Raw genomic sequence first — 57,671 nt, 5'->3', positions numbered from 1 at the left:
CTCCATCTTTTATTCCTCAATGAATGCACAAAAATACCTGTTGCAATGCTACAAAAAAAGCGGCATCGAGGATTCGGAAAAAAAAAGCTACGAAAACTGCTATCCATTCATTTACTATTTAGACCATGGAAAAAGCTATTATCAGCTTGCAACTCAGGCACCTTTCTCAATTAAACCAATTCTCCTATTCTACGGAATGGTTCAGCTTCTTAAAGCGTGCTTGCTCACGGTAGACCCGGCTTATCCAGAATCCTCCACTGTACTAGCCCATGGGGTTACAACAAGAAAAAGAAAGAAAAGAGACTATGATTTTTTAAGAGATGAAGTAAAAGTCCAAAAAAATGGTCTTTTTACACATGTTGCTGCAAAAATGTTCCACATGGAACAAAGTTTGGATGCTGAAAAATATACAATGGAATTCCTTTTAGCACGTATTCCCGAATTAAACTACCTCTTTCAAATAAGTATGGAAAAACAACAAAATTACAAAATTGCTGGATTCCATGACAAAGCCCTTTTCATTCCTGCAAATATTTTGGATCATTTACATATGACGATTGAACGATTTACCAGTTTTCTAAAAAAATGCTTACCTTTTGAACATCAGCTGCTCGAAAACGAAAAGAATATTGAAAAACAGCCCCTATTTTTTCAGTTGCAATTAACCTGTACAATCAATCCGAATGATTGTGCACCGATACAATTTGATTATTATGAAAACACACTACATATTCCGATTGATAAAGAACAATTTATATATCTTCCTGAAATCATGACACATTATTTGCTGCTTTATAATTTAAGTATGATTAGCAGATATGAGACAGAATGGTGGGGTGAGCTGTTACATGGATTTGATAGTCTAGATTACCCGTTTATTGAGCATTTTTTAAGTGTTACCCACATGAAAATTCCTTATCTTATAAATCACTATTTACAAGCCAAACTATAGAAAAAAGGGATTGCCTCTTACTACCTAATACCGTCTTATACAAATATGTATAGATATCAATATTAAGATGCAAGATGCAATCCTATCACTTATAATATTTCTTCAATATAAAGATCGCGATGTTTAATGAGTTGGATGATTTCCCCAGTGGCATCTAATCTAACCATTGGTCTTGTCGGGTACTTTTGCTCAATAAAGACAATTTCCCCGGTCTCACTATTTGACAAGCGAACTTTCGTACCAGAAGAAAAATTAGTCATAATCGTTGTTAATGCTTGAACAACCCTCACATCAAATTTTCCAAATTGATCCTGTAAAATAGATTCCAATACTTTAAATGGTGACTGTTTACTATGGTAATTTCTTTCTGATGTCATCGCATGATACACATCTGCGACAGATATGATTCTTTCATAAGGGTAGATATAATCGGAATTTACACCATTTGGATAGCCGCTGCCATCAATTCTTTCATGATGCTGATATACTGCTTTTTTCACTTCTTCTTTAAGAAACTTAATATCTTTAAGAAGAATATAGCTATAAATAGGATGTTTTTTCACTTCATCATATTCTTCCCTAGTCAAATAGCCTTTTTTATTAAAAATTTTTGGTGGAATTTTCGCCATCCCACAATCAATCATGGCTCCTGCTAAGCCAATTTGTATACAATCACCTTTAGTAAAATTCAGATTTTTAGCTAACAAGGCTGATAAAGCCGCAACAGTTATCGCGTGATGATATAAATAATCTTCAGCAATACAATAATGGTGAAGTGAGAATATTTCTCTCGGTGTTTCTAATGCCTTTTCAATAACAGGGACGACGATGCCCCTAACAGATGGCATATCAACTGCTATACCTGATTGCCACCCTAAAAAAAGCTTTTTATACCCTTGCACAGCCTTTAAATAAAGCTCTACTAATCCTTGTTGAGCAGCTTCTACTTTCTTCTGCACAACCTCTTCCTGAATAACTTGACTAGGCTTGAATGGTTCTCCAGTTACTAGGGTAGATTCAATTTGTATATCTTGGATTAAAAAGGCCTTAATAAACTCCAAATTTTTACTCGTTAATACAGTATTTTTAGGAACAATCGGTATTTGCGTAAGCGAAAAGACATCTTCTGATACCATACATCCCTCTGTTACTTGATTCGGATTGACTCTCATAAAGTTCCTCCCCCCTTTAATATTCAATAAGAAAAGTGTCTGCCACCATATTGCAATATATTGATTAGTTAACCGGTGATTATTCGCAACTAACATATTGTATGCATATGGATGCCAGACACTGTAATGTTTATCTCTCTTCGAACATACTTATTCTTCTTGTTCAGATTTCGGAGTATCCTCTCCAGTTTCCTCCTGACCTACCTCTACTTCATCTAATTGATTTTCATCCTCTTCTTCTTCCCGCTCAACCTTTGCTACTGTTGAAACAACTTCATGGTCATCAAGTCTCATTAATTTAACACCTTGTGTATTCCGGCCAGTAATCGAAATTGTATCAACAGCCATACGAATCACAATACCGCTTTCCGTAATTAACATTAAATCTTCTTCACCAGTTACAGCTTTAACAGCTGACAACGGGCCATTTTTCTCAGTTATATTACAAGTTTTTATCCCTTTTCCGCCGCGGCTTTGCATACGGTATTCAGATAAAGGCGTACGTTTGCCGTATCCATTACGAGTTACGACGAGGACATCTTCTTTTCCTTCAATAATTTCCATGCCAATTACATAGTCATCCTCATTAAGATTAATACCCCTTACACCAGTAGCTAATCGGCTCATTGAACGAACATCCGTCTCATTAAAACGAATTAACATTCCATTCATCGTACCAATCATAATCTCTTTATGGCCATCTGTAAGGCCAACAGATATTACTTCATCACCTTCGCGAAGGTGTAAAGCAATAAGTCCACCCCTACGAATATTTGCAAAAGAAGATAGCGGTGAACGTTTGACAACACCATGTTTCGTCGCAAAAAATAAGTACCAATCATCCAAAAACTCTTCGACTGGGATGACGGCATGTATCGATTCATCTTTTTCAATTTCTAATAAATTAATGATCGGAATCCCTTTAGCTGTCCGTCCAAATTCTGGAATCTCATAACCTTTAAGGCGGTATACCTTGCCTTTATTACTAAAAAACAAAATTGTATTGTGAGTAGAAGTAGATAGCAAATGTTCAACAAAATCATCTTCATTTGTTCCCATTCCTTGAACACCTCGTCCACCTCTGCGTTGGCTTCTATAAGTAGCAGCTGGCAAACGCTTAATATAGCCTCCATGGGTTAACGATATAACAATGCTTTGCTCGGGAATTAAATCTTCATCTTCAATATCGCCAAAGCTACCAGAAATAATTTCAGTACGGCGCTTATCATTAAATCTCTCTTTTATTTCCGTTAATTCTTCACGAATAATATCAAGCACTTTTTCCTCATCTGCTAATATTGCTTTTAATTCAGCAATAAGCTTAATAAGCTCTTGATATTCTTCCTCAATCTTTTCACGCTCTAATCCAGTTAGACGCTGTAAGCGCATATCTAAAATAGCTTGTGCTTGCTTTTCGCTTAAATTGAAACGCTCCATTAACCCTTGTCTCGCAATATCCGTTGTTTGTGAGCTGCGAATTAAGGAAATAATTTCATCTATATGGTCAAGGGCTATTCTGAGACCTTCTAAAATATGGGCGCGCGCTTCCGCTTTCCGAAGCTCAAACTCTGTTCTACGGCGAATAATCACAATTTGATGGTCAAGATAATGACTTAACATTTGTTTTAAATTCAATACCTTTGGATGACCATCAACAAGTGCAAGCATGTTAATTCCGAAACTTGTCTGCAATGCCGTTTGTTTATATAAATTATTTAAAAGAACATTGGCATTAGCATCACGCTTAACTTCAATGACAATTCGCATACCATTGCGGTCTGATTCATCACGAAGGTCGGAAATGCCCTCGATTTTCTTCTCGTGGACAAGCTCAGCAATTCTCTCAATGAGCCTTGCTTTGTTTACTTGATACGGGATTTCATCAATAATTATCGCTTGTCTTCCATTCGCTTTTTCTTCAATAAATGAATTAGCTCGAAGCGTGATTGAACCTTTCCCAGTTTCATAGGCACGGCGAATCCCGCTTCGCCCCAAGATTTGCCCAGCTGTTGGAAAATCAGGGCCTGGGATTATTTCCATTAGTTCTGCAACTGTAATCTCACGATCTCGACTAACAGCTAAAACTCCATCAATTACTTCACCTAATTGATGCGGCGGAATATTAGTTGCCATCCCTACCGCAATCCCTGAAGCACCGTTCACTAAAAGGTTAGGAAATCTTGCGGGCATTACAACTGGTTCTCTTTCTGAACCATCATAGTTGTCTTGATAGTCAATCGTATCTTTATTTATATCACGGATCATTTCCATTGCAATCTTCGACATTCGCGCCTCAGTATAACGCATCGCTGCTGCTGGGTCGCCGTCTACCGATCCAAAGTTTCCATGGCCATCGACTAACATATAGCGAAAGTTAAAATCCTGAGCCATCCGCACCATTGCTTCATAAACCGCAGAATCACCGTGTGGATGATACTTACCAATTACATCACCAACAATACGGGCAGATTTTTTATGCGCTTTATCTGCTGTATTACCTAATTCATTCATCGCATACAAAATTCTTCGATGCACTGGCTTTAAACCATCCCTTACATCTGGTAAAGCACGAGAAACAATAACACTCATGGCGTAATCTAAAAAGGATGACTTCATTTCGGTGCTTAAATTAATTTCTTGAATTGATTGACGTTCTTCCTGCATATTAGGCCCCTCCTCTCTATACATCTAGATTTTTAACATAACGGGCATTTTCTTGAATAAATTCACGCCTAGGTTCTACATGATCCCCCATCAAAATTTCAAATATTTCATCTGCCTCCATAGCATCTTTAAGCTGAACTTGAAGCAATGTTCGTACTTCTGGATCCATTGTAGTTTCCCATAACTGCTCTGGATTCATCTCACCAAGACCTTTATAGCGTTGAATACCTGGTTTCGGATTATCAGGTAATTCTGCTAATATTTTTTCTAATTCACGATCATTATAGGCATACTCAATCTTTTTACCTTGCTGTACTTTATATAAAGGCGGCTGAGCTATATAAATATAACCATTTTCAATAATCGGTCTCATAAAGCGGTAGAAAAATGTTAAAATGAGTGTTCGAATATGAGCCCCGTCTACATCGGCATCTGTCATAATAACAACTTTATGATATCTCGCTTTTGTAATATCAAAATCTTCACCAATACCAGTTCCAAGTGCTGTAATAATCGTCCGAATTTCATTATTAGATAAAATTCTATCCAAACGCGCCTTCTCTACGTTAAGAATTTTACCACGTAGTGGGAGTATCGCTTGAAAATGACGATCCCTTCCTGACTTAGCTGAACCACCCGCAGAATCACCCTCAACAATATATAATTCACTAATAGATGCATCTTTTGATGAACAATCAGCTAGCTTTCCAGGTAGGCTAGAAATTTCTAAGGCCCCTTTACGGCGTGTAAGCTCTCTTGCCTTTTTAGCAGCAATTCTCGCCCGTGAAGCCATTATTCCTTTTTCAACAATCTTTTTACCTACTGAAGGATTTTCCATTAAAAATTTATCTAATTGTTCTGAGAAAATCGCATCGACAATAGCTCTTACTTCACTGTTACCAAGCTTCGTTTTCGTTTGTCCTTCAAATTGAGGATTTGGATGTTTTATGGAAATAATCGTTGTTAACCCTTCACGAACATCATCACCGATTAAATTCTGATCATTTTCTTTAAAAATACCACTTTTTCGCGCATAATCATTAATGACCCGTGTTAAAGCTGTTTTAAAACCTACTTCATGCGTACCACCTTCGTATGTATGAATATTATTTGCGAAAGAATATATATTACTAACATAGCTATCATTGTACTGAAGGGCAACTTCAGCCGTAATTCCATCCTTCTCGCCCATAACATAGACCGGTTCTTCATGAATAACCTCACGGGAACGGTTTAAATGTTCGACATAAGAGATAATACCGCCTTCATAACACCAGCTTTGTGTTTTTCCTTCTGGTCGTTTATCTTCAATCGTGATATGAAGACCGCGATTTAAAAATGCTAATTCACGAAGGCGAGTAGCTAATATATCATACTCGTATACAGTTGTTTCTTCGAAAATTTCAGGGTCTGGACTAAAATGGACAATTGTCCCTGTTCGATCTGTTTCACCAATGACAGACAACTCTTGAACAACAGTGCCTCTTTCAAATTTAATATAATGAATTTTACCATCAAGATGAACAAATACTTCTAACTCAGTTGATAAGGCGTTAACAACTGATGCACCAACACCATGTAGACCACCGGAGACTTTATAGCCACCACCGCCAAATTTACCGCCAGCATGGAGGACAGTCATAATAACCTCTACGGCCGGTCTCCCCATTTTCTCTTGAATACCAACGGGAATACCACGTCCATTGTCTTCGACAGTAATACTATTATCGTTTTCAATCATAACCTTAATTTCTGAACAATAGCCTGCTAATGCCTCATCAATACTATTATCAACGATTTCCCAAACAAGGTGATGCAGACCTCTTCCACTAGTAGACCCAATATACATTCCTGGACGTTTTCTTACCGCTTCTAATCCCTCTAGAACTTGTATTTGGTTTGCATCATAATTCTGTTCTGTGATTGTTTGATTTTCTTCCATCGCCACTGAAATCACCTTCACTTTCTTTGTGGACTTCTATTATTCGTTCTTCGTTTCTAATTCTGAAGCATATTGTGAACGTTTTTTTAAACTAACGGTCGATAATGGTGAAAAATATACTTTACTTTCAGTAATTACAATGGATTTAACCGTTCCATTTGAAATAGTAACAATATTATTTTTTTTCATATTGACTTCAACAAACTCACTGAGCATCGCTGATTCTTTTACTAAATCCTTGTTAACAATCGCAATAATCTCTTTCATTTGGATTACAATATTTTCACCTAAATGGATAAACATGCACCTTTTTCCACCTTTTAATCGGACTTTTCAATCATACCGGCTGTTACATGAAATTTGGCAGCTCTTTTTAATGTTTCATGATCTATTCCTTCCACACTTGTCGTTGTTACAAATGTTTGAACTTTATCTTGAATGGTGTTAAGTAAGTGCGATTGTCTATAGTCATCAAGCTCTGAGAGTACATCATCTAAAAGAAGAATCGGATATTCTCCAACCTCTGCTTTTATTAATTCAATTTCAGCTAGTTTAATGGATAACGCTGTCGTCCGCTGCTGTCCTTGTGAACCGTAAACTTGAACATCTTTATCATTCACAAAAAACTGCATGTCATCACGATGTGGGCCAGCTAATGTAATCCCCCTATCAATTTCCTTATCTTTAAGCTTGGCGAATTTTTCGTAGTATACTTCTACCATTTTTGACAAATCCATACCCTCTGATACATCAATCGATGGTTTATACTGGATTTTCAACGTTTCCAAGCCTCTTGAGATGCTGTAATGAATCGGTTCAGCCCAGTTTTGCAATAAATGCAAGAAATGAACTCTTCTCTGCGTAATTTTTACCGCAACATCAATAAGCTGGGTCGTTAATATTTCTAACATCACTTTATTTTTCATAGGGTCGCGATTGTACTGTTTTAATAAATGATTTCGCTGCTGTAAAATATGGTAATACTGGTTAAGGGCATGCATATAAACAGGCATCACTTGCCCGATCTCAATATCTATAAAACGTCGACGAACCTGAGGACTACCTTTGACAAGATTTAAATCCTCAGGTGCAAACATCACAGCATTCAGTGAACCAATATAACCGCTTAACTTTTTTTGTTCCAATGAATTGATTTTTGCTTTTTTACCCTTATTAGCAATAATTAACTCAAGAGAGAGGGCATTTAGTCTTTTTTGGACTCTTCCTTCTATTTTAGCATATTCTTCATCCCATTTGATTAATTCTTTATCTTTAGATGTTCGGTGTGATTTAGCAATCGCCAAAACATAAATACTTTCCAATAAATTTGTTTTCCCTTGCGCATTTTCTCCAAGGATCACATTTACTTTATTTTCAAAAGAAAGCTTAATTTTGTTATAATTTCGGTAATGTGTTAATACAAGTTCAGATAAAAACAAAGGGAGACACCCCAATTCTTGCTATCATACTTCACGAACAGTTGAGGAAATTACTTTATAGCTCCCTTTGCCACTTACAGTAACTTCATCATGATGATATAGCTTTTTTCCACGGCGATTTTCAGGTTGGCCATTTACAAACACTTCATGTTCACTTAAAAACCATTTAACCGCCCCACCTGTATCAATAATTCCTGCCAGTTTTAAAAATTGGCCTAATGTAATTGTCTCCGTTGAAATAGGAACTTCGTTTGTCATTCATTTCACACCTTCAATTGTAACATTTTATTTCGTTGCCTATTACTTTATTGTACTAAATTGTTTGAAAATATAAAAGAAAGCTAACAGGAACTTTTTCTTTGTTCCTGATGAGCTTTCTTTTTCTTTAGTTAATATGTTCTAATTGGTAAGATCAGTTGAAGAATCGAATCATTATCTATAGGGCGAATTAAAAACGGGCGCATCGCACTAGTAAAACTAATCCTTATATCTGTACTATCAAGGGTCTTCAAAGCATCCATCATGTATTTAGCACTAAATGAGATTTTTAATTCATCTCCTGTTAAAGATTCACTCTGAACATATTCTTCTACCTTACCAACTTCAGGTAAAACCGTGGAAATCTGAACACTCCCATTTTCATATGTAGTTAGCTTAACAACATTATTTTTTCCTTCCCTTGCAAGTAGCGATGCCCGGTCAATTGCCTGAAGGAAATCTTTAGCGGCAATAATGACTTCGGTCTTAAAATCTGTCGGAATTAACCTAGATGTATCTGGATAATTTCCTTCTAAAAGTCTTGAGAAGAATAACAAATATTTTGTTTTAAATAAAATTTGATTTCCCGTTATAACAATATCAATTAACTCATTTTTATCTTCTAATATTTTATTTAGTTCATTTAAGCTTTTTCCTGGAATGACTACGCTTGAAAAATCAGCTAATTCCCCACTTTCAATTGGCGCTTTTCTCATCGCTAAGCGGTGGCTATCTGTTGCGACACAAATTAATTCATTATTTTCAATTCGCCAGTTAACTCCTGTTAAAATAGGCCTCGTCTCTGAATTGGATACGGCAAATACCGTTTGTCTTGTCATTTGCTTAAGAAGATCAATTGGTATTTGAAAAGCATGATTATCTGAAACTTTAGGAAGCTGCGGATATTCCTCAGGATCAAGTCCAATTAAGTTAAATTCAGCACTTCCAGAAATAATCTTCGTAGAAAAATTATCTTCAACCTCGATATCAACCGTTTCCTTCGGTAGTTTTTTTACGATTTCACTAAAATATTTAGCTTGTAAGACGATACTGCCTGTTTTTTTGATATCCACATGTTGATAACCTTCTTCTATAGCTGGAATAAAGCTTTCAATTGAAATATCAGAATCACTACCTGTTAATGTTACACCATCTTCAGTTGTTGTTATTTTTATTCCAGTTAAAATTTGAATCGTTGTTTTCGATGATACAGCTTTCATTACATCATTAACTGCTTGTACTAACTTATTTTGTTGAATCGTAATTTGCATTTTAAATGCCTCCTATTTGCAAATTTTCAAACTGGTTGGCATATCTATATTATTTTTAAAATAAAAAAAATAATAATAGTAATAGTAGGGCTTGTGAATTTGTGGATAACTGTATTTTTCGAATAGTATGAGAGTCTATCCACATGTGGATAGACTGTATATAAGTAGGTTCATGTTATTCACATTATCCATAAAGTTATAATTTCAGCTTTTCTTCAATTTCTTGGATTGTCCGCCCGAATTCCGCATCTGTTTGGATGAGCTTAGAAATTTTCTCATGGGCATGGAGGACAGTTGTATGGTCCCTTCCGCCAAATTCCTCCCCAATTTTCGGCAGGGAAGAGTCAGTAAGTTCTCTAGATAAATACATGGCAATTTGCCTAGGGAATGCCACTGATTTCGTTCTTTTCTTCGCTTTAAAATCGTCTAATTTTATGTGATAGAATTCTCCAACAACGCGCTGAATTTCTTGAATTGTAATCACTTTCGTCTTTGTACCTGGAATGATATCTTTTAGGGCTTCAGCAGCTAAATCTGCATTAATATCTTTATTGATTAAAGAAGAATAGGCTACAACGCGAATTAACGCCCCTTCTAATTCACGAATATTGGTATCAATTTGATTGGCAATGTAGATCATGACTTCGTTTGAAATATCGAGACCTTCAGCTTTTGCTTTTTTACGTAAGATCGCAATTCTCGTTTCTAAATCGGGCGGCGTAATATCTGTAATAAGCCCCCATTCGAACCTTGAACGCAGCCGATCCTCTAGTGTAGGGATTTCCTTAGGTGGGCGGTCACTTGAAATGACAATTTGTTTGCTTTCTTCATGTAAAGCATTAAACGTATGGAAAAACTCTTCTTGTGTTGATTCTTTTCCAGCCAAAAATTGAATATCATCAATTAACAGGACATCTACTTTTCGGTATTTATTACGGAATTCAATCGCTTTATTATCACGAATAGAGTTAATAAATTCATTTGTAAACTTTTCAGATGATAAGTATACCACTTTTGCATTTGGGTTATGCTCAAGCACATAATGGCCAATGGCATGCATTAAATGTGTTTTTCCAAGTCCGACGCCCCCATAAATAAAGAGCGGATTATATGCTTTTGCTGGTGCTTCCGCAACTGCAAGGGAAGCTGCATGGGCGAAACGATTCCCTGAACCGATGACAAATGTATCAAATGTATATTTAGGAATAAGCATGCTTTGAGTTGTTTCTTCAAAATGGTCTTCTGTTTTTTTCTTTTTTGCCCCATCATCAAATGGAAGCTCTTCATCAAGTTGCGATTGAGGTATAACAAATTTTATTTCTAACTCTGCCCCAGTAATATCAAGAATTGTTTCGGCAATTAGATTTGAATAGCGGGATTCAAGCCAGTCACGTGCAAAATCATTTGGTGCCGTAATAACTAACGTATCATTTTGTAATGAGTGGGCCTTTGTCGCCTTCAACCATGTTTCGAAACTTGGTTTGCTTAGTTTTGTTTGGATCACTTCTAATGCCCTGGTCCATAAATCCGAAATATTTTCCATTTTAGACGTACTCCCTCCTTATTTTTTATTTTATGTATAGCTTTTGTACACCCTTATTCCTAGCAATGTATATGAATGTATAAAAATAAATTCAATTACAAAAGTGTATAACTATATAATATAGTAGAAAAGTGCTTATTCGACGTTTTCCACAAAGTTGGGGACAAAATTCCTCACAAATCTTAATAAACATATCCACATGTTATTAACAGTTGTGGATAATCTAGAAAAATCAAAAAGAGAAAACACAAATATAATATCAAATAAACCCTTTTATTGCAATGGTTTTCGCTGTATTATCCACAACCACCACCCCTTGTGGACTGAAGTTATCAACAACACCATATTTTGTGTAAAGCTTGTAGATAACTCGTGAATAGTAAAAAAAATGTCGATAAAGATATCCACATGACGAATTTTAGTGGATTTTAGTTAACTTGTTTAATGAAACTTGACTAACAATAATGCATTGACATTGCGAGAATCGTTTTCTATAATAATTAGGACTGTCTTTAAGAGTTTTTCCTCAGGGAGGTGCAAATATAATGAAACGTACTTATCAACCAAAAAATCGTAAGCACAAGAAGGTACATGGTTTTCGTAGCCGCATGAGCACATCGAATGGACGTAATGTTCTAGCTCGTCGTCGTCGAAAAGGAAGAAAAGTATTATCAGCATAAGCCACTGAATAAGATCAGTGGTTTTTTTTCTAGATAAATTGAAAAGCGTAAGCGCCCGTTCAGCGACGCAAAAACTGGAGCACACCGACTGAGATAAAGGAAACACGACAAGCGAAAGCGAGTCGATGTTGACTTATCGTAGGGAGGCGGGTGAAGTTTTTCGAGTCGCTGGGCGCTGGAGCTGGACAAAGAAAAGTGCAAGCGCCGGAGTGAGTTTTTGTGAACAAACGGAATAGAATTAAAAAGAACGATGAATTTCAAGAGGTTTTTAAAAATGGCGTATCAGTAGCAAATCGACAATTTGTTGTTTATATGCTTGAAAAGCCAGAGCAAAATGAGATGAGAATCGGTTTGTCTGTTAGTAAAAAAATTGGAAAAGCTGTCATTCGAAATCAAATTAAAAGATATGTAAGGCAGGTTTTTCTAGAACTTCAGGAAGATCTGAAGCAAAATATGGATTATGTTATCATTGCTCGTAAACCTACAGCGGAAATGAATTTCCAAGAGACAAAAAAAAGTTTACTTCATGTTTTAAAAATTGCCAAAGCGTTCACAAGAAAAATAAATATAGAAAAATTAAAGAAGATATAAAAGAATTTAAGAAGGAAATATCATAATAAAAATGATAAAATCAATTATACATATGGAAGTGGAAGAAGGAGGAAGGGAGTTTGAAAAAAAGAATCGCACTTGTAATGACCTTAATTGGTCTATTAGCGGTTTTATCAGCATGTGCGCAAATTAATGAACCAATTACTCCAGAGAGTGAGGGAATATGGAATCAGTATTTTGTTTATCCATTATCCTGGTTAATTACGTATTTTGCTGATTTATTCGGGCAAAACTATGGACTTTCTATCATTATTGTTACAATCATTATTCGCTTAGTTATTTTACCGTTAATGATCAAGCAAACTCAAAATTCAAAGGCAATGCAGGCTATTCAGCCTGAAATAAAAGCGCTTCAACAAAAATATGCATCAAAAGATCCAAATACGCAACAAAAGCTTCAGCAAGAAACAATGGCTTTATTTCAAAAGCATGGCGTTAACCCGTTAGCAGGATGTTTTCCACTAATCATTCAAATGCCAATTTTAATTGGTTTTTACCATGCTATTATGAGAACAACAGAAATTGCTAATCATACTTTCTTGTGGTTTGATCTTGGGAATAAAGATCCATATTTTATTTTGCCGATAGTCGCTGGTGCTACGACATTCTTGCAGCAAAAAATGATGATGCAAGGTATGCAAGATAACCCACAAATGAAAATGATGTTATACATTATGCCAATCATGATTGTTGTTTTTGCTGTATCTTTCCCAGCAGCATTATCATTATATTGGGTAGTAGGTAATATTTTTACGATTGTCCAAACTTATTTCATTAAAGGTCCGTCAAGATCTGAAGAGAAAAGTACAGGGGGAGCAAAAAATTGAGACAGGTTACGGCTACCGGTACAGGGCAAACAGTTGATGAAGCAATTGAATCTGCTTTAAGAGAACTAAATGTATCAAGAGATAAAGTCGATGTTTCGATTATTGATAGTGGTAAAAAAGGTTTATTTGGTGTTTTTGGTAATAGACCAGCCGTTGTAAAATTAACAGTCAAAGTAGACCCGATTTTTGAGGCACAAAGCTTTTTAGAAAATGTTATTGAAAAAATGGGAATTACTGCTGAAATTGAAAGGGTAGAAAAAGGAAAAGAGCTTACGTTTCGAATGAATGGCGATGAAATTGCTATATTAATTGGTAAACGAGGGCAGACCTTAAATTCTCTTCAATATTTAGTGCAACTCGTTGCTAATAAATTTTCCGATGATTACTTAACGGTCATTGTCGATGCTGGAGATTATCGCTTACGCCGGCGGGAAACATTAGAAAATCTTGCAACAAGATTAGCGGCTAAAGCTAAAAAGACAAGAACAAAAGTTGTGTTGGAACCAATGCCGTCTTTTGAAAGAAAAATCATCCACTCCGTTCTCTATGATGTAGAGGGTGTAACGACAGTTTCCGATGGCGTTGACCCAAATCGTCATATTGTGATCATCCCAAATTAAATAGAATTATAAAGAAAACATGGCAGTGCTAGAGTTAGTCTAGTAGCTGCCATTTTTTTATAAGTAAATGTGATATATTTCAGGTTGAATAGCAGTTGCGCGCACTATTGTGGATAAGTTAAACTAGATATATTGCTTAAAATCTCAAAAATTATCCACTGTGGATAAAAATAGACAAGGTTATACAATAGAAAACTGTGTATAAGTGAGGTGATTGAAGTGGAGATGGATACAATCGCGGCGATTTCGACACCGATGGGGGAAGGAGCCATTGCCATTGTTAGGGTAAGTGGTCCGGAAGCAGTTAAATCAGCCAATCAAATTTTCAAAGGGAAAAATATCGAAGAAGTAGAAAGCCATACGATTCATTATGGATTTATTATTGACCCTGAAACAAATGAAAAGGTTGAAGAAGTGATGGTATCGGTGTTAAGAGGGCCGAAAACATTCACAAGAGAGGATATTGTTGAAATAAACTGTCATGGTGGACTAGTTTCTGTTAATCGGGTATTACAATTAGTACTAAATCAAGGGGTTCGCTTAGCAGAACCAGGGGAGTTTACGAAACGGGCTTTTTTAAACGGCAGAATTGATTTATCACAGGCAGAGGCTGTTATGGATTTAATTCGTGCAAAATCTGAACGGGCGATGAATGTTGCGATTAGGCAAATGGAAGGAAAGCTTTCAAAATTAGTGCGTGATTTAAGGCAAACGATTTTGGAAACATTAGCACATGTAGAAGTAAATATTGATTATCCAGAATATGACGATGTCGAAGAGATGACACATCGGTTATTATTTGAAAAAGCAACCGAAATAAAGGCTGAGATTGAAAAGGTGCTAGAAACGTCAAAACAAGGGAAAATTTTGCGTGATGGTTTGTCAACGGTTATAATAGGGCGTCCGAACGTAGGGAAATCGTCGCTTTTAAATAGCTTAGTACATGAAAATAAAGCAATTGTAACGGATATTCCGGGGACAACACGGGATGTCATTGAAGAGTATGTCAATGTTCGTGGGGTACCATTGCGCTTAGTTGATACAGCTGGTATTCGAGAAACAGAGGACATTGTTGAAAGAATTGGTGTTGAGCGTTCAAGAAAGGTTTTAAAAGAGGCGGATTTAATCTTATTAGTACTTAATAATGCCGAGCCGTTAACGGATGAAGATAAAAAACTATTTGAAGCTACCCGTGATATGGAAGTTATTGTTATAGTAAATAAAATTGATTTAGAAAATAAGATTAATATGGATGAAGTAAGGAATTTAGCCGAAGATTGCCCAATAATCACGACATCGTTAAAAGAGGAATCTGGTATTGATCAATTAGAAGAGGCTATCTCATCTTTATTTTTTGAAGGAAAACTTGAAGCCGGGGATATGACGTATGTATCCAATACGCGCCATATTGCGCTTTTAAATCAAGCTAAAAAAGCAATGGATGATGTTTTAACAGGCATTCATTCAGATGTACCAATTGATTTAATCCAAATTGATTTTACAAGAGCGTGGGAAATATTAGGGGAAATCATTGGTGATACTGTTCATGAAAGCTTAATCAATCAGTTATTTTCGCAATTTTGTTTAGGTAAATAGGGGCTTAAAAGAAGCGCTTTGTTTTTAGTAGGAGGTTTAATTAATAGATGGAGTATCATGCTGGTTCATATGATGTAATTGTAGTTGGCGCAGGGCATGCCGGTTGCGAAGCGGCGCTTGCTGCCGCAAGAATGGGGGCCAAAACACTCATTTTAACACTAAATTTAGATATGGTTGCGTTTATGCCTTGCAATCCTTCGATTGGAGGGCCGGCAAAAGGAGTTGTTGTGCGCGAAATTGATGCCCTTGGTGGTGAAATGGCGCGAAATATTGATAAAACACATATTCAAATGAGAATGTTGAATACTGGGAAAGGCCCAGCTGTCCGTGCGTTACGGGCACAGGCTGATAAACATCATTATCAAAATGAAATGAAGCACACGTTAGAGAAGGAAGAAAATGTAGTATTGAAGCAAGCTATGGTCAAAAGCCTAATTGTAGAAAATGAAGAATGCAAAGGCGTCGTTACTGAAACAGGTGCGATGTATTATAGCAAAGCTGTTATTATTACGACAGGAACCTTTTTAAGAGGAAAAATAATTATTGGTGACTACGCCTATGAAAGCGGTCCGAATAACCAACGTGCTTCTGTTGATTTATCAAAAAACCTTAAAGATTTAGGCTTTGATATGGGCCGATTTAAAACAGGTACGCCCATGCGAGTTAAAGGGCAAACCATTGATTACAGTAAGACGGAAATACAACCTGGTGATAAAGAGCTCAGGGCTTTTTCATATGAAACAACGAAATATATTACAGATCAAATCCCATGCTGGTTGACATATACTAGCCCAAGGACACACGAAATCATCAATGCTAATATTCATCGTAGCCCGATGTATTCAGGAATGATTGAAGGGGTTGGAACCCGTTATTGCCCATCAATTGAGGACAAAATTGTGCGTTTTAATGATAAACCACGTCATCAAATTTTTCTTGAGCCAGAGGGCCGAAATACTGATGAAGTCTATATCCAAGGACTTTCAACAAGCCTGCCTGAAGAAGTGCAAGTTGAAATGGTCCACTCAGTTCCTGGTTTGGAAAATGCCGAGATGATGAGGGCTGGGTATGCGATTGAATATGATATGGTGCATCCTACTCAATTATGGCCTACATTAGAAACAAAGGTGATTAACAATTTATATACAGCTGGCCAAATTAATGGAACTTCAGGATACGAAGAAGCAGCTGCGCAAGGATTAATGGCTGGAATCAACGCTACTTGTAAAGTTTTCAATAAAGAACCAGTTATTCTGGATCGTTCCGAAGCATATATCGGTGTCTTAATTGATGATTTAGTAACAAAGGGCACCATTGACCCATATCGTTTATTAACATCAAGAGCTGAATATCGTTTATTATTAAGACATGATAATGCTGATTTACGACTTACAGAAATTGGTTATAAAATCGGTTTAATATGTGAAGAGCGGTATAAGAGATTTTTAGAGAAAAAAGAAAAAATAGAAAAAGAAAAAGATCGGCTTGAAAATACTATTATTAAACCGACTGAAGAAGTTCAGAATTTGATTCAACAATTGGGTGGAAGTCCGTTGAAGGATGGTGTTCGGGCAGCTGATTTATTAAAGCGTCCTGAGATGAGTTATGAGCTCTTAATGCAGTTAGTCCCAACTGAAGAACAATTGTCAATAGATGTGACTGAACAAGTCGAGATTCAAATTAAGTATGCTGGCTATATTGAAAAGTCATTACAGCAAGTTGACCGGATGAAAAAAATGGAGGATAAAAAAATTCCTCATGATATCGATTATCATGCTATAAGTGGAATTGCTTCTGAAGCTCGTCAAAAGTTATCAGAAATCCGTCCATTATCTGTTGGACAAGCATCACGAATTTCAGGAGTAAACCCAGCCGATATTTCAATTTTATTAGTTTATCTAGAGCAGGGTAGGATTGCCAGAATTCAACAATAAAGTGAAATCATCACCTTTTAAAAGGGGATCAATTATGGACATTCAATTTTTTCAAAAAAGCTTGGAGGAGAAGGGGGTTCCTCTTTCCTTTAGGCAATTAGAACAATTTGAACTATATTTTAAGATGCTAGTGGAATGGAATGAAAAGATGAATTTAACAGCTATTACCGATCATCCAGGTGTTTATTTAAAACATTTTTACGATTCCATTACCGCTGCTTTTTACTTTGATTTTTCGAAAGACTATACGATTTGTGATGTTGGAGCCGGAGCCGGTTTTCCAAGTATTCCAATAAAAATATGCTTTCCGCATTTGGAGATTTCTATTGTTGATTCATTGCAAAAAAGAATTACTTTTTTAAATGAATTGGCTACATCTTTACAATTAGAGAAGGTTACCTTTTATCACGATCGAGCCGAAACGTTTGGTAAAAGACCTGAAATAAGAGAATCATTTGATATCGTCATTGCTAGGGCAGTTGCTAGAATGTCAGTCCTAAGTGAATTATGCATTCCGCTCGTCAAAGTTGGTGGCCAATTTATAGCGATGAAAGGTGCCAATCTTTCTGAAGAGCTGGAAGCTGGAAAAAAAGCTATCAATGTTTTAGGAGGCAAAGTGGAAAGTGTTCACAATTTCCAGTTGCCAATTGAAGATAGTGAGCGCAATATTGTGATTATCAAAAAGGAAAAGAAATCACCGAATAAGTACCCAAGAAAACCAGGTACACCTAATAAAAATCCGCTTGAATAGAAATGTGGCTGCTTTTGTTTCACGTGAAACATCTATTTTTTAAAAAATTGTATTGCAGGAATTGTTAATTCTATAGAGAATAAGTATATGTCGAATTGTATTGTTTTTTTTTGTAGTATTCAAAAGGCGGTGTATGAAAAATGAAACAAACTTTTTCACGCTTTTTTGGTATAGGGGAAAAGACTGTTGAAATGAATGATGAAGAAGTTCAAGAAGAATTAATAACAGAAAACGAAGAAGTGAAGCGCATTCCTATTCAGGATATCGTTCCTAATCGTTTTCAGCCACGGACTGTTTTTATTGATGAGAAAATCAATGAATTAATGCAGACGATTCAAACCCATGGTATTATTCAACCAATTGTTTTAAGGGAATATGAAAAAGGTAAATATGAAATTATTGCTGGTGAAAGAAGATGGCGGGCGGTAACGAAGCTTGGTTGGGATACGATTCCAGCGATTATTAAAGATTTCAATGATACGGAGACAGCTTCAGTTGCCTTAATTGAAAATTTACAACGCGAGGAATTATCTCCGCTAGAAGAAGCCATCGCTTATGCTAGATTATTAGAATTACATAATTTAACACAAGAGGCGTTAGCGCAACGATTAGGCAAGGGACAATCAACCATTGCGAATAAACTGCGTTTATTAAAGTTGCCAGAAGCTATTCAAGAGGCGTTATTACAAAAACAAATAACAGAAAGACATGCGAGGGCGTTAATTCCGCTTAAAGAAGTTGAATTACAAGTAAAATTATTGGCGGAGATTATTGAAAAGCACTTAAATGTTAAACAAACAGAAGATCGTGTCGTTAAATTACTTGAAGGTAAAGTGAAGAAGCCTCAGCCAAAAAGAAGGGCATTTAGTAAAGACACAAGAATTGCAATGAATACGATTCGCCAATCTTTAAATATGGTGGCCAGCACAGGTATGAAAATAGATAGTCAAGAAGAAGAGTATGAGGATTATATTCAATTTACAATAAAAATACCTAAAAAATAAAAATATTCATTCGTATTTACAACCCATCACAAAAAAGTTGATGGGTTTTTATTTTTTGAACGAAATTTGGAAGGTTTCATGATAAAATAGAAAAGTATGAAAAAAGAGTTCCCCAGAAAAGGAAAGTAGGTGACAGCATGGGGAAAATTATTGCAATTGCAAACCAAAAAGGAGGGGTTGGTAAAACAACAACTTCCGTAAATTTGAGTGCATGTCTTGCTTATTTAGGCAAAAGAGTTTTACTAGTTGATATAGACCCACAAGGAAATGCTACAAGCGGTGTGGGAGTTGAAAAGGCCGATGTTGAACAATGTGTGTATAATGTATTAGTTGATGATGAAGAAGCAAAATTAGTTGTCTTACCTACGGATGTGGAAAATTTATATATACTGCCATCAACCATTCAATTGGCAGGTGCAGAAATAGAGTTGGTACCGACTATTTCCAGAGAGGTTCGTTTGAAACGAGCGCTTGAAACACTAACTAGTGAGTATGATTATATTATTATTGATTGTCCTCCTTCACTTGGATTACTTACTTTAAATGCTTTAACCGCTGCAGACTCCGTTATAATTCCGGTACAATGTGAGTACTATGCCCTTGAAGGTCTTAGCCAGTTACTAAATACAGTACGGTTAGTTCAAAAGCATTTAAACCAAACATTGAAAATAGACGGTGTCCTATTAACAATGCTTGATGCAAGAACAAATCTTGGTATACAAGTCATAGATGAAGTGAAAAAGTATTTTCAAGATAAAGTTTATCAATCTATTATTCCACGTAATATTCGTTTAAGTGAGGCACCAAGCCACGGAAAACCGATTATTATTTATGACGCTAAGTCAAGAGGGGCAGAGGTATATCTAGACTTCGCAAAGGAAGTGATTGCTAATGGCTAAAGGATTGGGTAAAGGGTTGGGATTAGGTGCCTATTTTTCAGTGGAAGATGTATTGGAACCGGCAGATAAAATTCAAAACGTCAAAATTAAAGAATGTCGCCCTAATCCGTATCAACCTAGAAAGACATTTGATTTAGAGTCGATTAAAGAATTAAAAGAGTCAATTGAAACACATGGAATATTACAGCCAATTATTGTAAGGAAAAGCATTAAAGGATACGATATCGTTGTTGGAGAAAGGCGCTTTCGAGCTGCTAAAGAAGCGGGTTTAGATACAATACCAGTAATTGTAAAGGATTATACGGAACAGCAAATGATGGAGCTTGCCTTGATTGAAAATCTTCAAAGGGAAGATTTAAATCCAATTGAAGAGGCAGTAGCTTATCATACATTACTAGAACAATTAAACGTAACCCAAGAAGAGCTTGCCAACCGTTTGGGGAAAAGCCGCCCACATATTGCTAACCATATTCGCTTATTGGCATTACCAGAGCCAATCAAAACATTAATTTCAAATGGCGAGTTAACGATGGGACATGGTCGTACATTATTAGGGCTGAAAAAGAAAGAACATATGCTACCACTTGTGGAAAAAGTAAAAAAAGAAAACTTAAATGTACGCCAATTAGAGCAGCTTGTGCAACGATTAAATGAAAATGTTTCACGTGAAACAAAAAAGAAAGAAAAGCCAAAGGATATTTTCATTAAACAGCAGGAGTCACGCCTCCGCGACCGTTTTGGAACAGCTGTGGCAATCAAACAAAATAAAAATAAAGGAAAAATAGAAATTGAATTTTATTCATCTGATGATTTGAATCGTATTTTGGAACTGCTTGAAACAGAATGAGGTAATAATATAATATTTAATAAGCCATCGTTACGGTGGTTTTTATTTTTTGGTGCTAGGAGGGCGTTTTATGATTTATTTTGATCAAGCAGCTTCATCATTTCCGAAACCAAAAGTTGTTACTGATGCAGTGGTCGAGGTGTTAACGAAGTATGGAGCCAATCCTGGCAGGGGAGGCCATGCGCTTGCAAATGAAGCGGGAAATAAAATTTTCGAAGCGCGCGTGGGGGTAGCACAGTTTTTTGGATTGTCCGATCCTAGACGTGTTATTTTTACACAAAATGCAACAATGGCTTTAAATCAGGGGATTCAAGGGCTTTCATTAAAACAAGGAGACCATGTTATAACTACTTCATACGAACATAATTCAGTGCGTAGGCCACTTGAACGATTGAAAAGAGAGCAAGGGATTGAGATTACATATATTCAGCCTAATGTTAACGGTGAAATAAATATTGAAGAATTGGAAAATGTGATAACAAGCGCAACGAAATTAATTGTTGCCACCCATGGTTCTAATCTTACAGGGGCGATTATTCCGATTGAAGAATTAGGGGAAATAAGTAAAAAACATAAGCTCCTATTCATGGTAGATGCTTCACAAACAGCAGGGATTTTACCAATCAATATGGAACAAATGAATATTGATTTACTGGCTTTTGCAGGGCATAAAGGGTTAATGGGACCACAAGGAACAGGGGCATTGTTGCTTAATAAAAATATTGAGTTAACACCGCTTTTAACAGGTGGAACAGGGCATTTTTCCGCCCGAATTGAGCAACCGGAAGAACTTCCGGAAAGACTCGAAAGTGGCACATTAAATACACCTGGTATAGCAGGCTTATTAGCAGGCCTTTTATTTATTAAGGAATTGGGTTTAGATGAAATTTTTAAGCATGAACAGATGCTTACAGAAGCTTGTATGGCTGGGCTTGGAAAAATTGCTGGCGTTACAGTCTATGGGCCTCATAAAAATGTAAAACGATTAGCTGTTATTTCATTTAATATCAATGGCGTAGATAGTCAAGAAGTAGCCATGATTTTAGACCAGCATTACAAAATCGCTGTTAGAGCAGGCCTCCATTGCTCACCATTAGCACATCAGGCAATCGCAACACTTCAAGAAGGCGGCACAGTGCGGGCAAGCTTTGGTATATATAATACACTAGAGGAAGTGGGGAAATTTGTACAAGCCATTGAAGAAATTAGGGCAGGATATTTAGTTTAGGGGAGAAGACAATATGGTTTTACTAGGAACAATCGTAAATGGGGTTGCCATCATTGCCGGGACATTTCTTGGAAAAGTATTGCACCGCATACCAGATAGAGTGAAGAGATTAGTATTACAGTCAATAGGTCTTGCTGTTGTAATATTAGGAGTGCAAATGGGGCTTAAAAGCGAGCAATTTCTTTTCGTTATTTTAAGTTTATTATTCGGTAGCATAATCGGGGAGTTAATCGATTTGGATGGTAAATTAAATCGGCTCGGTCTTTGGATTGAAAGAAGAATGGGTGCTGCTGAAGAAGGTGGAATTGCCAAAGGGTTTGTTACAGCAACGTTAATTTTTGCAATTGGTGCGATGGCGATTATTGGTGCTCTAGACAGCGGCTTAAGGGGAGACCATCAAGTTTTATTTACAAAATCTTTATTAGATGGTTTCACAAGTATTGTTTTAACAACTACGCTTGGAGTAGGTGTGTTATTCTCTGCTTTTCCGGTGATGATCTATCAAGGCATGATCGCTTTATTTGCAACACAAATTGATAAATGGATTCCTGAGCAAATCATGGACGCGTTTATTATCGAAATGACTTCTGCCGGGGGCATTATGATTTTGGCGATTGGCTTAAATATGTTAGAAATAACACGGATCCGCGTTGCCAATATGCTTCCTGCCATTGCAGTAGTGGCTATACTTGTAGCTTGTCAATATTTTTATCAACAATTAATGATGTAAATATATATTTATTCCATCAGCTGATTATTATTATTGGTCACAATAATCGACTGATGGAATTTTTTTGTTTTTTTACCTTATCCTTTTAACCTTTATCAATTCATCCGCTTCCATTATTCCGTTTGCAATCGTTTGCGCCATTTTCATAACAAGATTTAATCTTGTATTTTGCAATACAAAAAACTCCATAAATCCGCTTACATTCACAATACCTGTTAAATGAACTTCACCTACTGGCGGCAATTGCTTATTGACCCCTGCGCCTGGCTTTAAAGCCCCAGAATTTAAAGTAACATCGCCGACGCTTTTTAATCTTCCAAGACAAGCATCAATTCCAATAATAAATGGTCGAATGTGCTTATTATTTATTTGTTCTAATTGTTCTTCGAGATTAACAGCATGAATAGGTTCCTCAAGTGTACCGTATATATGAAAGTAGGAGGGCTTTTTCTCATGAAGAATTGTCCCAATTAATGGTCCAAGTGCATCTCCTGTTGACCGATCTGTTCCGATACAAGCAATCACAATAGGTTGGAGTAAATGTTGCGGTAAAAGCTTAACTAAATTTTCGCCAATATATATAGGTGCATTTTCATCCTCATAAGAGATGCGATAGGAGGAGGCCTCTTTTTTTTCGAAAAACTTTGGTTTTAGATTCATAGGATCCACTCCTCTTTAATAGTAGTAACAGTATACGGAATTTATTTAAGTCCTATACATATGTTGGGAAATAAAAATTATTGAAAAGGAGACAACGACCATGTGGAATGCTGGCCTAAAATGGATGTTTCTAATTATGGGTACAATGATTGGAGCTGGTTATGCTTCAGGAAGAGAAATATGGCAATTTTTTGGTGACGAAAGTGGACTTGCTATTTTATTATTTACGGTATTATTTTCAATAAGTTGTTATTTCATTATGAAAATCAGCTTCGAAAAGAAAACCATTCATTATCGACCGGTATTAGAGGATTTGTTGGGGAAAAAGCTAGCTGGCCTTTATGATTTAATGATTATATTATATTTATTTTCAGTTACAGTTGTCATGTTGGCAGGCAGTGGAGCAGCATTAGAAGTATTTCATTTGCCATATTGGGCTGGAATTACCGTAACAATTGTTTTATTAGTATTATTATTTCTATGGGATATTCAAGGCATGGTGTCAATGAACGCCATAATTACGCCATTATTAGTAGTTGGTTTGTTAGCTGCCCTTTCTTTATTTATTGTTCAATATGGACAGCCATTCATTATAAGTTGGTCCGAACAAGATAATTGGCCTTCAGCTTTTACATTTACAGCCTTGAATATTTTGCCTGTAGTTGCTGTTTTGGCTGCGATTGGAAAGAAAATTAAACATGAAGGCGAAATTTGGATTGCAAGTATAGGAAGCAGTTTGATTTTAGGTGGAATCACCTATATATATAACGAAGTATTGACGCAAATAGCTTCAGACGTTATTGTTTATGAGATTCCCTTATTTGCTATTTTAAAAAATTATCCGTATCTTATGTTACTTTGTATGTCTTTTATATTATGGGGTGCGATTTATACAACAGCGGCATCTGGAGTGTTTGGATTAGTAACAAGGGTTAGACAAAAAACATCCTTGCCATTATGGGTTTTGGCGCTAATCATTTTAGTTGTAATGGTTCCGTTAACAACGTTTGGCTTTTCAACATTAATTGCCGTTCTTTATCCTCTATATGGTTTGCTGAATTTATATATGTTAGCTGCAATTTTGGTGTATCCTATTGCAAATCGCTACAAATGGTGATAAAAAATTGTTAAAATAAATAGTAATAATATTGTGTTCGGGGGGGAGAAGAGTGGTTGATAAAGAATTTGGGCTAAATGATATTGTCGAAATGAAGAAACAGCATCCATGTGGAACGAATCGTTGGAAAATTATTCGCCTCGGAATGGATATTCGCATTAAATGTGAAGGCTGCGACCATAGTGTATTAATACCCCGCAAAGAGTTCTCAAGAAAGCTAAAAAAGATTCTTGTTAAACATGAAGAGTAGTTTAGGAGAAATTAAGGTTGTCTGAGGGATTTGGGCAACCTTTTTGCGTTAATAAAATAAGGCGCTTGCGCTTTTCGGGAACTGTTTCTATAATTGTTAGGAATAGTTAGAACGATGATTTTCTAGAGGAGTGAATAAATAATGGGTTTAACAGCTGGAATCGTTGGTCTTCCGAATGTAGGGAAATCAACGCTTTTTAATGCGATTACACAGGCGGGGGCTGAGTCAGCAAATTATCCTTTCTGTACAATCGATCCGAATGTTGGGATTGTTGAAGTACCGGATGAGCGTTTGAATAAATTAACAACATTAGTAAAGCCGAAGAAAACAGTGCCAACGGCATTTGAATTTACGGATATCGCTGGAATTGTGAAAGGCGCAAGTAAAGGGGAAGGCTTAGGTAATAAATTTTTATCACATATTCGCCAAGTTGATGCGATTTGTCAAGTTGTGCGCTGCTTTGCTGATGATGAAATTACCCATGTTGCGGGCAAAGTTGATCCAATCGCCGATATTGAAACGATTAATTTAGAGTTAATATTAGCCGATCTTGAATCAGTGGACAAGCGCATCGACCGTGTCGGCAAGTTAGCGAAGCAAAAAGATAAGGATGCAGCAGCAGAACATGAGATTCTTGTTATGCTTAAAGAAGCATTTGAAGAGGGAAGAATGGCTCGTACAGTTGAGTTCACAGAAGAGCAAATGAAGATTGTCAAGCACCTTCACCTTTTAACAATAAAGCCAATGCTTTACGTTGCCAATGTTGGCGAGGATGAAGTGGCAGACACTTCAGGGAATGAGTATGTTCAAAAGGTTCGTGAATTTGCAGAAAAAGATAATGCCGAAGTTATCGTTATTTGTGCAAAGATTGAATCGGAAATTGCTGAGCTTGATGGTGAAGAGAAGCAAATGTTCCTTGAAGAACTAGGAATTAAAGAATCGGGCCTAGATCAGTTGATTAAAGCTGCTTATTCATTGCTTGGTTTAGCTACTTATTTTACTGCTGGTGAGCAAGAGGTAAGGGCATGGACATTTAAAAAAGGTATGAAAGCACCACAATGTGCGGGTATCATCCATACTGACTTTGAACGCGGCTTCATTCGTGCCGAAACAGTTTCTTATGATGATTTGCTTGCATGTGGTTCAATGGTTGCGGCACGTGAAGCGGGTAAAGTACGTCTTGAAGGAAAAGAATACATCGTCCAAGATGGGGATGTTATGCATTTTAGATTTAACGTATAAGCGGAGTAGGGCCTTGAATTTACTATTGCATAGGCATAGAAATCATGCTATAATCATGTATCGTGAGTAATTATGTGAATATTGCTCCTTGCTCCTTTTTAACAAAGGGGCCGTTTAGTCCAAGAGGAGGTGAAAGATATGCGTAAATATGAAATTATGTACATCATTCGTCCAAACGTTGAAGAAGAAACAAAGAAAGCTGTAATCGATCGTTTTAACGACATCTTAACGAACGAAGGTACTGAGATCGTTAAGTCAAATGACATGGGTAAGCGTCGTTTAGCTTACGAAATCAATGATTTCCGTGATGGTTATTACATGCTTTTAAACGTTATGGCGAAACCAGAAGCGATTAGTGAATTTGACCGCTTAGCGAAAATCAGCGAAGACATCATCCGTCACATCGCAGTACGTGAAGAAGAATAAGTAATAAATTTAGATTGAATTTTCATTAAGGAGTGTTTCTGATGCTGAACCGCGTGGTACTCGTTGGTAGATTAACGAAAGACCCAGAATTGCGCTTTACTCCAAATGGAGTAGCTGTTGCCCAATTTACACTCGCTGTGAATCGCACATTTAAAAATCAGCAAGGCGACCGTGAGGCAGATTTTATAAACTGCGTTGTTTGGCAACGTCAAGCTGAAAATGTCGCAAACTACTTAAAAAAAGGAAGTTTGGCAGGGGTGGATGGTCGTTTACAAACTCGTAATTATGAGGGACAAGACGGTCGTCGTGTTTATGTAACAGAGGTTGTAGCGGAAAGTGTGCAGTTTTTGGAGCCTAGAGGTGCTAACCAAGGAGGCGGTCAAGCAGATCCTTACGGATATGGTGGACAAGGTGGAGCTGGTGGTGGCAATTTTGGACCTAGACCAGGATATGGGGGACAAAGGCCATCTGATAACAGCGGATATCGTCCAAATCAGAATCAACGTCCAAATGATAATTTTACGACTGTCGATGACGACCCATTTAAAGATGATGGTTTACCAATTGACATATCAGACGATGATTTACCGTTTTAAATAGTAAAAATAAATAATAAGGAGGGACTTTAAATGGCAATAGGTGGAGGACGTAAAGGTCGCACAAAGCGTCGTAAAGTGTGTTATTTTACAGCGAACGGAATCACACACATCGACTATAAAGATGTTGAACTATTAAAACGTTTTGTTTCTGAGCGCGGTAAAATTTTACCTCGTCGTGTAACAGGAACATCTTCAAAATACCAACGTAAATTAACAACAGCTATTAAGCGCGCACGTCAAATGGCGTTGTTACCATATGTTAACGATTAATAATGAAAAGGCAGCAGGATTTACTGCTGTCTTTTTTGTATAAATACATAAAATGGACATAAAAAGAGTTGTATGAGGTGAACAGGTGAATTCAATTCGTTCAATAACTGAAGGAGCTATAGTAACAGCATTATATTTTGTCCTTCTACTAGCCATTTTGCTTTTACCAATAGTTGGGGTTCTATTTATTTTTCTTCTTCCACTTCCTTTTATCATTTATGTAACACGTCATACATTAAAAAAAGGCTTACTTTTATTAACGGTAGCCTTATCAATTTCATATATGATTGACTCGATAGCGGTGCTCCCAATTACTTTTATATTTGGAACGGCTGGCCTTGTAATGGGGGCTATGTACTCATTGAGAAAAAGTGCTTATGACGTCTTAATTAGCGGGAGTTTAAGCTTTCTATTAAATTTTGTACTTTTATATGTTATTACGAATGTTTTCTTTAACGTGAATTTTGTAGACAATCTAAAAAAAATGATGTACGAGTCGCTCAAAACCGCTGAAAAAATGGTAACAGCATTTGGGGAGTCAACTGACCAATTTGAATTAATGTATCAATCGCTAGAGATGGTCTCCTATGTCGTTCCAAGCGCATTGGCTATTACTAGCGTTGTATTAGCGTTCGTCACACAATTATTTGTAAATCAATTTTTGAAATGGTTTAAATATGACTTTAAACCATTTCCGCCGCTTAGAAAGTGGTCATTTCCAAAAAGCATCCTTTGGTACTATTTAATTGTTACGATTATTTTTATGATAGGGGTAGAAGAAGGCACTATATTTTTTACAATGATTGTGAATCTTATTATTGTGCTTGAGGTTATTATAGCGGTTCAAGGATTTTCTTTCATTTTCTTCTACTTTTTTAGAAAAGGAAAGTCAGCTGCATTTCCGATTGTCATTGTAATTGTCTGTTTGTTAATGCCTTTTCTACTTTATATAATCAGAATCTTAGGTATAATTGATTTAGGGTTTGATTTGCGAAAACGCATGAAAGACCCACAATGATATGGAGATGAAGATATGCCAAATTCTGTTAAAAAGCGATGGCGAAGCACTCCGTTTATCCTCTTCTTACTATTGTCAATAACGATGATAGCAATCATAGCCTTTTACCAGTGGGTCATTGGAATTGCTGCTTTTCTCATTATGGGCATCATTGTTTATAACTTGCTTAAGTATGAGCTTCGTTTATACGAGGAAATGGAAGACTATATTTCCACCTTATCCCACCGTGTGAAAAAGGTGGGTGAAGAAACTTTACTGGAGATGCCGATTGGAATTGTATTATTTAATGATGAGTACCAGATTGAATGGGCAAACCCTTATTTAGCCTCTGTGCTCAAAGAAGAAACTCTAGTCGGGCGTCATTTAAATATAGTTTTTGAAGGCATAATTGCTTTAATAAAAGGTGAAGATGAGATTGAGAAATTAATATTAAATGAGCGGATGTTTAGGATTCATATTATTCGTGAGGAAAAACTTCTATACTTCTTTGATATAACAGAACAGTCCGAAATTGAAAGATTGTATGAAGAAGAAAAAACTGTATTAGGAGTTATCTTTTTGGATAATTATGATGAAGTCACACAAGGAATGGATGACCAAACAAAAAGTACAATTAACAGCAAAGTGATCTCAATTTTAAATAATTGGGCGAACAAGTATGGTATTTTCCTGAAAAGGACCTCATCTGATCGCTTTATAGCTGTTTTTAATCAACAAATTTTGCAACAGCTTGAAAAAACAAAATTTGATATATTGGATGATGTTCGGGAACTAACATCAAAGCAAAATGTCCCGTTAACATTAAGTATTGGTATTGGGAGCGATTCTTCAGATTTACCTGAGCTTGGTTCTTTAGCGCAATCAAGTTTAGATTTAGCGCTTGGTAGAGGCGGGGATCAGGTTGCCATTAAAGACATTAGCGGCAGGGTGAAGTTTTACGGCGGTAAAACGAATCCAATGGAAAAACGAACAAGGGTAAGAGCAAGGGTTATTTCCCATGCACTGCGTGAATGGGTTTTAGCGAGTGATAAAGTTTTTATTATGGGTCATAAAGCTCCTGATATGGATGTAATTGGGGCGGCTATTGGTATTCTAAAGGTTACGGAAGCGAACAATAAAGAAGGCTATATCGTACTTAATGAAGAGGATATTGATTCTGGTATTCAGCGGTTAATGGATGAAATTAAATCGAAGAGTGAATTATGGAAAATATTTATTTCGCCTGAAGAGGCTTTAGAGATTGCTAGTGAACATTCTTTATTAGTTGTCGTCGATACGCATAAGCCATCAATGGTAATCGATCAGCGCCTATTGAATAAATTAGATAATGTTATTGTCATTGACCACCATCGCCGCGGCGAAGAATTTATCGAAAATCCAGTGATGGTTTATATGGAGCCGTATGCTTCGTCAACATCAGAGCTAGTTACGGAACTTTTAGAATATCAACCAAAAACATTAAAAATTGATATGTTAGAGTCTACTGCTCTTCTTGCGGGAATTATCGTTGATACGAAAAGCTTTACGTTAAGAACGGGTTCACGTACATTTGATGCTGCTTCTTACTTACGTTCGCAGGGGGCTGATACGGTATTAGTTCAAAAGTTTTTAAAAGAAGATTTAGAGCAATTTATTAACCGCTCTAAGCTTATTGAAAACACACAAATTTATAAAAAGGGCATTGCGATTGCAAAAGCAAATTCAAATCAAACGTTTGGACAGGTATTAATAGCACAGGCTGCTGATACATTGTTATCAATGAATAATGTGATTGCTTCATTTGTGATTTCCAAAAGGCAAGATGGTAAAATAAGCATTAGCGCCCGCTCTCTCGGTGATGTTAATGTCCAATTAATTATGGAGAGCCTAAATGGCGGTGGTCACCTAACAAATGCTGCTACCCAAATTGAGGGGAAATCAATCGATGAAGTTGAAATCATGCTAAAAGAAGCGATTGATGACTATTTAGAAGGGGGAAGGAAAGAATGAAAGTCATTTTTTTACAAGATGTAAAAGGAAAAGGAAAAAAAGGTGAAGTCAAAAATGTTGCGGATGGCTATGCCCATAATTTCCTCTTAAAGAATAATTTAGCCCTTGAAGCAACACCAGCAAATATGAAATCATTAGAAGCGCAGAAGAAAAAAGAAGCGCGGGAAGCGGCAGAAGAGCTAGAAGAGGCAAAAGTATTAAAAGGGAAGCTTGAAAAGCTTACAGTTGAGCTTTCTGCAAAATCAGGAGAAGGTGGACGTCTATTTGGCTCGATTACGTCAAAGCAAATTGCTGATGAGCTTAACAAAGCTCATGGTATTAAGGTTGATAAGCGGAAACTAGAACTAAATGATTCCATTCGTTCGCTAGGTGTTACAAATGTACCTGTAAAGCTTCATCATGAAGTAACTGCTACGTTAAAAGTTCATGTAAAAGAAGTGAAATAAATTTGCACTGAAATAGAGAGGCTGCTCCACAAATTGGTCAGCCTCTTTTCAAATGGAAGATCCGATGAGAGGAGTTAGTGTTTATGAGCGACCTTTTTGCTGACCGGACGCCTCCCCATAATCTTGAGGCAGAACAGGCTATAATAGGCGCTATATTTCTTGAGCCAGCAGCTTTATCAACGGCTTCAGAAATTTTAGTACCTGAAGATTTTTATCGTCCTGCCCATTCGCGAATATTTTCAGCGATGCTGGATGTATCTGAACAAGGCAAGCCTGTAGATATTGTCACCGTTACTTCAGAATTAGCCGATCGTAAGCTGCTCGAAGAAGTAGGTGGAGTTTCCTATTTAAGTGATTTAGCGGATGCCGTTCCGACAGCTGCTAACATCGAGTATTACGCACGAATGGTTGAGGAAAAATCAATTTTAAGACGATTAATCCGCACGGCAACAACGATTGTGACTGATGGTTACAACAGCGAGGATGATGTTGAAGCGTTATTAAATGATGCGGAGAAGTCGATATTAGAAGTAGCTAACCGGAAAAATACGAGCGGCTTTCGCAATATTAAGGATGTATTAATAGATGTTTATGACAATATAGAGGTACTTCATAATCGTAAAGGTGATATTACCGGGATCCCAACGGGATTTATTGATTTGGATCGGATGACAGCAGGATTTCAACGAAACGATTTAATTATTGTTGCAGCCCGGCCATCTGTTGGTAAAACAGCCTTTGCTTTAAATATTGCACAAAATGTTGCAACAAAAACGGATGAAAATGTTGCGATTTTTAGTTTGGAAATGGGCGCTGAGCAGCTTGTTATGCGGATGTTATGTGCGGAGGGAAATATTAATGCCCAAGCTTTAAGAACAGGGAAAATGACGGAAGAGGACTGGATGAAGTTGACAATGGCGATGGGGAGTTTATCAAATGCAGGCATTTATATTGATGATTCCCCGGGGATTCGAGTGAATGAAATTCGCTCTAAATGTCGCAGATTACAACAAGAACATGGACTTGGCATGATTTTAATTGATTACTTGCAATTAATTCAAGGCAGCGGGCGCTCTGGTGAAAACCGTCAACAGGAAGTCTCAGAAATTTCCCGATCCCTTAAAGCGTTAGCACGTGAATTAAATGTTCCAGTTATTGCTTTATCACAGCTTTCCCGTGGTGTTGAACAGCGCCAAGACAAGCGCCCGATGATGTCAGATATTCGGGAATCTGGAAGTATTGAGCAAGATGCCGATATTGTCGCTTTTTTATATCGTGATGATTATTATGATAAAGAATCCGAAAACAAAAATATTATCGAAATTATTATTGCCAAGCAGCGTAATGGCCCTGTTGGAACAGTTGAATTAGCCTTTATTAAGGAATTCAATAAATTTGTTAATTTAGAACGACATCGTGAAAGCATGCAACCTAGTGCCTAAGCATTAGGTTATTTTTTTACGAACAAAAGGCATCATCTCGATAAAATTGTTCGTGTTTAATTGACTTTAAAGTTTTATATTGATACACTTATTTTGGTAATTTAATTAACTTTATTTAGCAGACTATAAATTTACCGTTTTCAATTTCGGAGGTGTAGATACAATGTCTTCAGTAGTAGTAGTTGGAGCACAATGGGGCGATGAAGGTAAAGGGAAAATTACCGACTTCCTTTCACAAAATGCGGAGGTCGTTGCAAGGTATCAAGGTGGTAATAACGCTGGTCATACGATTGTTTTTGGCGGAAAAAAATATAAACTACATTTAATTCCATCTGGAATTTTTTATAGCGATAAAATTTGTGTTATTGGAAATGGCATGGTTATTGATCCGAAAGCATTAGTAACAGAATTACAATATTTGCATGGTGAAGGTGTAAGTACTGATAATTTAAGAATAAGTAACCGTGCCCATGTGATTCTGCCTTATCATCTTAAATTAGATGAGTTGGCAGAAGAAAGTAAAGGCGCTAATAAAATCGGAACAACAAAAAAGGGAATTGGCCCAGCTTATATGGATAAGGCTGCGCGGGTCGGTATTAGAATTGCCGATTTATTAGATCGTGATGAGTTTGAAAAAAAGCTTACACAAAATTTAGAAGAAAAAAATCGTGTTCTTGAAAAGCTATATGATTCAGAAGGCTTCAAGCTTGAAGATATTTTAGATGAGTATTACAACTATGGACAACAGTTTGCAAAATACGTTTGTGATACATCTGTTGTTTTAAACGATGCTATTGATGAAGGCAGACGTGTATTGTTTGAAGGTGCCCAAGGGGTTATGTTAGATATTGACCAAGGTACATATCCATTTGTTACATCATCCAATCCTGTTGCCGGTGGTGTTACGATTGGGTCTGGTGTAGGTCCTTCGAAAATAAATCATGTTGTAGGCGTATGTAAAGCCTATACAACCCGTGTTGGTGATGGTCCTTTCCCTACAGAATTGCATGATGAAATTGGACATCAAATCCGTGAAGTAGGCCGTGAGTACGGCACTACAACAGGTCGTCCACGCCGTGTTGGCTGGTTTGACAGCGTTGTTGTTCGCCACGCACGTCGTGTAAGTGGAATGACCGATTTATCATTAAATTCAATAGATGTTTTAACTGGTATCGAAACTTTAAAAATTTGTGTAGCCTACAAGTATAAAGGGGAAGTAATTGAGGAATTCCCAGCAAGCTTAAAGGTTTTATCAGAATGCGAAGCTGTTTATGAAGAAATGCCTGGTTGGACTGAAGATATTACAGGTGTAAAAAAATTAGATGAACTTCCTGCAAATGCGCGCCATTATGTAGAACGGGTGTCCCAATTAACAGGAATACCGCTGTCAATTTTCTCGGTTGGTCCAGATCGAAATCAAACAAATGTGATTCATAGTGTATATGGACCACGCTAGAAAATAATAAAAATAATGGGACTGTCTAAAATAGTGGTACTACCCATATATTATGAAGTAGAACTATATCTACTCAAAAATATGTAGGATGTACACTACATGTAGTGCAGTCCCTTTTTGTTTCGGGAAATTTCGACATGTTTAAGGATTTTTCTAGAGATTTTATTTAATTTATGGTAAAGTAGAAAAGGTGAAATATCGGCATGTTTCATTGAAAAAATTCTGAAAATTTTCCTTAAAGAAAGAAGGAGTAGGAAGAAACATAGGAGGAAGTTCCGTGGTTCAATTTTTACATAAGATAACTGCTAATATGATACGTCTTTTTCAGCCATCACATCCAAAAAAGTCAACAGTCCTTAAAAGGGCAATTATAACAACATCTGTTGTCGCCACTTTATCGCTTGGCTCTGTTTATGCAGCCGGTGATAAAGATAAAGATAAGAACACTGTCTACCATCTATATTATAAAGGTACGTTGCTTGGCACGGTTAGCGACAAGACAGTTATTGAGGAAATATTGGAGGACAAAGTTAAAACAGCAATGAAATCTTATCGGAATTATGAATCTTCGATGGTAAATCAAATTTCATATGTTCCAGAAAGAGTTTTTACTCCAATATTTGATAACAAGGAAGCTATTAAACAAGTAGATCAAGCATTCAATGTAATGGCAAATGCAGAGGCAATTACGGTTGACGGAAAGACGGTTGCATTCGTGTCCAACAAAGAAGAAGCTGATAAGGTAATAAAACAAATGGAGATGAAATATGTTCCAGAAGAAATTCTAACTCAGCTTGCGAATGGCGAAAAGGAAGTTAAATATAATGACTTCATCATTAAAGACGTTCGTTTAAAGGAGAAGGTTACATCTTCAGAAGGGAAAGTTTTTCCGGAAGATATTTTATCTGTAGAAGAAGCTGCTAAGTTGTTAGAAAGAGGTACCCTTCAGGAAAAGAAGCATATCGTTCAGGAGGGGGAAGTCTTAGGGCAAATCGCTAATGACTATGGTTTAACATTAAAGCAATTTCTTGGGTTGAATCCTGATATAGATGAGGATAAAATCATACATATCGGGGATGAATTAAATGTAACAGCACATGTACCATTAGTTACTGTCATCGTTGAAAAGGAAGCAATACGTAATGAAGTGATTCCTTTTGAAATTGAAGTGAGGGAAGATAGCACTGTTTTTAAAGGGACAACAAATGTAAAGCAAGAAGGAATGAATGGTGAAAAAGTTTCCAAATATTCTATCGTTCAAGAGAATGGTGCACTTACGAAAAAAGTTATTATTAATGAAGAAATAGTGAAAGAACCTACAAAGAAAATAGTCGTTAAAGGTACAAAAGTGATTCCTTCCCGTGGTACAGGGGACTTAGGTTGGCCAACAGTTGGCGGCTATATCTCAAGTCAAATGGGATATAGATGGGGCAGACAGCATAAAGGTATCGATATCGCACGTCCGAGCAATCGTAATATTTTAGCTGCAGATAATGGAAAAGTTGAATCTGCAGGCTGGGACGGCGGATATGGAAATAAAATTGTTATTAATCATAATAACGGTATGAAAACCGTTTATGGCCATTTAGAAAAAATCGAAGTAAAAGTCGGCCAAACCGTTTCTAAAGGTCAAAAAATCGGCGTCATGGGCTCTACTGGAAATTCAACAGGTGTTCACTTACATTTTGAAGTGTATGAAAATGGCGTATTAAAAAATCCACGAAAAGCATTATAGATTAGTAGAATAATAGGGAAAAAGGGGCTTCTCAGTGTATCGTCGCATTTGAGAAAGCCCCTTTTTAATCGTTGGATGTATCAGGATATTATTAACAATATATAACAATCTGTATACGTATAGATGCTTAAAAGCTGAAGACATGATAAAGTAAAGTAGGAAACTTCTGAACGAGTTTGAAGGAGTGAGTAGGATGAATAAACATATTTTAGTTGTTGATGATGAAATGCCAATTGCGGATATATTGCAATTTAATTTGGAGAAAGAGGGCTACAAAGTTACTTGTGCTTATGATGGCTTAGAAGCGCTACGCAAAGTTGAAGAAGCGAAGCCAGACCTTATTTTATTAGATATAATGTTGCCACATAAGGATGGAATGGAAGTCTGTCGTGAAATAAGAAAAAAATATGAAATGCCAATCATTATGTTAACGGCGAAGGATTCTGAAATCGATAAAGTTTTAGGTTTGGAGCTTGGGGCAGATGATTATGTTACAAAACCATTCAGTACAAGGGAATTAATTGCTCGTGTAAAAGCCAATTTACGAAGGCATCAGCAAGATGGTGAAAAGGGTAATGATGAAACGACGGAAATCGTCATAGGTGATCTTACGATTCATCCAGATGCCTATATTGTTTCGAAAAGAGGAGAGTCAATTGAAGTAACGCATCGTGAATTTGAACTTATCCATTATTTAGCGAAGCATATTGGTCAGGTGATGACCCGCGAGCATCTTTTGCAAACGGTTTGGGGTTATGATTATTTCGGCGATGTGCGTACAGTTGATGTAACCATAAGGCGGTTACGGGAAAAGATAGAAGATCTTCCTAGTCATCCAGCATGGATTGTGACACGGCGCGGTGTAGGTTATTATTTGAGAAATCCAGATCAGGAGTAGCAGAAATGAAAAAAGTCGGTTTCTTTAAATCGATCCATTTTAAATTTGTGTTAATTTATGTATTGTTAATTTTATTTGCAATCCAAGTTATCGGTGTTTATTTTGTCCGTGAGCTTGAGCAGCAGTTAGTTGCTAATTTTACCGAATCTGTTAATGAACGTATTAGACTATTAGTTTATAATATTGGTCAAGAAATGAAGGATAAACGAAATGGCAGAACATTGGAGATTGAAGATGAAATTAATTTGATTTTACAGGATTTTCTTTCCGATGATATTACAGAAGTTCAAGTTGCTGATAGTAGTTTTCGTGTCATTGGCATATCTAATCCATATGATCAAGGAATGATTGGTCGGAGGACGACAGAAGTTCGGATTAAAAAGGCGATTATCGGTGATGCTGAATCAGAAAATATTTTGCTTGACCCGAGGACAGGCAATCGAATGTTTGTCAGAGCAATTCCGATTAAGTCAAAGGAAGAAGTCATTGGTGGAATGTATGTTGTTGCCTCAATGGAAAAGGTTTATGAGCAAATGCGTGTCATTAATGGCATTTTAGCATCAGGAACGATTATTGCCTCGGCAATAACCGCGTTATTAGGGGTATTTGTTGCTCGAACCATCACAAGACCGATAGCGGATATGCGGAAGCAGGCTCTAGTTTTAGCTGAGGGGGACTTTTCAAGGGAAGTAAATGTATTTGGAGAAGATGAAATAGGACAGCTTGCGGAAACATTTAATGAGCTGACAAATAAACTTGAAATTGCCCAAGAAACAACAGAGGGAGAGAGGCGGAAGCTGAGCTCAGTCTTATCGCATATGTCTGATGGTGTCATTGCTACAGATCGGGATGGTTATATTATTTTAATGAATGAGCCAGCCGAAAGAATGTTAAATGTTTCACGTGAAACAGTCCATCATACATCGATTACAACACTCCTAAATATAGAGGCCTCAGCAATACTGGATAATTTAAATGAAAGTAAGGATTCTGTTTTATTGGACTTTAGTAAAAATAAAAATAAATACATTTTGCGGGCTAATTTCTCCGCTATTAAGGATGATCATGATGTATCTACGGGGATCATCACTGTTTTACAGGATGTTACGGAACAAGAGACCATTGAACAAGAGCGACGTGAATTTGTTGCAAATGTTTCCCATGAACTTCGCACGCCGCTAACAACGATGCGCAGCTACTTAGAAGCATTGGCTGACGGCGCTTGGCAAAATGAAGAAATAGCCCCGAGATTTATAGATGTTACTCAAATGGAAACAGAGCGAATGATTAGACTTGTTAACGACCTTCTGCAGCTTTCAAGGTTAGATAGCAGGGATTACCAACTTACAAAAGAAGCCATTAATTTTACAGGATTTTTCCAACAAATTATTGATCGCTTTGAAATGAGCAAAGATGAGGAATTTATTTTTGAAAGAGCTTTTTCTCACCGTGAACGAAATGTAACCATTGATAAAGATAAAATTACCCAAGTATTAGATAATATTATTTCCAATGCGTTAAAGTACTCGCCTGAAGGCGGTAAAGTGAGATTTGAATTATTGCAAAAAGGAAATATGCTCCTTGTCAGAGTTTCTGATGAAGGGGTAGGAATTCCTAAATCAGATTTACCAAAGGTTTTTGAACGTTTTCATCGCGTTGATAAAGCAAGGTCTCGGAAAATGGGTGGTACAGGATTAGGGTTGGCTATCGCTAAAGAAATTATTGAAATCCACGGCGGAGAAATTTGGGCGGACAGTGATGAAGGAAAAGGTACGACAATCGCTTTTACGCTTCCTCTTGATAAAGGGAGAGAGGAGGGGCTTTCATGAGAATGAATTTTGAAAAAGCAAAATCAATTGTTCTTCTTTTGCTCGTTATCTTAAGTTTAGTTTTGACTTATGGTATATGGACGTTTCAGCCCCAATATGATTTCAGGCATAAGACAAATTTATTGCATACAGTAAACATTGGTGAAAAGAGGCAATTTAATGAGGTCATTAAACCAATTCAATTTATTTACCATCATGGTGGCCTTCATTATCGGTTAACTGATTATTTGCTTACGAATGATGTTTATCAAATGGTTATGAATATAAGTGGATTAGAATATGAACAAATTACTTTCTCATCGAAGGAGCAACTAGAGTCGGCATTATTACAAAGTAGTAGTCTTGAATTAATATATCCTGTTAACCTTCCGATTAATATTGTGAATTATATTATGGGATCAATCAGACAAGAATGGGATCTTCCTTATTTTGATCGGATTGTTGTAAACCTTTCGAAAGAACCGGCTCTGTACTTTGTATCGAGTATTTCGGATCAAGCAGTCAAATTAAAAATTGAAAGCAACGAAATTAACAATCTTAGAGAAAAATTGGAACTAAATTATGATCAAAATTCACCTTATTTTACAATTAGGGGAAATCATGGGCAAATTTTATATTTACCAGAGAAACGAGTAGATTTAAGGGAATTAACTTTTTCAACAGAAGATATTTCTTCATCTGATTTTAAAAATGCGTTGTTTACTGACCTAAAAGGAGTAAAACAATATAATTTAAATAATGGTGAGGAATCGTTTACTGACGGTATAAGGGCATTGGAGATTTCAAAAAATCAAGAGATGATGAGATTTATTAATCCAGCCAATCAGGAAGTTTATGAATTGGAGCCTGGAGAGATGATTTTAAAATCAATTGAGTTTGTTAATGAACATTCTGGTTGGACAGATTCTTATTCGCTTATGGATTGGAGTAAAAACAATCATAGTGTTAACTTTCGTCTGATGGTAAATGGATATCCTGTTTTTAGTCAAAATGGAGCAGCGATCATTTATGAGTCATGGCGGGATAATGAAATTTACGAATATGTGCGTTCCTTAATTAATTTAAGATTTAACATTGCTAGTGAACAAAAAACAGTCGTTCTTCCATCAGGTAGAGAATTGTTAAGCTATTTAACGCAGGTTAAGCCTCATTTTACTTTAAGTTCATTAGAAGCTGCCTTTATTGGCTATGATCTAGCGGAAAAAAATATAAATACAGCTGTGGTAACTGTCCAACCAAAATGGTATATAAAATATGACGGGAAATGGGAAGATGTTGTGATTCCTTCTACGTCTAATGGGCAAGGAGGAAATTAGTGTGGATTGGGGTAGAACGAAGACGATTTTTATACTAATTTTTCTAGCCCTTGATTTGTTTTTAGTTTATCAAATTATCGAAAAAAGAACGACTGCTGAACTTGAGTATATGACAGAGTCAACGATTGAAGAGCAGTTAGAAGCAGATGAAATTACGTATGGTAATCTTCCAAAGGAATTGGAACGTGAATCCTATATTACTGCAAAAAGAAAAAAGTTCATTTCATCTGATTTAATGAAATTAAAGAACCAGACGATATCCTTTATTTCAGATGATTGGATTATATCTAAACTGACGAAGCCGATTGCTTTACCTGATAGGAATATTGAAGCCTTTCTTGTTGAGTTTTTAAAGGAGAATGTGATTTCTGGGAATTCCTATATGTATTGGGGCTGGGATAAAAAGGCAAATAAATTGCTATTTTTCCAAACGTATCGAGAACGACCGCTTTTTTTTAATGAGTATGCGATGATTTCGATGCAGCTTAATAAAGCAAATGAAATTATTAGCTATGAACAAAAAATGATGGTCGACATAAAGGAAATTGAAGAGGAAGGCTCTAATCAGGAAATTATTCCTCCTCTAAAAGCAATTGAAATTTTGTATAATAAAGATTATTTGACATCTAGTGGACATATAACAAAAGTAGAATTAGGGTATTACAAAAATGTTCCGATATCAGAAGATGTTCAAATTTTCGTCCCAACCTGGCATGTCGTTTTAGATAATGAAATGGACTATTTTGTCAATGCAATTGATGGACAAATATTCCAATTAATACAAAGTGGAGTTGGGGAAAATGGGTTTGCATTTTAGTGTACTAGCAAGCGGCAGTACGGGGAACGCTTTTTATATTGGAACAAATAAAGCAAAACTTTTAGTTGATGCAGGCTTTAGTGGGAAGCAGATGGAGCAGCTAATGGAATCAGTGAACTTGGACCCTAAGGAATTAGATGGTTTATTAGTAACTCATGAGCATAGCGACCATATTAAAGGCTTAGGGATTTTGGCAAGAAGATACGAGCTGCCGATTTATGCAAATAAAAAGACATGGGAGGCGATGGAAGGGCTTATTGGAAACATCCCTACAGAACAAAAGTTCATATTTGATGCGGGGGCTGTTCAAACATTTTCCGATATTGATGTCGAGTCGTTCGGCGTATCACATGATGCTGCTGAGCCGATGTTTTATTGTTTTCATAGTGGTGGAAAAAAAGTAACATTAGTAACCGATTTAGGCTATGTCAGTGACCGCATTAAAGGAACGATTCGTAATTCTGATGTATTTATTTTTGAAGCAAATCATGATGTCGAAATGTTAAGAATGGGCCCGTATCCTTGGAATGTAAAGCGCCGCATCCTTAGTGACGTTGGTCATGTATGTAATGAGGATGCCGGCTTAGCATTAGCCGATTGCATCGGTGATAAAACAAAGCGTATTTATTTAGCTCATTTAAGTAAAGATAATAATATTAAAGATTTGGCAAGAATGGCTGTCTCGCAAACATTAAAGGAAAAAGACTTTGCTGTTGGCGAGGCTTTCAAAATTTATGATACAGATCCGAAAGTGCCAACAAAGCTTGCGGTCGTCTAGAAAAGCGGAAGCACCCGTCTAGCGACGTATAAACTGGAGCGCATCGACTGAGATAAAGGAAACACGACGAAAGAAGTGAGTCGATGTTGACTTATCGTAGGGAGATGAGCGAAGTTTACGAGTCGCTGGATGCTGTAGCTAGACAAGGAAAAGCGAAATTTTATATGCTAAATATATGAGTAGCAGCAAGAAAATTAGACAACCTAGAAATATCATTCATCAGTGAAAGGATTGGTGAATCATTAATGGGGTATTATGATCAAGATTATAATAATAAAAGGCAGAAAGGCAATCGTGTCGGCTTGTTTCTGTCAACATTTGTTGGTGCAATTTTAGGTGCATTAATTGTCATTTTCACAATTCCTACACTAACGGAGTATAATATTCTTCCGTATAATGTAACACCAAAAGGAGCTGACACTGAACAGGTTACAGGAACTGAAGGGATGGCGCGGCAGGGAGGATTACGTCAGGCCCAAAATGTTAATGTAAATGTCACCTCAGCTGTAACAGAAGCTGTAAATAAAGTTTCTGATGCTGTCGTTGGTGTTATTAATATTCAACAAACAGGTTTCTGGTCAGACACTAGTGAAGTTGGAACTGGCTCAGGTGTCATTTATAAAAAGGAAAATGGAAAAGCCTATATTGTTACGAATAATCATGTGATTGCCGGGGCAAAAGAAGTTGAGGTAAGTTTAGCGAGTGGTGAACGTGTTCCTGCAAAGGTTCTTGGCAGCGATAAACTAATGGATTTAGCCGTTATCCAAATTGATGGCTCAAAAGTAAAAAAGGTGGCGGAAATAGGTACGTCAGAACATTTAGTAGTTGGTGAACCTGTACTAGCGATAGGAAACCCATTAGGATTGCAATTTTCAGGCTCTGTTACTCAGGGGATTATTAGCGGTGTTGAAAGAACGATACCACAAGATTTGGACGGAGATGGAAGTCCTGATTGGCAAGCAGAAGTCATTCAAACAGATGCAGCCATTAACCCTGGTAACAGTGGTGGAGCGCTTGTTAATATTAACGGACAAGTCATTGGAATTAACTCGATGAAAATTGCCCAGTCAGCTGTTGAAGGAATAGGACTTGCGATTCCGATTGACAGTGCGATTCCAGTTATAGATGACTTGGAAAAGTTCGGTAAAGTACGTCGTCCATTTATGGGTGCTGGTCTAAGATCACTAAACGAAATTCCAAGCTATCACTGGCAACAAACATTAAAGCTGCCAAGGAATGTTGATAAAGGAGCCTTCATTGTAAGTGTCATGCCAAATTCTCCGGCTGCTATTGCAGGTATAAAGGAATTGGACGTTATTGTTGAATTAGATGGTGAGCCAATTGCCGATGTCCTTGAATTACGGAAACATCTTTACAAAGATAAAGAAATTGGTGATGAGATGAGTATTACATTTTATCGTGAAGGGAAAAGCATGCACACAAAAATGAAGCTAGTTGAACAAAAAACGATGTAAAGGTAACAGATGATGGGGCCATCATCCACAATTTTTTATCACTGTGGATAAGTTGGCCCCTTTTTTTATTTTTAAAAAGTTGTGGATTATATCAAATCGTGTAAAATAATGGGTGATAGTTTGTCGGTAAAAATAGCGCTCAAAATAAAAAAGTGTGAGGTTGAAAATTATGATAAAATGCTGCGAAGATCATGTAGAGCTTGCATTAGACATCATTGTCGATGAATACGAAGTGGCCCCTAAAATAGAAAAAATAGTAGATGCTAACTTATCAACAACTTGTGAATATTGTCAAAATAACGCGGTATATATTGTGTCGAACTAATATTCCCCCACAAAATACGGAATACATTTGTGGATATGTGGATAATTTTTGTGGACAACTTGTATATAGTAGGGGGATAAATGTGAATATCTCAATATTCTGTGTAGGTAAATTAAAAGAGAAATATTTAAAGCAAGGAATTGATGAATATTTAAAAAGATTAGGGCCATATGCAAAAGTAGAAATCATGGAAGTACCCGATGAAAAAGCACCGGAAAATTTAAGTGAAATTGAAATGGAGCAAGTCAAGGAAAAAGAAGGCGAGCGAATACTTGCAAAAATTTCCGATGATACATATGTCATAATTTTAGCAATTGAAGGAAAGATGCTTTCATCTGAGGAATTGGCTAAGGAAATCGACCAACTAGCAACATACGGGAAAAGTAAAATTGCTTTTATCATCGGCGGTTCATTAGGCTTAAGCAAAGCAGTCGAAAAGCGGGCGGATTTTGCGTTGTCGTTTTCGAAAATGACATTTCCGCATCAATTAATGCGGCTTGTGTTGGTGGAGCAGATTTATCGGGTGTTTCGGATAAATAGGGGGGAACCGTATCATAAGTAAGCACATAGTTTGGTGAAGAAGAAACATCAAAGAATAATTCAATATCTTTGATGTTTCTTTTACTAGGGAAATTACCTTTATAAACAGTAATCTTATTAATAATAGAGTGTAGAAAATCCTTTTGTTGTTCAGGGGGCAGTGTAGGCAATATTTTGGAAAATGCACTTAAAATTTCGATTTTTTACGCCAAACTCGACAAGAAAAAAATGGAGTTTGCAGGAAGTAGAAAGTAGAACAGGAATTATGGCAAGCTACATCCACAAATTAGAAAGAGGGCAAAAGGCCAATCCAACTGTGGCTACGTTGAAAGCCATATCAAAGGTTTACAAGGTGGAGTTAATGACCTTAGTGGAGTTGGTGCTACAACAAGAGCAAGGGGAAGATAGAAATGGCAATTGCAGATGGAAAAGCAATCGTAATTCTTTCAATGATTAATTGTGGGAACGAGTTTAATCAACTTGTAGAGAATATTGGTCAAAGCATGGATTTAAAAACTCATCTCACATGAGAATAGCCTTAACATGCAAATAGAAGGAAAAGAATATAACTTTAAAGGTTCATTTGTTATGAATCATCCTGTTCTGTTCCGATTGGATTTTGGTGGGTTTCGTTACGAGGGACTTATGCCAAAAGGAACAAGCGATAATTTACGAAAAAGTAAGGTAAAGGAAATTGTTTTTGAAGTAACCAATCAAATTGTCCCTACGTTTGCAACGAATAACGTTAAAATGGACAAGTTTACGGTTACAGGAATTAAAGACATAAAATTATAGCAATCTGTAATGGAGGCATTGGAGTTCAAATGTCTCTTTTCTATGTCTACACCATTTATAACTGATAGGCATGGTATAATAATTGAAAGTTAATGAACATGATGACAAGTCAACTCATACTGGTATTTAGGAGGACTGTGTATGCAAAACGAGACAAACATACTTATCTATCAAACAGAAGAAGGAAACACGAAAATAGATGTACGATTAGAAAATGGAACGGTTTGGATGACACAAAAGGCGATTGCGGAGCTTTATCAAAAAGGTGTCAATACAATAAACGAACATATAAAAAATATCTATGTAGAAGGCGAATTACAGGAGTCGGCAACTATTCGGAAAAACCGAATAGTTCAAATGGAAGGAAAAAGAGAGGTAGAGCGGGAGGTTTCCTTTTATAATCTCGAAATGATTATTGCCATTGGTTACCGTGTTCGTTCTCACCGAGGCACACAGTTCCGTCAGTGGGCTACAGAGCGGTTAAATGAGTACCTTGTTAAAGGTTTTACAATGGATGATGACCGCCTGAAAGAAATGCGTAATTTTGGACAAGATTACTTTGATGAACTACTTGAACGTATTCGTGATATACGGGCATCAGAGAGAAGATTTTATCTAAAAATTACCGACATTTATGCTACTGCTGTTGACTATGATGGGAAAGCGGAAGTGTCAAAAGAGTTTTTTGCAACGGTACAAAACAAGCTACATTTTGCCATCCATGGGCATACTGCGTCTGAATTAATTGCTGAGAGAGCGGATGCAACGAAGGAAAACATGGGGTTAACATCCTGGAAAGGTGATAAAGTTCGAAAGCAGGATGTCAAGGTTGCTAAAAACTATTTGACAGAGAAGGAATTGAAGCAATTAAATCGTATTGTCACCATGTATCTCGATTATGCGGAGGATCAAGCTGAACGCAATCAACCAATGTATATGAAAGACTGGATTGAAAAGCTAAACGCTTTCCTTCAATTCAATGGGCGGGAAATCCTTGAAAATGCAGGGAAGGTATCAGCAAAAGTTGCTGAGCAATTGGCAATGCAGGAATATGAGAAGTTTAACCAAAATCGGTTAGTGAAGAATGTTGATAGTGACTTTGATGAATTCATAAAGAAAAACCGCCTACAATAGCAAAAAGACGAGAGTTTTCGGTCTCTCGTCTCACTTTTTGCCTCTTAAATTACCACGGTGAACCGTATCATAAATAGAGGCGGTTTTTGCAATAAGATAATATCTATAAATAAAATGCCTTTTGTCCTAGCCTCGTTTTTTGATATGGATTGAATTCTAGATAAAGTAATAACATTTTAGAAACAGTAAATATTAAAATAAAAAACTCTTGACAAAATTGATTGGTTCCAGTTATTATAGCAAATAACATAAATTAGTAGGCTTTGAGCGGAAATAATAGAAATTGCAATGTACTTTCAGAGAGTCGGTGGTTGGTGTGAACCGATAGACATGCATTTTGAACTCGTCCGTGAGCTACTCCCTGAACTTTGAAGTAAGGGATGTCGGTTGCCTCCGTTAATGGGCTAGACAGTGGTGGCTGTTGAAAAGTGGGCATAGTAGCAATAGTATGTCAATTAGAGTGGTACCGCGAGATAAATCTCGTCTCTATAGAATAATTCTATAGGGGCGAGTTTTTTTATTTTTAAATAGTTTTTATATTTAAATTTAGAGGGGAGTTTTTTAGATGACAAGAAAAATTTTAGTATTTGATACAACGTTGCGTGATGGTGAGCAAGTACCTGGGGCAAAATTAAATTTATATGAGAAAGTGGAAATTGCCCAACAACTAAAAAAGCTTGGCGTAGATATTATAGAAGCTGGTTTTCCTGCGTCATCAAAAGGCGACTTTGAAGCAGTGAAAACAGTTGCGGAGCGTGTTGGTAACACAAGTGACATTATAATTACAGCATTAGCGCGTGCAGTAAAAGCGGATATTGATTCAGTTTATCAAGCAGTGAAATATGCGGAGAATCCAATGATTCATATGGTGTTAGGGACATCTGATATCCATGTCGAAAAGAAATTTAGTAAATCAAAAGATCAAATTTTACAAATTGGTGTGGACGCAGTGAAATATGCGAAAACGTTGCTACCTCAAGTACAGTATTCAACGGAAGACGCTTCACGATCAGACTTTGAGTATTTATGGAAAACCATTGAGGCTGTAATGAAAGCTGGAGCAACGATGATTAACGTACCAGATACGGTTGGATATGCAGAGCCAGAAGAATTTGGTGCAATGATTTATAAATTAAATGACCGCATGAAGAACTTAGATGATCGTGTCATTTTAAGTGTACATTGCCATAATGATTTAGGTTTGGCGACGGCAAATACGTTAGCAGCTATAAAGAACGGAGCAGATAAAGTTGAATGTACGATTAATGGGATTGGCGAACGGGCAGGCAATGCATCATTAGAAGAGGTAGTTATGGCATTAAAAACGCGCTCATCTATTTATAACGTTTCAACGAATATTAATACAAAAGAAATTATGAATACATCGCGTCTTGTTTCCAGTTTCATGGGGCTAGATGTACAAGTAAACAAAGCCATTACAGGAGAAAACGCATTTGCTCATTCATCAGGTATCCACCAAGACGGTCTATTAAAATCGCGAGATGCTTATGAAATTGTCCATCCAGAAGATGTAGGATTAGAGGATATGGAGTTAGTATTAACAGCGCGTTCGGGCCGCCACGCAGTGAAAAATGCACTTCAAAAGCTTGCCTTTCATGATTTTACAGAAGAAGAGTTTGAACGGATTTTTGAAATATTTTTACAGTTAGCAGACGCCAAGAAAGAAGTATATGATCATGATTTATATGTCATTGTGGAAGATTACTACGAAAAAGTGGAGAAAAATAACCCGAATCGTCAAAACTATAGCAGTCAATTTTACGCACTTGACGATTTGCAAGTAATTAGTAACTCGGTATTTCCTTCTGCTAGTGTAAAAATCGTAAAAGGCGATGAAATCATGAAATCGAGTGCAGTAGGTTCAGGGCCGATTGATGCATTATATTCAGCGATTGCAAACGTAACAAATATTGATGTAAAACTTGTTGAATATAATATTAGTTCCGTTTCCCGTGGCAAAGAAGCAATAGGAAAAGTGAAAATTGTAATTGAACATAATGGAACAAAATATATTGCTAAAGCTGCTGACACGGATATTTTGAAGGCAAGCGCATTAGCATACATTAATGCGATTAACAGTATTGTTGTAGATCAATTGAATCCTGAATCATTAGCATTGCATAAATAATTTTGCGAGTTGTCAAAGTGTAACTATTAGATATAAATACAAAAAACATAATATTCAGTCTATATTTTTTTCCTGTGGAATTAAAAAAGGACATAACGACCCAAATGCAGTCCTTATCCACAATGTAAATTATTTACTTTCATTACTCTTCCATCCAGTTAGAAACATTGGATCATATGAAGTTTCGTAGTAACAGTTATCCACCTCACCTTCATTAAATTGTCGCTCAATGGCTCGGAAGTCTTCTTCCCAGTTATACTTTTTACGTCCTTCGGACGTCCGAGACGGTTTTCTGAAGAGTGATTGGATAAAGTTGTCTAATCCTTTGAATAATTTCTTAACCAATGTTCTTTTTAGCTCAAGAAGAGGACCTTCATGGTTAAATTTTAATTGCAATAATACTTGTAAACAGTAAGTTATTAGGGCAATCCAAATTTGATTGTAGACAGCATTTTCGCTTTTTCCGTAAAAAGATTTGATTTTCAGGTGCTGCTTCATCTATTTAAAGAAGGTTTCAATCTTCCAGCGATACCGATAGAGATCCGCAATTTCCTTAGCAGTGAGATCAAAACAACTGTTAACTTTTTTACGTATTTATCAATATCAATGATATTGACTAATTTCGCAAATTTCTTTTCATCTATTACTTTTAGTAGTTCATTTATTGTGGTTTTTGTGTTATCCTTGTCCATGCGATGCTCCTTTTAATTAGGGATTTGGACAGGACTGCCAAACCTAATTATAAGGAGTTTTTTATATCTTTACACACCTAAATATTACAGATACACCATTAAGTACATTAATTGTTTTATAAAAAATGTATTGACAAATTGAAATTAATTTAATGCAAAACTAATGATATTAACATTTATAACATTGATGTATTAAAAAATATATTTAAACGGTCGGCGCCTAATACCATCTTTAACTCAAAGTGAGCAAACTAATTTGCCGACGATAGGTGTGTTCTTCCTCACCTAGTTGTATTAATAGTATATAATTGGAATATATATGTGAATTTGCCTAACAGATTATTATCTAATATGATGTAAGTTTTAGAGGGAGAGGAGAATAGCAGTAATCTCATGGATTAGGTTGGATTCTAATATACAGTTTAAAAGATATTTGAAAATTACTTGTGAAAGTTAATAGGTAAATGCGGATAAACGTAAAAAATATAAACTTCAAGAAAGGAGCGTAACCGAATGCGAGAAAAAATAGTAAGCATCAAAAATAGCTATATTACATTAGATATACTTGAGCAGTTTGCTGCACCCCATCAAACCTATGCGCAGTTTAGTCATGAAATTTTGGAACTAGAAACGGAAGGAGTATTAGTAGCTGTAAAAAATGCAGGCAGAAATAGCAAAATTCCTTCTTTAGCATATAAGTATCGCATTAATAAAGCTTTATTAAAAAAGAATGTTCATCAAGATATTGAAACAAAACGATTTAAGCTACATGCAATCCTCGAACTGGATGAATATTTTCACCTACCACCAGAAGAATGGGAACATGATTACCCGTTTATTGAAAAAATCAATACATATATTGAAAACTACGGATTACCTCATTCAGAAGTACCAGCACCTGAGCGAAGTCTAGCATTGGTTGGTGATGAAAAATGGATCCAAGAAAAAGGCGGTCAAAAAGTGTTGGAGCGACTGAAAATCTGGGATGCTCTTAAGATTATTCCCGTTTGTGACCCGCTTGCCTTTATCATTAACCCGAATAAAATAAACAATTCACACCATCTTCATCTCATTGTTGAAAATAAAACAGCATTTGACGGTTTGTCACTGGCAATTAAAAATACACAATTTACCACGCTCATTTATGGGCAAGGCTATAAAATTACAAAAAGCATTGAATACTTCCATAAACAATTACCATTGGATTATGTGACACATACGTTTTATTACTTTGGGGATGTTGACTGGGAAGGAATCAAAATTTGGAACCAATTAACGAATAAATTTGAGGTAAAATTGGCAATTCCTTTTTATCTCGCTTGCATTGATAAAACACCCACAACTCTTAAAACAAATCAAACGCCTTCTGAAGAAGCAACACAATCATTTCTTTCCTTCTTTGGACAGGCCCATCAAGAAAAAATGATTGTCGCATTAGGTAATCAACAGTATTGGCCGCAGGAAGTCATTTCATCAAATGAGTTAAAACAAGTTTGGAGTGAAGCAAATTGGATACAGAGCTCAATGAAACCATCCTAAAGGATAGCCGCGAAAGATTGAAACGCGTTTTATTATTCGAACCACTCATTGAACTAGAACGTAAAGCGTTTAAAGATGTAAATGAAAAGCGAGTAGATTTGCGTAGTTTTGGATTATTTGTTTTACTCTATTTTTTTGAAATGAAGCTAATACGTGAAAAACGGGTAGGGGTCATTGAGATTGCACAATTTTTAAAGAAAGTAAGTAAAGATACATATAACCTAACAGACTCGAAGTTTGAAGAAATCGTGAAAATAATTATTGCGGTATTTAGGCCGAGTGCGGGACAACGGAAATCCTATTCATTTTATAATTTTGAATTACAAACAGAGGATTCAATTAATTTTCATTATATAAAAACGAGTGAATTTGATATTCAAACGAATCGTCAATATTATGCCCTTGATGATGATGGACTTGAATTAGTTTTTGCGACAAAAGAGTATTTTCAAGAGTTTCAATTATCTATCCACCAGTTAATGTTACGGAAATTGCTAGAAAAGGGTGAATTCACTGGGGCACTACGTCAAATTAACGAAATGCGTATGGATGTTGAAACGATTCATGAACGAATGAATAAAATCGAGCAAGAAATTAAGCGTAATGTTGTATCAATTGAAACACAGAATAAATTTATGAAGGTCATTGAAGATCGGAATTTTCGGTTGAATCGTGAGAATGAGGAATTCGAGGAACTCCATCAATTTGTAGCTGAAACAAAACAAAATTACTATAACTTATCCGATGAAAATCAAGAGGCTCGCGCCTATGAAATGCTTTTGAAAGTTGAAAAAGAATTGCATCGTGTACATCACCAACACCAGCAATTATTGAACCAAAGTCTGCAATTAAAGGCACAAGTATTACAGTCTGCAGAAGAAGCACTATACTATATCGGAGTAAGCTCCTTCAATTTCGACAATGAAATTACATCCAAAATTGTGAGTACGCCTTATCCCCTGGATTCGTTGAAAGGTATTCTGGCACCTTTTTTACCATTAGGTCAATTAAAAACGTGGTCCCTACTTTCTGTTTTTTCTCCTCAATCTTGGAGTGAAGTGGAGGAAGGACATACAAGTAAAAACTTTGAAAAAGTATCGAATGATGAAGAACAAGAACACTATGCAAAAATTATTCGAAGCTATTATAAAGAAATTTTCCAAGACATGATGTTTGCATTTAAAAACAAAAATGAATGGACCTTAAAGGAGTGGATTGAACAACTCCAATACCAAAATGATGGTCGATTACAGCAGCGGCAATTTTACGACTTTTTTATTTTATCTCATCAAAAAAGCCCTATCACATCACAAAATGAGGCACAAGCGGAAGAATCACTCCATCTCCTTGCGGAAGTAATAGAGCTTTTACAAGGTCGGACTTTAATATGTAAAGAATTATCGGACCAAATTTCAGGTAGTGACCGATTTGAAATTCAAAATATGAAATTTTATTTAGTAGAGGAAGGTGAACCCATTGAGATATGACAATCAAGACGTTGAACAAGCATTTGAACTATACCGTGAGCTTTCCTTAAAAGGTGTAATCACGGGTGACAAAGCTAATACGTATAAAGTGAATGAAAATGTTTACACACTTACTAATCAGTTTGCGGAGAAGTTTGATGCAGATTGCATTACGGTTGGACAAGAGGTGCATTTAATTCCAAGAACAAAATTATCCCCTTATCATATAAGTAACGAATATATTAAGCGCCACTTCTTAGGTTCAAAATCATCTAATAGCGATATTTATTTAATGTACTTATGCTCAATTGTTTTAATTGGAAGTTTCTATAATAGCTATCAATCAAATGAACCAACACTTGATTTTATTACCTATGAAGTTTGGGTTCAGCAAGTTAATGAGCGTATAGAAAGTTTAAAGGCACACGACGAGGAACAGTTAGAAAAACTTGAAAAAGAATTTTCATACAGATGGACTGCCATTATTGAAAAATGGGAAACCCTAGATGAGTTAAAGGAATCTGCGACAAGACAAACTGGACGAACAATGAGTCGTCTAAGTTTTATAGATACTGTTAGACGCTTTCTAGAAGACTATGACTTAGTAAATTTAATTGGGCAAAATGAAGTCACTTTAACGGAAAAGACAAAAGTTATTGTAGGCAGATATTTTATGGAGCGAGAATTCAACCGAGGAATTTTAGAATTTTTATATGGATTTGAAGAACAGGAGGAGTACGATGCCGGCTATAAGTAAGATTCGCTTAACTAATGTTGTGTATGAAAATGGACAAAAACGTTATCACGATGAACTTTTCCTATTCGACGGTTTAAATGGCGCCCTCGTTCTTGAAAATGGTGGTGGAAAGACGGTTTTTATTCAAACGGTTATACAAGCAGTAATTCCCCACGCAACACTAGCGGACCGTGACATTAAAGATACATTGTACTTAGAAGAAAGCCCAGCTCATATTGCCATAGAGTGGATTGTAAATGAAAGTCCAAGGCGTTATGTTGTAACGGCAGTTACATTATGTAAAAAGCAAAATGGTATTGATTCTTTACGTTATGTGTATGAGTATGGGGAAAATGATTCACATGGCATTACAGAAATTCCATTTGTTCAAAAAACAGCAGATGGCGTTCGCCCAAGTGAACGTGGGGAAATGGCAGATTATTACGCCTATATGGAAAAAAGCCATGGATTAAATGCAAAGACTTTCTCAAAGTCGATTAAAAGCTTTACAACCTATATCGAAGAACACTTCCAAATTATACATTCAGAATGGGAAAGTATTATAAAAATTAACGGCGGCGAAGGCGATGTCGAAAAATTCTTTGATAACTGTAAAAAGACAAATGAATTAGTCGATCGTCTATTAATTCCCTCTATTGAAAATGCAATGGAAGGTTTTAAAGAGCATGGGTTTGCCGAAACTTTTGAAAATAGACGCACAGAGTTTAAGAAATATAAAGATTTAAAAGAAACTATTGAACAATCAAAACAACTAAATCGTGAGTTGAAAATCTATGTAGATTTTTTTCGTAAAGTGGATGAAAAAGAACAATCCTATAACGAAGCCCGTCAACAGGCCAAAAGTTACATGACTCTATTGGCAGAAGAAATGCAGCAAATTGCTGAAAACCTCCATTCCCTAGAACAACAACAACAGCGTCATCATGATGAGCAGGAAGAATGGGAAAGAAAAAGTGCATCCCTTGAAATTACTAAACAACAATACAAATGGCAAGAGTTCGCGAACAAAGAACAGCAATTACGTACGCAAGTAACGGAACTTCAAGAAAAAGTGGAGAAAAATCGTCAGCTCTTTTATTCTCTCCAATATGCACAGCATCGAGAAGCATCCCAACTTGAACAAGACCAATTAGCCTTAGTAGACCAACAACTTGCTCAACTTGAAGAAAAACAAGAAATAGCAGATTTACAATCCGAATTGAAGCAAGTAAGCGGAAAAATTCGCTATGCGTTTTTAGTACAAAAACAACGGCTAGAAGAACAAATTGAGAATTTAGTTTTAGACCAACAATTGTTAACTCAAAAGCAAAAGAGTATAGACAAACAACATTCGGAACTTCAATCAAATATTTCAGCACAAGAACAACAAAAAACTATAGCAAGCACAAATTTGGAAAATACACAAAAACAAATGAAGGACATTAAGTCAAAACTAGTTGCAAGAGATGAAGAATCGATTGAGCTATTATTGGAGAATTGGATTTTAGAATCTGAAAAACTCGATCATGACAATGTCGAGCTAAGTCAGCGTCTTAAAAAAGTTAAGGATTTCCAAGGTGGATTGGAACAACAACAAAAAGAGCTACAAGAAATTGTATCAGTCGACAAACAATCAAAAGTAAAATTAGAGCAGCAACTAGAACATATTTCGAATCAAGAAAAAGCTTTGTTAGCTCAAATGGCGACATTACGCAGCAATTGGAGTCATATTCAGTCCATTTACGAACGTGAACAATCTTTTACAGAACAAATAACAAGCCAAATAGAAAAACTTGAACGGGAAAAAGAAGTAAAACTAATCCAAGAAAGACGTGCAAAGCGTTTTATTGATGATTATGAACATCAAGAAATATTCTTCGCAGATCCATTTATCGAACAGAAAATAAAAGATTGGGCGCAAAACTATTACATTACGACAGGTATTGAATTTATCCAACAACATGAAGATGAAATGAAAGGTAATACGTATCCATTTTGGGCGCTTACACTGATAACAACTGCTAAGGAAAAGGCAGCGTTGTTCGATAAGTTAAAATCCGTCCAACATGAATTATCATTTCCAATCTATATTTTATCGCTGGACGAAGCGCGGCAAGTAGGTACAGATTACGTACCACAAACTGCAGTAATTGAACCTTCGAATTGGATCGACTACCAAAAACAGCAAACGTTTCTTCAATTCAAACAAGAAATGCAAGAAACAGCTACTCAACGAGAAAATGAACGCAAAAAGACAGAAGCCACTTTACGAGCGTGGCAGCAAGTGAACCAATCGCTGAAAGACTTTTTGGAAAAATACCCATTTTCTCAGTACAAGGAAACGGAAGAACAAGTATTTACCCTCAATCAAAAAATTGAGAACAATGATTATGAATTAAAAAAGATAGATGGTGAACTTCAAAAGCTTAAGCAAGAATATGAAGCAAAACAGTCAACGCTGTCAAAAAATCGTGAAATTTTACAGACCTTAATAAACTACCTTATTCCACAAGCAAACCAGTTTATTCAACTTTCGAAGAATGTACCAATCTACGAAAATGAAGTCAAGCGTTGCGAAGAAAAGATACTAGAATTAGAAAAGATCCGTGACACCTTAATAGCAAATCTTCATACTATAGTCGATCAAATAGACGTATTGAAAAATAGGATATCAGCTTTGCGGCATGAGAAAAAATTTAAAATTGAAGAGGATTTCCTTTATAAGAACACGAAAACAGCTGAGCCAACGGAACATGAAGAAAATCTGGAAGTGTTAAAACGCCAGTATGAGTCTATCGAAGACAAAATCAAAAAAATCCAAACATCGCGTGGAGAACTCTTGGAACGCCGTAAAAACTGCCTAGAAAAAATTGAAGCAGCTGAAAATGCTATGAACAATCAACTGGAGGATTGGCCCAATTTAGATCCAACATCCCCCTATCCAATTGATGGCTCGCAACAGATCTCGGTTTTACGCAAGCAATATATAATAATGATGAATGAACAAAAAGAGTTGAATAAAACTCATAATAATGTAAAAGTTTTGGCAAATACAGAACAACGATCATTGGACCAATTACAAACACGCTTCGCAGAACGTTTTGCGGAAATCTGGCCAATCGATGGAAATGTGGATGTTGTCGCAGAACAATTAAAGCAACAAAAGAAAGACCTCCAAAAAGAGGCCCGGTTTATCAAGGAACGTCAGCATCAAATTAATGATCAGCAGGAACAATGTAAAAGTGTAGAGAAAATCTTTGACCAGCATGTGATGGTCCATCGATTAATGGATCCAACGCTTGTCGCACAACCGTTGACAGAAGAACAACGTAATGATTATTTCTATAAAAAACAAACACTCACAAACCAAGTAATAAATCGTCTAGGACAAACACAGCAACAATACGAAAAGGCTCAAGAAGGATTAGCCGAAGCGAAGGAACAATTCATATCTTTTGCAGAAAAGAATGTAAAAGATCCAACGCTTCGAAAAACAACTATTGATGGCGTAAAAATTAAAAAATCATTTGTTGAAATACTTGAACATGACCAACTTATGAGTGAAAGAATTGAAAATGTCATTCAATTAGCTGAAAATACGATGCGAGATCATGACAAAGAATTGCAACAGTTTATCACCTATATTCACATGCACATCCGAAAACTACGTGATGACCTGCATGAAATACAGAAAAAGACAAGAGTGAAAGTAGGGAACGAACCAAAATATATATACAAAATAGACGTTCCTGATTGGGATGATGATATCGCAAAAGAACGCATACAAGATTACATTGATTGGATATTAAGCCAACTAGAATCAACCCGTTATTTAGATGAAGTAGGGAATGAAGATAGTGTCAAAGTACAAAAGTTCTTACAAAACTCATTCAAAACCGTACCTATTTTACGGGTAGTACTTGGAAATCAGTCCATTAAGGTGAAATGCCGCAAAGTTGAAAGTGCCACCCATATATCGAATACTTTCTTTTCATGGGAAGAATCGAATCGCTGGTCTGGAGGGGAAAAATGGAGTAAAAACATGGCCTTATTTTTAGGGCTACTAAATTTCATCGCCGAAAAAAGTCAAAAACTCTCAACCCATATGAAACGCAATCGTACAGTCATTTTAGATAATCCATTCGGTAAAGCATCCAGTGATCACGTATTGAGTCCAGTCTTTTTCATTGCGGAACAACTCGGATTCCAACTCATTACCTTAACAGCTCACGCAGAAGGAAAATTTTTAAGTGATTATTTTCCGATTGTTTATAGCTGTCGCTTGAAGTTTTTAGAAGGGCAATCAAAGCAAGTATTAACCAAAGAAAAAATATTGCAAACGGCCTATTTGCGTGACCATGCACCAGAAAGTCTAATGCGTTTAGGAGAAAGAGAGCAACTTTTACTCTTTGAATAGTGTGCATATCCGAAAATTAAGTGCAGTGAAAAAGGGACAGGTTTGGGATTAACCCAAAGTTATAAAAAGAGATGAAGAATCGTGCCTTATGGGACATTGATGAAATGGAAAAATCCTTTTTACACAGGAAAAAGCTAAAAATAAGGGGTTGCTCTGAATGGAATACCATAGAATTACAAGTATTGAAGATCCACTGTTTAAAAATATGCATCAACTAATGAAAGATGTATTTCCTCCAGAAGAGGTCTTGGAATTTGACCTTTGGAGGGAACCTCTGGTGGATCCTGGTATTCGCGTATTCGTTGCGGTTTATGAAGGGCGTGTTGTGGGGGCGACAGAATACCGCTATTATGAAGATTTTAACGTTGCTATGACAGATTTTACGATCATGGGTCAAGCAGGCCTTGGAATTGGTCGTTTTTTGGCTCAGAATAGATCTGAGGATTTGAACGTCTTAGCTGAAGCCAATGGAAAGAAGATTTATGGGATGTTTGCTGAAATTTATGATCCATATCGGGTAGACCATTATGAATTTGGCGGTGTAAAGCCAATGGATCCTTATGTTCGCCGCGAGGTATTGTCACATCTTGGATATAAGCGTCTTGATTTTCCATATGTCCATCCTTCTTGGAATAATGATGGTGAAGCAGTAACGGGACTTGATCTCTGTTTTCTCCCTTCGAATGATTATATAAACGAATTAGAGACAGATTTGATTGTCAAGTTTTTGCGCCGCTATTACTCGGTTCTCCCGAACAAGCCTCAGGCATGGAATGACATGGTTGAGCAATTAGAGGGCATCAAAACAGTAAAACTACTGCCTCTTTAATTTTTTTAATCTTATAATGGGAAGCATCAAAGGAGGCATTGTATGAAGCAACTTTATATAAAACAGAAGGTATTCAGTCTAAGTGGCAAATTCACGGTAAAGGATCAGCAGGAGCAGGATGTTTATTACGTGGAGGGCAGTTTTATGCAAATTCCAAAGACTTTCTCCATTATGAATACAGCAAGAGATAAAGTTGCACTCATTACGAAAAAGGTGTTCAGCTTTTTACCAAAGTTTTTTGTTGAAGTGAATGGTCGAGAGGTTTTAACGATTAAGAAAGAGTTTTCTTTCTTTAAGGCACGCTATACGATTGATGC

The 57,671-nt window shown here is 36.4% G+C and carries 53 protein-coding genes and 1 other annotated feature (1 of these 54 running past the window's edge); of the genes, 43 read left to right on the top strand and 10 right to left on the bottom strand.

The annotated features are described in order from the left end of the window. A protein-coding gene (locus GX497_17290) for a hypothetical protein (protein HHY74946.1) crosses the window boundary here: on the top strand, positions 1-952 show its 3' portion. It extends 35 nt beyond the left edge of the window; the window shows 952 of its 987 coding nt (coding positions 36-987); its start codon lies off the left edge, out of view; its stop codon occupies positions 950-952. 89 nt (positions 953-1,041) lie between these two features. Here GX497_17290 and GX497_17285 read toward each other — a convergent pair whose 3' ends face one another. From GX497_17285 to dnaA, 8 genes are all read right to left on the bottom strand, one after another. After that, entirely contained in the window at positions 1,042-2,124 is a 1,083-nt protein-coding gene (locus GX497_17285; GenBank protein HHY74945.1) for an HD-GYP domain-containing protein, read from the bottom strand. Positions 2,125-2,274: 150 nt separating this feature from the next. Continuing rightward, complete coding sequence (gyrA, locus tag GX497_17280; GenBank protein ID HHY74944.1) at positions 2,275-4,788, bottom strand: DNA gyrase subunit A; 2,514 nt, start codon at positions 4,786-4,788, stop codon at positions 2,275-2,277. 16 nt (positions 4,789-4,804) lie between these two features. Then, entirely contained in the window at positions 4,805-6,730 is a 1,926-nt protein-coding gene (gyrB, locus tag GX497_17275) for a DNA topoisomerase (ATP-hydrolyzing) subunit B (protein HHY74943.1), read from the bottom strand. Positions 6,731-6,769: 39 nt separating this feature from the next. Continuing rightward, positions 6,770-7,033, bottom strand: a complete 264-nt coding sequence (locus GX497_17270) for a DUF370 domain-containing protein (protein HHY74942.1) — start codon at positions 7,031-7,033, stop codon at positions 6,770-6,772. Positions 7,034-7,050: 17 nt separating this feature from the next. Further along, a complete protein-coding gene (recF, locus tag GX497_17265) occupies positions 7,051-8,169 on the bottom strand; it encodes a DNA replication/repair protein RecF (protein HHY74941.1) in 1,119 nt (372 codons plus the stop codon). Between the two features lie 24 nt (positions 8,170-8,193). Beyond that, positions 8,194-8,427, bottom strand: a complete 234-nt coding sequence (gene yaaA, locus GX497_17260; protein HHY74940.1) for a S4 domain-containing protein YaaA — start codon at positions 8,425-8,427, stop codon at positions 8,194-8,196. Between the two features lie 131 nt (positions 8,428-8,558). Continuing rightward, positions 8,559-9,698, bottom strand: a complete 1,140-nt coding sequence (dnaN, locus tag GX497_17255) for a DNA polymerase III subunit beta (protein ID HHY74939.1) — start codon at positions 9,696-9,698, stop codon at positions 8,559-8,561. Between the two features lie 196 nt (positions 9,699-9,894). Further along, positions 9,895-11,241, bottom strand: a complete 1,347-nt coding sequence (dnaA, locus tag GX497_17250; protein HHY74938.1) for a chromosomal replication initiator protein DnaA — start codon at positions 11,239-11,241, stop codon at positions 9,895-9,897. A gap of 545 nt (positions 11,242-11,786) precedes the next feature. On the opposite strand from dnaA, the gene rpmH reads away from it, so the two are divergent. The 12 genes from rpmH (at position 11,787) to GX497_17190 (ending at position 22,969) form a co-directional block, all read left to right on the top strand. Beyond that, the gene (gene rpmH, locus GX497_17245) at positions 11,787-11,921 is read left to right on the top strand and encodes a 50S ribosomal protein L34 (protein ID HHY74937.1); all 135 of its coding nucleotides are present in this window, start codon (positions 11,787-11,789) and stop codon (positions 11,919-11,921) included. Positions 11,922-12,140: 219 nt separating this feature from the next. Continuing rightward, positions 12,141-12,512, top strand: a complete 372-nt coding sequence (gene rnpA / locus GX497_17240) for a ribonuclease P protein component (protein HHY74936.1) — start codon at positions 12,141-12,143, stop codon at positions 12,510-12,512. An 80-nt stretch (positions 12,513-12,592) separates the two neighbouring features. After that, entirely contained in the window at positions 12,593-13,360 is a 768-nt protein-coding gene (yidC, locus tag GX497_17235) for a YidC family membrane integrase SpoIIIJ (GenBank protein HHY74935.1), read from the top strand. Then, complete coding sequence (locus GX497_17230; protein ID HHY74934.1) at positions 13,357-13,980, top strand: protein jag; 624 nt, start codon at positions 13,357-13,359, stop codon at positions 13,978-13,980. The genes yidC and GX497_17230 overlap by 4 nt, the downstream gene beginning before the upstream one ends. A 225-nt stretch (positions 13,981-14,205) precedes the next feature. Further along, positions 14,206-15,576 carry a tRNA uridine-5-carboxymethylaminomethyl(34) synthesis GTPase MnmE gene (gene mnmE, locus GX497_17225; protein HHY74933.1) on the top strand — a complete coding sequence of 457 codons (1,371 nt, stop codon included), beginning with the start codon at positions 14,206-14,208 and terminating at the stop codon, positions 15,574-15,576. A 47-nt stretch (positions 15,577-15,623) separates the two neighbouring features. Further along, positions 15,624-17,510 carry a tRNA uridine-5-carboxymethylaminomethyl(34) synthesis enzyme MnmG gene (gene mnmG / locus GX497_17220; protein HHY74932.1) on the top strand — a complete coding sequence of 629 codons (1,887 nt, stop codon included), beginning with the start codon at positions 15,624-15,626 and terminating at the stop codon, positions 17,508-17,510. Between the two features lie 34 nt (positions 17,511-17,544). Beyond that, a complete protein-coding gene (gene rsmG, locus GX497_17215; protein ID HHY74931.1) occupies positions 17,545-18,261 on the top strand; it encodes a 16S rRNA (guanine(527)-N(7))-methyltransferase RsmG in 717 nt (238 codons plus the stop codon). 140 nt (positions 18,262-18,401) lie between these two features. Then, positions 18,402-19,265 (top strand): nucleoid occlusion protein, encoded by an 864-nt coding sequence (gene noc, locus GX497_17210; GenBank protein HHY74930.1) that lies wholly within the window; start codon positions 18,402-18,404, stop codon positions 19,263-19,265. Positions 19,266-19,402: 137 nt separating this feature from the next. Beyond that, a complete protein-coding gene (locus GX497_17205; GenBank protein ID HHY74929.1) occupies positions 19,403-20,164 on the top strand; it encodes a ParA family protein in 762 nt (253 codons plus the stop codon). Then, entirely contained in the window at positions 20,157-21,011 is an 855-nt protein-coding gene (locus GX497_17200; protein ID HHY74928.1) for a ParB/RepB/Spo0J family partition protein, read from the top strand. Before GX497_17205 ends, GX497_17200 begins: the two co-directional genes overlap by 8 nt. 70 nt (positions 21,012-21,081) lie before the next feature. Beyond that, entirely contained in the window at positions 21,082-22,239 is a 1,158-nt protein-coding gene (locus tag GX497_17195) for an aminotransferase class V-fold PLP-dependent enzyme (protein HHY74927.1), read from the top strand. Between the two features lie 13 nt (positions 22,240-22,252). Next, positions 22,253-22,969 (top strand): DUF554 domain-containing protein, encoded by a 717-nt coding sequence (locus GX497_17190; protein HHY74926.1) that lies wholly within the window; start codon positions 22,253-22,255, stop codon positions 22,967-22,969. 72 nt (positions 22,970-23,041) lie between these two features. Here the strand turns inward: GX497_17190 and yyaC are convergent, their stop codons facing one another. Next, positions 23,042-23,629 (bottom strand): spore protease YyaC, encoded by a 588-nt coding sequence (yyaC, locus tag GX497_17185; GenBank protein ID HHY74925.1) that lies wholly within the window; start codon positions 23,627-23,629, stop codon positions 23,042-23,044. A gap of 100 nt (positions 23,630-23,729) precedes the next feature. Here yyaC and GX497_17180 point away from each other — a divergent pair, with 100 nt between their 5' ends. From GX497_17180 to GX497_17065, 24 genes are all read left to right on the top strand, one after another. Continuing rightward, on the top strand, positions 23,730-24,746 hold the full coding sequence (locus GX497_17180) for a hypothetical protein (protein HHY74924.1): 1,017 nt from the start codon (positions 23,730-23,732) through the stop codon (positions 24,744-24,746). 52 nt (positions 24,747-24,798) lie between these two features. Then, entirely contained in the window at positions 24,799-24,996 is a 198-nt protein-coding gene (locus tag GX497_17175) for a DUF951 domain-containing protein (protein HHY74923.1), read from the top strand. Positions 24,997-25,137: 141 nt separating this feature from the next. Further along, entirely contained in the window at positions 25,138-26,238 is a 1,101-nt protein-coding gene (gene ychF, locus GX497_17170) for a redox-regulated ATPase YchF (protein HHY74922.1), read from the top strand. Between the two features lie 138 nt (positions 26,239-26,376). Continuing rightward, positions 26,377-26,664 (top strand): 30S ribosomal protein S6, encoded by a 288-nt coding sequence (locus tag GX497_17165; GenBank protein HHY74921.1) that lies wholly within the window; start codon positions 26,377-26,379, stop codon positions 26,662-26,664. Positions 26,665-26,705: 41 nt separating this feature from the next. Continuing rightward, positions 26,706-27,260, top strand: coding sequence for a single-stranded DNA-binding protein (ssb, locus tag GX497_17160; GenBank protein HHY74920.1), 555 nt, complete (start codon positions 26,706-26,708; stop codon positions 27,258-27,260). A 33-nt stretch (positions 27,261-27,293) separates the two neighbouring features. Next, the gene (gene rpsR, locus GX497_17155; protein HHY74919.1) at positions 27,294-27,533 is read left to right on the top strand and encodes a 30S ribosomal protein S18; all 240 of its coding nucleotides are present in this window, start codon (positions 27,294-27,296) and stop codon (positions 27,531-27,533) included. An 85-nt stretch (positions 27,534-27,618) separates the two neighbouring features. Continuing rightward, positions 27,619-28,551 carry a YybS family protein gene (locus tag GX497_17150; protein ID HHY74918.1) on the top strand — a complete coding sequence of 311 codons (933 nt, stop codon included), beginning with the start codon at positions 27,619-27,621 and terminating at the stop codon, positions 28,549-28,551. 15 nt (positions 28,552-28,566) lie between these two features. Then, the gene (locus GX497_17145; protein ID HHY74917.1) at positions 28,567-30,540 is read left to right on the top strand and encodes a DHH family phosphoesterase; all 1,974 of its coding nucleotides are present in this window, start codon (positions 28,567-28,569) and stop codon (positions 30,538-30,540) included. Next, the gene (gene rplI / locus GX497_17140; protein HHY74916.1) at positions 30,537-30,986 is read left to right on the top strand and encodes a 50S ribosomal protein L9; all 450 of its coding nucleotides are present in this window, start codon (positions 30,537-30,539) and stop codon (positions 30,984-30,986) included. Before GX497_17145 ends, rplI begins: the two co-directional genes overlap by 4 nt. An 83-nt stretch (positions 30,987-31,069) precedes the next feature. Then, positions 31,070-32,428, top strand: coding sequence for a replicative DNA helicase (gene dnaB / locus GX497_17135; GenBank protein HHY74915.1), 1,359 nt, complete (start codon positions 31,070-31,072; stop codon positions 32,426-32,428). Positions 32,429-32,591: 163 nt separating this feature from the next. After that, positions 32,592-33,884, top strand: a complete 1,293-nt coding sequence (locus GX497_17130; GenBank protein HHY74914.1) for an adenylosuccinate synthase — start codon at positions 32,592-32,594, stop codon at positions 33,882-33,884. 277 nt (positions 33,885-34,161) lie between these two features. Beyond that, positions 34,162-35,619: a peptidoglycan DD-metalloendopeptidase family protein gene (locus GX497_17125; protein ID HHY74913.1), complete on the top strand. Its 1,458-nt coding sequence runs from the start codon at positions 34,162-34,164 to the stop codon at positions 35,617-35,619. Between the two features lie 193 nt (positions 35,620-35,812). Further along, a complete protein-coding gene (locus tag GX497_17120; protein ID HHY74912.1) occupies positions 35,813-36,517 on the top strand; it encodes a response regulator transcription factor in 705 nt (234 codons plus the stop codon). A 5-nt stretch (positions 36,518-36,522) separates the two neighbouring features. Further along, positions 36,523-38,346 carry a cell wall metabolism sensor histidine kinase WalK gene (walK, locus tag GX497_17115; protein HHY74911.1) on the top strand — a complete coding sequence of 608 codons (1,824 nt, stop codon included), beginning with the start codon at positions 36,523-36,525 and terminating at the stop codon, positions 38,344-38,346. Then, on the top strand, positions 38,343-39,662 hold the full coding sequence (locus tag GX497_17110) for a hypothetical protein (protein HHY74910.1): 1,320 nt from the start codon (positions 38,343-38,345) through the stop codon (positions 39,660-39,662). Before walK ends, GX497_17110 begins: the two co-directional genes overlap by 4 nt. Position 39,663: 1 nt before the next feature. Then, the gene (locus GX497_17105; protein ID HHY74909.1) at positions 39,664-40,479 is read left to right on the top strand and encodes a hypothetical protein; all 816 of its coding nucleotides are present in this window, start codon (positions 39,664-39,666) and stop codon (positions 40,477-40,479) included. Beyond that, positions 40,463-41,257, top strand: a complete 795-nt coding sequence (locus GX497_17100) for an MBL fold metallo-hydrolase (protein ID HHY74908.1) — start codon at positions 40,463-40,465, stop codon at positions 41,255-41,257. The genes GX497_17105 and GX497_17100 overlap by 17 nt, the downstream gene beginning before the upstream one ends. Before the next feature lie 245 nt (positions 41,258-41,502). Further along, positions 41,503-42,732, top strand: a complete 1,230-nt coding sequence (locus tag GX497_17095) for a serine protease (GenBank protein ID HHY74907.1) — start codon at positions 41,503-41,505, stop codon at positions 42,730-42,732. A gap of 169 nt (positions 42,733-42,901) precedes the next feature. Further along, positions 42,902-43,057 (top strand): CxxH/CxxC protein, encoded by a 156-nt coding sequence (locus GX497_17090; protein HHY74906.1) that lies wholly within the window; start codon positions 42,902-42,904, stop codon positions 43,055-43,057. Between the two features lie 82 nt (positions 43,058-43,139). Further along, positions 43,140-43,619: a 23S rRNA (pseudouridine(1915)-N(3))-methyltransferase RlmH gene (gene rlmH, locus GX497_17085; GenBank protein ID HHY74905.1), complete on the top strand. Its 480-nt coding sequence runs from the start codon at positions 43,140-43,142 to the stop codon at positions 43,617-43,619. 159 nt (positions 43,620-43,778) lie between these two features. Then, on the top strand, positions 43,779-44,054 hold the full coding sequence (locus GX497_17080) for a helix-turn-helix transcriptional regulator (protein ID HHY74904.1): 276 nt from the start codon (positions 43,779-43,781) through the stop codon (positions 44,052-44,054). A gap of 86 nt (positions 44,055-44,140) precedes the next feature. After that, positions 44,141-44,392 carry a hypothetical protein gene (locus GX497_17075; protein ID HHY74903.1) on the top strand — a complete coding sequence of 84 codons (252 nt, stop codon included), beginning with the start codon at positions 44,141-44,143 and terminating at the stop codon, positions 44,390-44,392. 141 nt (positions 44,393-44,533) lie between these two features. After that, entirely contained in the window at positions 44,534-45,526 is a 993-nt protein-coding gene (locus tag GX497_17070) for a virulence RhuM family protein (protein ID HHY74902.1), read from the top strand. A gap of 254 nt (positions 45,527-45,780) precedes the next feature. Continuing rightward, positions 45,781-46,017 (top strand) — a binding site (T-box leader). Positions 46,018-46,091: 74 nt separating this feature from the next. Continuing rightward, positions 46,092-47,675, top strand: coding sequence for a 2-isopropylmalate synthase (locus GX497_17065; protein HHY74901.1), 1,584 nt, complete (start codon positions 46,092-46,094; stop codon positions 47,673-47,675). Between the two features lie 498 nt (positions 47,676-48,173). Here GX497_17065 and GX497_17060 read toward each other — a convergent pair whose 3' ends face one another. Next, the gene (locus GX497_17060) at positions 48,174-48,269 is read right to left on the bottom strand and encodes a transposase (GenBank protein HHY74900.1); all 96 of its coding nucleotides are present in this window, start codon (positions 48,267-48,269) and stop codon (positions 48,174-48,176) included. A 611-nt stretch (positions 48,270-48,880) separates the two neighbouring features. On the opposite strand from GX497_17060, the gene GX497_17055 reads away from it, so the two are divergent. From GX497_17055 to GX497_17030, 6 genes are all read left to right on the top strand, one after another. Continuing rightward, positions 48,881-49,906 (top strand): hypothetical protein, encoded by a 1,026-nt coding sequence (locus GX497_17055; protein ID HHY74899.1) that lies wholly within the window; start codon positions 48,881-48,883, stop codon positions 49,904-49,906. Beyond that, entirely contained in the window at positions 49,876-51,393 is a 1,518-nt protein-coding gene (locus tag GX497_17050) for a replicative DNA helicase (GenBank protein HHY74898.1), read from the top strand. Before GX497_17055 ends, GX497_17050 begins: the two co-directional genes overlap by 31 nt. Next, a complete protein-coding gene (locus GX497_17045) occupies positions 51,383-52,129 on the top strand; it encodes a non-ribosomal peptide synthetase module (protein ID HHY74897.1) in 747 nt (248 codons plus the stop codon). Before GX497_17050 ends, GX497_17045 begins: the two co-directional genes overlap by 11 nt. Further along, positions 52,113-56,525, top strand: a complete 4,413-nt coding sequence (locus GX497_17040; GenBank protein ID HHY74896.1) for a hypothetical protein — start codon at positions 52,113-52,115, stop codon at positions 56,523-56,525. Before GX497_17045 ends, GX497_17040 begins: the two co-directional genes overlap by 17 nt. A gap of 157 nt (positions 56,526-56,682) precedes the next feature. Beyond that, positions 56,683-57,354 carry a GNAT family N-acetyltransferase gene (locus GX497_17035; protein ID HHY74895.1) on the top strand — a complete coding sequence of 224 codons (672 nt, stop codon included), beginning with the start codon at positions 56,683-56,685 and terminating at the stop codon, positions 57,352-57,354. A 42-nt stretch (positions 57,355-57,396) separates the two neighbouring features. After that, positions 57,397-57,671 (top strand): hypothetical protein (locus GX497_17030; GenBank protein HHY74894.1); only part of this gene is annotated, 275 nt, incomplete at its 3' end.

The organism is Bacillus sp. (in: firmicutes), from assembly GCA_012842745.1.
Taxonomy (GTDB): Bacteria; Bacillota; Bacilli; order Bacillales; family Bacillaceae_J; genus Schinkia.
The sequence above is the reverse complement of the archived record's forward strand: the minus strand, read 5'-3'. Positions and strand labels throughout refer to the sequence as shown.

Excerpts from the sequence above, each read along its gene's own strand:
- GX497_17130 (HHY74914.1), top strand. The coding sequence starts at position 32,592 with ATGTCTTCAGTAGTAGTAGTTGGAGCACAATGGGGCGATGAAGGTAAA.
- rplI (HHY74916.1), top strand. The coding sequence starts at position 30,537 with ATGAAAGTCATTTTTTTACAAGATGTAAAAGGAAAAGGAAAAAAAGGT.
- GX497_17165 (HHY74921.1), top strand. The coding sequence starts at position 26,377 with ATGCGTAAATATGAAATTATGTACATCATTCGTCCAAACGTTGAAGAA.
- GX497_17095 (HHY74907.1), top strand. The coding sequence starts at position 41,503 with ATGGGGTATTATGATCAAGATTATAATAATAAAAGGCAGAAAGGCAAT.
- rpmH (HHY74937.1), top strand. The coding sequence starts at position 11,787 with ATGAAACGTACTTATCAACCAAAAAATCGTAAGCACAAGAAGGTACAT.
- dnaB (HHY74915.1), top strand. The coding sequence starts at position 31,070 with ATGAGCGACCTTTTTGCTGACCGGACGCCTCCCCATAATCTTGAGGCA.
- GX497_17200 (HHY74928.1), top strand. The coding sequence starts at position 20,157 with ATGGCTAAAGGATTGGGTAAAGGGTTGGGATTAGGTGCCTATTTTTCA.
- GX497_17110 (HHY74910.1), top strand. The coding sequence starts at position 38,343 with ATGAGAATGAATTTTGAAAAAGCAAAATCAATTGTTCTTCTTTTGCTC.
- rpsR (HHY74919.1), top strand. The coding sequence starts at position 27,294 with ATGGCAATAGGTGGAGGACGTAAAGGTCGCACAAAGCGTCGTAAAGTG.
- dnaA (HHY74938.1), bottom strand. The coding sequence starts at position 11,241 with ATGGAAAATATTTCGGATTTATGGACCAGGGCATTAGAAGTGATCCAA.
- ychF (HHY74922.1), top strand. The coding sequence starts at position 25,138 with ATGGGTTTAACAGCTGGAATCGTTGGTCTTCCGAATGTAGGGAAATCA.
- GX497_17190 (HHY74926.1), top strand. The coding sequence starts at position 22,253 with ATGGTTTTACTAGGAACAATCGTAAATGGGGTTGCCATCATTGCCGGG.
- GX497_17065 (HHY74901.1), top strand. The coding sequence starts at position 46,092 with ATGACAAGAAAAATTTTAGTATTTGATACAACGTTGCGTGATGGTGAG.
- GX497_17100 (HHY74908.1), top strand. The coding sequence starts at position 40,463 with ATGGGTTTGCATTTTAGTGTACTAGCAAGCGGCAGTACGGGGAACGCT.
- GX497_17145 (HHY74917.1), top strand. The coding sequence starts at position 28,567 with ATGCCAAATTCTGTTAAAAAGCGATGGCGAAGCACTCCGTTTATCCTC.
- gyrB (HHY74943.1), bottom strand. The coding sequence starts at position 6,730 with ATGGAAGAAAATCAAACAATCACAGAACAGAATTATGATGCAAACCAA.
- GX497_17075 (HHY74903.1), top strand. The coding sequence starts at position 44,141 with ATGCAAATAGAAGGAAAAGAATATAACTTTAAAGGTTCATTTGTTATG.
- GX497_17070 (HHY74902.1), top strand. The coding sequence starts at position 44,534 with ATGCAAAACGAGACAAACATACTTATCTATCAAACAGAAGAAGGAAAC.
- GX497_17120 (HHY74912.1), top strand. The coding sequence starts at position 35,813 with ATGAATAAACATATTTTAGTTGTTGATGATGAAATGCCAATTGCGGAT.
- GX497_17055 (HHY74899.1), top strand. The coding sequence starts at position 48,881 with ATGCGAGAAAAAATAGTAAGCATCAAAAATAGCTATATTACATTAGAT.
- GX497_17080 (HHY74904.1), top strand. The coding sequence starts at position 43,779 with ATGCACTTAAAATTTCGATTTTTTACGCCAAACTCGACAAGAAAAAAA.
- walK (HHY74911.1), top strand. The coding sequence starts at position 36,523 with ATGAAAAAAGTCGGTTTCTTTAAATCGATCCATTTTAAATTTGTGTTA.
- GX497_17205 (HHY74929.1), top strand. The coding sequence starts at position 19,403 with ATGGGGAAAATTATTGCAATTGCAAACCAAAAAGGAGGGGTTGGTAAA.
- yyaC (HHY74925.1), bottom strand. The coding sequence starts at position 23,629 with ATGAATCTAAAACCAAAGTTTTTCGAAAAAAAAGAGGCCTCCTCCTAT.
- mnmE (HHY74933.1), top strand. The coding sequence starts at position 14,206 with ATGGATACAATCGCGGCGATTTCGACACCGATGGGGGAAGGAGCCATT.
- GX497_17285 (HHY74945.1), bottom strand. The coding sequence starts at position 2,124 with ATGAGAGTCAATCCGAATCAAGTAACAGAGGGATGTATGGTATCAGAA.
- noc (HHY74930.1), top strand. The coding sequence starts at position 18,402 with ATGAAACAAACTTTTTCACGCTTTTTTGGTATAGGGGAAAAGACTGTT.
- GX497_17040 (HHY74896.1), top strand. The coding sequence starts at position 52,113 with ATGCCGGCTATAAGTAAGATTCGCTTAACTAATGTTGTGTATGAAAAT.
- mnmG (HHY74932.1), top strand. The coding sequence starts at position 15,624 with ATGGAGTATCATGCTGGTTCATATGATGTAATTGTAGTTGGCGCAGGG.
- GX497_17270 (HHY74942.1), bottom strand. The coding sequence starts at position 7,033 with ATGTTTATCCATTTAGGTGAAAATATTGTAATCCAAATGAAAGAGATT.
- dnaN (HHY74939.1), bottom strand. The coding sequence starts at position 9,698 with ATGCAAATTACGATTCAACAAAATAAGTTAGTACAAGCAGTTAATGAT.
- gyrA (HHY74944.1), bottom strand. The coding sequence starts at position 4,788 with ATGCAGGAAGAACGTCAATCAATTCAAGAAATTAATTTAAGCACCGAA.
- GX497_17180 (HHY74924.1), top strand. The coding sequence starts at position 23,730 with ATGTGGAATGCTGGCCTAAAATGGATGTTTCTAATTATGGGTACAATG.
- yaaA (HHY74940.1), bottom strand. The coding sequence starts at position 8,427 with ATGACAAACGAAGTTCCTATTTCAACGGAGACAATTACATTAGGCCAA.
- GX497_17090 (HHY74906.1), top strand. The coding sequence starts at position 42,902 with ATGATAAAATGCTGCGAAGATCATGTAGAGCTTGCATTAGACATCATT.
- GX497_17035 (HHY74895.1), top strand. The coding sequence starts at position 56,683 with ATGGAATACCATAGAATTACAAGTATTGAAGATCCACTGTTTAAAAAT.
- rsmG (HHY74931.1), top strand. The coding sequence starts at position 17,545 with ATGGACATTCAATTTTTTCAAAAAAGCTTGGAGGAGAAGGGGGTTCCT.
- GX497_17195 (HHY74927.1), top strand. The coding sequence starts at position 21,082 with ATGATTTATTTTGATCAAGCAGCTTCATCATTTCCGAAACCAAAAGTT.
- ssb (HHY74920.1), top strand. The coding sequence starts at position 26,706 with ATGCTGAACCGCGTGGTACTCGTTGGTAGATTAACGAAAGACCCAGAA.